This is a genomic window from Streptococcus sp. CCH8-H5 (assembly GCF_001556505.1).
GTDB lineage: Bacteria > Bacillota > Bacilli > Lactobacillales > Streptococcaceae > Streptococcus.
Map to the genome: position 1 here is coordinate 1 of NZ_LSIZ01000151.1, position 57671 is coordinate 57671.

Below are 57671 nucleotides of genomic sequence, written 5' to 3' on the forward strand. Positions count from 1 at the left end.
GACACCGCCTTTTCACGGCGGTAACACGGGTTCGAATCCCGTACGGACTATATTTCGAGTAACTTAGGTTACTCTTTTTATTTTGTTTCTTTTTTTTATATGTTATAATAGCTTATAATACTATTTTGAGGTGAATTTATGTCTAAAGTTTTTGTTTTTGGTCATCAAAACCCTGATTCTGATGCAATCGGGTCTTCTTATGGATATGCTTATTTGAAACGTCAACTTGGTGTTGATGCTGAAGCTGTTGCTTTGGGTACTCCTAACGAGGAAACTGCTTTTGTTCTTGATTATTTTGGTGTTGAAGCACCACGAGTGGTTGAGTCTGCTCAATCGGAGGGAGTTAATCAAGTTATTCTTACAGACCATAATGAGTTTCAACAATCTATTTCAGATATTAAGGATGTTGAGGTTATTGAGGTGGTAGACCATCACCGTGTGGCTAACTTTGAAACCGCTAATCCATTAATGATGCGATTGGAACCTGTTGGATCAGCTTCTTCAATTGTTTATCGTATGTTCAAAGAAAACAATGTTGAAGTTCCTAAGGAAGTGGCTGGTTTGCTTTTGTCAGGTTTGATTTCGGATACTCTTCTCCTTAAATCTCCAACTACACATGCTTCAGATCCTGCAGTAGCAGCTGAACTTGCAGAAATTGCTGGAGTTAATTTGGAAGAATATGGACTTGCTATGCTTAAAGCTGGTACTAATCTTTCTTCTAAATCTGCTGAAGAACTTATTGATATTGATGCCAAAACTTTCGAATTGAATGGCAATCAAGTTCGTGTTGCACAAGTTAATACAGTTGATATTGCCGATGTTCTTTCTCGTCAAGAGGAAATCGAGGAAGCTATTAATAACTCAATTAAAAGCAATGGATACTCTGACTTTGTCTTAATGATTACTGATATTCTTAATTCAAATTCAGAGATTCTTGCACTTGGTTCAAACACTGATAAAGTTGAAAATGCTTTTGATTTTGTTTTAGAAAATAATCATGCTTTCCTTGAAGGAGCTGTTTCTCGTAAGAAACAAGTAGTACCACAGTTGACTGAAAGCTTTAATGCATAAAATTAGGCCGTCAGGCCTTTTTTTAGTTGTCTGATTAATGGTATAATACTTCTTATGATAATACAATTTAACCCAAACAAACTATGTAAGCAAGCTTTTTTTATGGAAATAGTGAATTATCTATATCTTAATCAGCCTGTGACCCTGAGAGCAATAAAAAGGGAGTTTCCTTTTCAAAAGAATATAGATAAATTAATTGAGGAGTTTGTAAAAGCAGGCTATATTGAACGATTTGAGAAACGTTACCGTTTATTAATTAGTCTTGTGTCGGATTCTTCTAAAATTGACTTAGACCAGCATTTTTTTATTAATGATAATTCTTCTTGTTATTTAGAACTATTAAATCGTAGTTTTGTTACTAAGATATCTAATTCTACTAATGATGTTGTTATTATCGAACAAACGGGTATCACGAGAGACGAACTTACGATTTCAAATTATTTCTATAAATTAAGAAAAAATCTACCATTATCGGAAGAGCAGAATAGATTATATGACTTATTAGGGGATGTTAATCCTGAATATTTTTTGAAACATGTTACGACTTTTCTTTTAAAATACGTTAGGAAGGAATATGCACTTCAAAAAAGGAGGAATATTTTTGTTGATGCTTTAGAATTATTAGGGTATCTTGTTCAAGTAGAAGAAGGGCGTTATCTTTTGAATATGGATTTAGACTCCGAAGCATTAGTTTTTAGTGCAAAAAAAGACTAGTATCATTACTAGTCTTTTTTATGACAACTTTAACGATTCCTTAGTTCAAGATAACGTTTGTACCAGATGTTAACATAAGATTGTGAAAATGGCCCCTTACCATTGTTAATCCAATCTACCAAGATTTTAACATGTTCCTTTAAGATATAGTCAATATCAGGAGAGTAATGCATTTCTTTTTTATGTGTTTCATACTCATCTACATCTAGCAATTTTTTTTCACCATCAGCGAAGACTTTGACATCTAGGTCATAGTCTATATATTTTAGTGCTTCTTGGTCCAAAATATATGGACTAGCTAAATTGCAGTAGTAGGAAATGCCGTTATCCCTAATCATGGCTATAATATTAAACCAGTATTTTTTGTGGAAATAAACAATAGCAGGTTCACGCGTCACCCATCGTCTTCCGTCTGCTTCAGTAACGAGGGTGTGATCGTTAACGCCAATAACAGCATTCTCAGTTGTCTTTAGTACCATAGTATCGCGCCAAGTACGGTGCAAACTACCATCATGCTTATAACTTTGAATTGTGATAAAGTCGCCTTCTTTTGGTAATTTCATGGCGTCCTCTTTCTACAATAAGGGTTATCCCCTTTATTGTATCATAATTTTTTGAAAAGAGGGGGAATACCTATAAATATTCTCTTAGAGCGGATGCTATCGCATCAAAGTCATAACCTTTTCGGGCTAAAGATTGTGTCAAGCGTTGCTTAAGCTCATAACCGTCGTATTTTTTACTAAATTTTTGATATTGCTTATCAATTTCGTTATAAAGGAGAGCTTGCTCATTTTCTTCATCTGCTTCAAGTTCTAGATGATCGATTGCTAGTTTACTTTCTTGGAATGAAAAACCTTTATTGATAAGGCTTTGAGTTAATTTATCTTTTAGAGCTTTAGATGGTAGTTTTCCCTGATATTTTCGTAACAGTTTTGCAGCTACTCTAATGGCTATTTCTGAGAAATCAAATTGACTTAAAACATCGTCAATGATCGATTTGTTACAACCTTTTTGAAGCCATTTTTGCTTCAGCACATAGGCTCCTTTATCGCCTGAATTCAGATTTTGTTGAGCTAGACTTTCTAGGAGTTTGTAATCATCAATCCAGTGATCTTTTTTTAGATTATCAATAATTTTTGGAATTATATGAGGGTTTATTTCATGTTTAAAAAGGTAATCTTTTACCTCTTTCTCAGTACGTTGTTTAAAGGAAATAAAATAGAGAGCTAAATTTTTACCATGCGAGAACTGGGCAAAGGATTTAATATTCTCTAGTTGATCTTTGTCCAGTATCATTTCTTTTGTCAACATGTATTTAACGATGGTATCTTCTGTAACGTAGAGACTCTCTTTTTTGTCTATCTCAAGGAGATAAAGTCTCTTTTTCTTCTCGATTTTTGTGATTTTCATAGTTATTATTATATCAAAATGTTAGAATGGTAGTATGAATTTACAAGTGAAACAGCGTATCCCGCTTAAGATAAAACGCATGGGAATCAATGGCGAAGGCATTGGTTTTTATAAGAAAACTCTAGTTTTTGTGCCAGGGGCTTTGAAGGGTGAAGAGGTGTTCTGTCAGGTTGTTTCTGTCAAGAGAAACTTTGTTCAGGCGAAATTATTAAAGATTAATAAACCTTCTAAGTTTCGTGTCGAACCTGCATGTAGTATTTATGAAGACTGTGGCGGTTGCCAGTTAATGCATCTTCGTTATGATAAGCAATTAGAGTTTAAAACTGACTTATTAGGACAAGCCTTGAAGAAGTTTAAACCGGCTAATTTTCAGTCATATGACATTCGTCCAACAATTGGTATGGAGCAACCACAACATTACCGAGCTAAACTACAATTTCAAACCCGTTCTTTTGATGGCTCAGTTAAAGCTGGCTTATTTGCGGAAGGGAGTCATCGCCTCATTAATATTGATGATTGTCTAGTTCAGGATGATCTAACTCAAGCCATTATGAATAAGGTGACAAATTTGTTAGATAAATACAAGTTCCCAATTTATAATGAGCGTAAAATTGCTGGAATTCGTACTGTTATGATACGACGTGCTTTGGGTTCAAATCAGGTCCAGTTGATTTTTGTAACCTCTAAATCAGTTTCTTTCACTAAATTGGTTAAGGAATTGACGGAAAGTTTTCCAGAGATTGTAACTATTGCTGTCAATTATAATTATTCGAAATCCAGTGAGATTTATGGTCAAGAGACGGAAATTCTTTGGGGGCAAGACACTATTCAAGAAGAGGTACTGGACTATAGCTTTGCTCTCTCTCCTCGTGCATTTTACCAGTTGAATCCTCAACAAACAGAGGTACTCTATGGTCAGGCCGTTGAAGCTTTGGATGTAGGTAAAGCTGAACACCTTATTGATGCTTATTGTGGCGTTGGTACTATTGGACTTGCTTTTGCAAATAAGGTAAAGAGTATTCGAGGTATGGATATTATTCCAGAGGCTATTGAGGATGCTAGAAAGAATGCTAAATCACTTGGACTGGGAAATGCTCACTATGAGGTGGGGAAAGCAGAAGATATCATTCCACGTTGGTACAAGGAAGGTTATCGAGCAGATGCTCTTATTGTGGATCCACCTAGAACTGGTTTAGATGATAAGCTACTTAGAACGATACTGGCCTACACTCCTGAAAAAATGGTTTATGTTTCATGTAATGTATCTACTTTGGCTAGAGACCTAGTTTCTTTGGCTAAAGTTTATGATGTTAATTATATTCAGTCAGTAGACATGTTTCCTCATACAGCTCGAACAGAAGCAGTTGTGAAGCTGACTAAGAAAATGTGATAAAACCTAACATAAAAAACAAGAAATTTTCCAAATTGTTGGAAAATTTCTTTATTTTTCTGAAAAATAGGAGTATAATAGGCTTATCGATTTTTTAAAGGAGGAGCGTATGAAAAAGAGCTTCATTCATCAACAAGAGGAAATTTCTTTTGTGAAGAATACTTTTACACAGTATTTGATTGATAAACTTGACGTCGTTGAAGTGCAAGGGCCTATTTTGAGTAAGGTCGGGGATGGTATGCAGGATAATTTGAGCGGTATTGAAAATCCTGTAACTGTTAATGTGCTTCAGATTCCTGACGCAACATACGAAGTTGTTCACTCATTAGCAAAATGGAAACGCCATACTTTGGCTCGTTTTGGTTTCAATGAAGGTGAAGGGCTCGTGGTTAATATGAAGGCTCTTCGTCCAGATGAAGATTCATTGGATGCAACGCACTCTGTTTACGTTGACCAATGGGACTGGGAAAAAGTTATTCCTGACGGACATCGTAATATTGCTTACTTGAAAGAAACTGTTGAAACCATTTATAAGGTCATTCGTTTGACTGAGCTAGCAGTTGAAGCACGTTACGATATTGAAGCAATTTTACCAAAGAAAATTACCTTCATCCATTCAGAAGAGCTTGTTGAGAAGTACCCTGATTTGACACCAAAAGAGCGTGAAGATGCTATTACCAAGGAATATGGCGCTGTATTCTTGATTGGTATCGGTGGTGTTCTTCCTGATGGAAAACCACATGATGGCCGTGCACCTGACTATGATGACTGGACAACTGAGTCTGAGAATGGTTACCATGGTTTGAATGGGGATATCTTGGTTTGGAATGAACAATTAGGACATGCCTTTGAATTGTCATCAATGGGTATTCGTGTTGATGAAGATGCCCTTAAACGTCAGGTTGAAATTACTGGCGACCAAGATCGTTTGAAATTGGATTGGCACCAAGCCTTGTTACATGGCCTTTTCCCACTAACAATTGGTGGAGGTATTGGTCAGTCACGTATGGCTATGTTCTTGCTTCGTAAGAAACATATTGGTGAGGTTCAAACTTCAGTTTGGCCAGATGCCGTTCGTGAAAGTTACGAAAATATCTTGTAAAAAAAGCACTAACGAAAGTTAGTGTTTTTTGGTTAGCAATTGCTGTGTATAATTGCTCAACGAATTTTCTATTGGAGTAGATATCATGAGACCTAGCTTAGTATTTCTCATAAAGAAAAAACCTATCCCTAGAAGGAGATAGGTTTTTAGATTAATCGCCACTACGGAAAAAAGCATCGTAAAGAGCTCTGACAGCTGCTTTTTCTTGCTCGGTTTCAATTACAAACATAACAGAAACCTCACTAGAACCTTGAGAAATCATTTCTAGGTTAATATGTTTTTCAGAGAGCGCTTTAGCCGCTGTCGCTGTAACACCGATGTGGTCTTTCATATTTTCACCAACAATCATGAGGATTGAAAGGCCGTGTTCAATTTCAACTTCATCAACACCGAGTTCACGAGTCAAGTATGAAAGAATTTCTTGTTCTTTGATTGGGGTAAGTTCACGTTCTCGAATAATGATTGAGAGATCATCGATTCCAGAAGGCATGTGTTCCCAACGGATGTTTAAATCTTCCAAAATTTGGAGGACCTTACGTCCAAAACCAACTTCACGGTTCATGAGGTATTTGGTCATATTGATGCTGACGAATTTATCATCACTCGCAATACCAACGACAGGAACAGTTGCACCCTTGTGTTCAAGAATAATGCGTGTGCCTGGATGGTCTGGATTATTAGTATTTTTAATAACCAATGGAATTTTACCACGATAGGCAGGGAGTAGAGCCTCATCATGCAGAACTGAGAAGCCAGCATATGCCAATTCACGCATTTCCTTGTAAGTCAACTCTGGAATTGAATGTGGTTCATGAACGACACCAGGATGGGCTGCGAAAATACCATCTACGTCTGTGAAGTTTTCATATAAGTCTGCCTTAACTCCAGCTGCAACGATAGAACCAGTGATATCAGAGCCTCCACGTGAGAAAGTACAAATTTGATTATCAGGGGTAACACCGAAGAAACCAGGGATTACAAGAACCTCATCTGATTCACGAAGCTCTTCCAACTTGTCATAAGCTCCTGGAAGGATACGAGCATTTCCAGGTTCGCTTGAGACGAAAATACCAGCTTGGCGAGGGTGAACGTAACGTGCTTCAATACCGTTATTACGGAAATATTCTGCGATTAATTTTGCGTTATTATCTTCCCCTGCAGCTAGGAAAGTATCATAAAGGAAATCATTGTCTTCAATAGGAAGAGTGGCAAGATCGTTGATAGATTTAGCAATCTTCGCCATTTCTGTTGATTTGAAGCCTAGCTCATCGACCATAGCTTGGTAGCGGTTAATAATCCATTCTTGGTCAGCTTTGACATCAGCACCTTTTGTGTAGTGTTTATAGTATTTAATCAAGGCGTCTGTGACTTTGGTATCTTCATCGTTACGCTTACCAGGGGCTGATACTACGACAAAGCGACGTTCAGGGTCAGATTTTACAATGTTTAAGACTTTTTCTAATTGTGTGGCTGAAGCAAGTGAGCTCCCACCGAATTTGATGACTTTCATAGTTACTCCAAAAATTTTAAATTACTCTACAATTATAGCAAAATTCTGACAATTTGTCACATTGTTTTTAAAAGCAAGTAAGATTTAGTCTGATTATGGTACAATAAGGAAAGAAAAGGAGGATATCCCGTGGTAGAGGCAATTATTTTTGATATGGATGGTGTCCTTTTTGACACTGAAAAATATTATTATGATCGACGTGCAAATTTCTTAGCTCAAAAGGGAATTTCAATAGACCATTTACCCCCGTCTTTCTTTATAGGTGGAAATACCAAGCAAGTTTGGGAAAATATTCTCAGAGATGACTATGATAACTGGGATGTGCCAACTTTACAAGAAGAGTACAATGCCTATAAACAAGACAACCCCTTACCCTATAAAGAATTAATCTTTCCTGATGTTTTCAAGGTCTTGAATGAAGTGAATTCTCGAGGGTTGAAAATAGGTTTAGCTTCTAGCTCAGTAAAGGCAGATATCCTTAGAGCTTTGGAGGAAAATCATTTGAACGGTTTCTTTGATGTGGTTCTCTCAGGAGAAGAATTTAAAGAGAGTAAACCCAATCCAGAGATTTATCTGACAGCATTACAGCATTTGAACGTGGAAGCAAATCAGGCGCTGATTATCGAAGATAGCGAAAAGGGGATTGCTGCTGGAGTCGCTGCAGGTGTTGAGGTTTGGGCCATTAAAGATAATCGTTTTGGTATGGATCAAGGTGCAGCCAAAGGCTTGTTGGATAACCTTATGGATGTTTTAGATTTATTAAAATAGAAGAGACACCGAGTTAGTTGTAGAACTCGGTGTTTTGATGTATCAAATTAAAAAACTCTAAGTTTTTGTTGACCTTTAGATGGACTATGGTATACTAGAAATTAACGATGAATGATTTGATAATCAAATTATCTATTCATCAAATAAAATTGTGATAAAAATATAAAGAACATACGGTTTTCATATAGGAACTAGTTATCGGAGGAATGCAAAAAATGGCTTACGAAACAATTCTTTATAGTGTTGAAGATGGAGTAGCAACTTTAACGCTTAATCGTCCAGAAGTGCAAAATGGATTTAATATTCCAGTTTGTGATGAGATTATGGCTGCAATTGAGCAAGCTAAACAAGATGCGTCAGTAAAATTCTTGGTAATCAATGCTAATGGAAAAGTCTTTTCTGTTGGCGGTGACCTTGATCAAATGCAAAAAGCGGTTGCTGTAGATGATGTACAGTCTTTGGTTCGTATTGCTGAGCAGGTAAATGAAATTTCTTTTGCTCTTAAAAAATTGCCTAAGCCAGTCATCATGGTAGTTGATGGACCATGTGCAGGTGCTGCAGCTAACTTAGCTGTTGCAGCAGACTTTACGATTGCATCTGATAAAGCTAAATTCATCCAAGCTTTTGTAGGTGTTGGTTTGGCACCTGACGCTGGAGGTCTCTACCTTTTGACACGTTCAATCGGTATTAACCGTGCGACTCAAATTACCATGACAGGAGAGCCAGTATCAGCTGAAAAAGCCTTGGACTGGGGAATTGCCTACAAAGTTGTTGAGTCAGAAAAACTTGAAAAAACTGTGAGTCAATTGATTAAAAAATTGAACCGCTCTTCAGTGAATTCCTTTAAAGCTATTAAAGAAATGGTTTGGGAATCTGAATTTGCAGGATGGGAAAATTACGCTAAGTTGGAACTTGACTTGCAAAAATCTCTTGCTTTCACAGAAGACTTCAAAGAAGGGGTACGTGCTTATAGTGAGCGTCGTCGACCTAAATTCCAAGGGAAATAGCCACATTTTCTAAAAGAAAAACTAAAGTTTTTTAATCGGGCTTGCGAAATTAGTTTGAGTCTGATATAATTTGAAAGTCAAAGTTTTATTGAAAGGAGTCTGGTGTGAATTACGACAAAATTGATGGCTATCTTGTTGATATTTTTAATAACGTAGTTATTATCGAAGAAGCAAGTTTAAAGAATTCAAAGTTTAACGATGTTTCCCTCAAGGAAATGCATACCATTGATGTGATCGGTACACATCCAGATACGACACCAAGTGCAGTAGCTAAAGAACTCATGCTAACTCTTGGTACTGTAACAACATCTCTCAATAAACTTGAAAAGAAAGGTTATATTGTCCGTACGCGTTCATCAGTTGACCGTCGTGTGGTCCATCTTTCGCTTTCTAAAAAGGGTCGTTTGGTATATCGTCTTCACCGTCGTTTTCATAAATCAATGGTGATGAGGATTACAGAAGGCTTTAACGACGAGGAATTGAAGGTTATGAGCAAGGGATTGGAAAATCTCCACGCATTTCTTGAGGAGTTGAAATAATGGCATTTGCAAAAATTAGTCAGGTTGCCCATTATGCACCTGCTCAGGTCGTGACTAATGATGACCTATCAAAAATCATGGATACTAGCGATGAGTGGATTCGCTCACGTACAGGTATTCAGGAACGTCGCATCTCATTGAATGAGAATACGAGTGATTTAGCTACCAATGTTGCTCATCAGCTATTAGAAAAATCAGGATTAGCTCCTGAGGAGCTAGACTTTGTTTTAGTTGCAACGATTTCTCCTGATAGCTCTATGCCGTCAGTGGCAGCGCGTGTTCAAGGAACAATTGGAGCAGTCAATGCCTTTGCTTTTGATATTACTGCGGCATGTAGTGGGTTTGTCTTTGCCCTGGCAACCGCAGAAAAATTGATTAAGTCAGGTGTCTACAAAAGAGGTCTAGTTATTGGTGCTGAAGTCCTTTCTAAAACGTTAGACTGGTCTGACCGTACAACAGCTGTCCTCTTTGGAGATGGTGCTGGCGGAGTCCTTTTGGAAGAAACTGAAGAAGAACATTTCTTGGGAGAATCTTTAAATACCGATGGTAGCAAGGGTGGTCTTGAGTCAGGAGCCTCTGCAGTTATCTCGCCTTATTCAGATGAGTCTGATCAGCCTAATCCCTATATGCAAATGGATGGGAAAGCAATCTTTGATTTTGCCGTTAAGACGGTTTCAAAGAGTATTAAGGCCTTGGTTGAAGAAAAAGGTGAGCCTGATTACTTCCTTCTTCATCAAGCTAATATTCGTATTTTGGATATTATGGCTAAGAAAATCGATGTCAGTCGTGATAAATTCTTGGCAAACATGATGTCTTATGGTAATACCAGTGCGGCAAGTATCCCAATTCTGCTTTCTGAAAACGTGGCGAATGGGACCTTAAAATTAGACAGCGGTCAAACAATTCTCTTATCAGGTTTTGGTGGGGGTTTGACATGGGGCAGTCTTATTGTTAAAATCTAGTTATATAAATTATGCACCAGCATAGATTATAAGAAATATATTTATCTTAAAGGAGAAATTAAAATGGCAGTATTTGAAAAAGTACAAGAAATCATCGTTGAAGAACTTGGGAAAGATGCAGAAGAAGTAAAAGTAGAAACTACTTTTGACGAACTTGACGCTGACTCACTTGACGTGTTCCAAGTTATCTCAGAAATCGAAGATGAGTTCGATATCCAAATCGAAACTGAAGAAGGTCTTAACACTGTTGGTGACCTTGTTGCTTACGTAGAAGAAAAAACTAAATAAGCAGGGCATAGAGAATATTCTTATTTGGGATATTCTCCTTTGTTTATACAATTACTTTGATTATTAAACTATTTATTTGATTAGAAAATCGAAAAAAGGTGCAAAATGAAATCTCGTATTACAGAACTGTTAGGAATTAAATATCCAATCTTCCAAGGTGGTATGGCCTGGGTTGCTGATGGCGACTTGGCAGGAGCCGTTTCAAATGCTGGTGGACTCGGAATTATTGGTGGCGGTAATGCCCCTAAAGAAGTGGTAAAAGCTAATATTGATAGAGTAAAACAAATCACTGACAAACCTTTCGGTGTTAATATCATGCTTTTGTCACCATTTGCAGATGACATCGTTGACCTCGTTATCGAAGAGAGCGTTAAGGTTGTTACAACAGGAGCCGGAAATCCAGGTAAATATATGGAGCGTTTCCACGATGCTGGAATTACAGTAATCCCAGTTATTCCATCGGTAGCACTTGCTAAACGTATGGAAAAACTTGGAGCAGATGCTGTTGTCGCAGAAGGTATGGAAGCTGGTGGTCACATCGGTAAATTGACAACTATGGCACTTGTTCGCCAAGTTGCTGATGCGGTATCTATCCCAGTTATTGGAGCTGGTGGTGTTGCTGATGGACGTGGTATGGCTGCTGTTCTTATGCTTGGAGCAGAAGCTGTTCAGGTTGGTACGCGTTTCGCTGTTGCTAAAGAATCTAATGCACACCAAAACTTCAAAGATAAGATTTTGAAGGCTAAAGATATTGATACTGTTATTTCAGCCTCAGTTGTTGGACACCCAGTTCGTGCGATTAAGAATAAATTGGCTACTGAATATAACCAAGCTGAAAAAGATTTCTTGGCTGGTAAGAAGACTCAAGAGGAAATTGAAGAGCTTGGTGCAGGTGCCCTTCGTAACGCGGTTGTTGATGGAGATGTGGAATATGGTTCAGTTATGGCTGGACAAATTGCAGGTCTTGTTCGTAAAGAAGAAACATGTGCAGAAATCTTGGAAGACCTATACACAGGTGCTGCCAAGGTGATTAAAGAAGAAGCTGCTCGTTGGGCAGATGTAAACGTCTAAAAACGTCGAAAGGATTAGGATAGTGACAAAACGTGCGTTCTTATTTGCTGGTCAAGGGGCTCAGAAATTGGGCATGGCGAGCGATTTGTATGCGACTTATCCCGTTGTCAAAGAGACATTTGATACGGCAAGTCGTATTCTAGGTTATGATTTGCGTGAATTGATTGATTCTAACGAAGAAAAACTTAATCAGACACGCTATACTCAACCAGCTATTTTGACAACGTCAGTAGCCATTTATCGCCTTTTGGCAGAAAATGGTATCACTCCTGATATTGTTGCCGGTCTCTCTTTGGGTGAATATTCTGCCCTAGTTGCGGCTGGAGCACTCTCATTTGAGGATGCGGTAGCCCTGGTTGCTAAACGTGGAGAATTCATGGAAACAGCTGCTCCTGCTGGAAGTGGGAAAATGGTTGCTGTCATGAATACAGATCCAAGTTTGATTGAAGAAATCTGTCAAAAAGCATCTGAAAAGGGTGTAGTAACGCCTGCTAACTATAATACTCCAGCACAAATTGTTATTGGTGGTGAAGTTGAGGCTGTTGATTATGCTGTGGAATTGCTTAAAGAAGCTGGTGCTAAACGTCTGATTCCTCTTAATGTTTCAGGGCCGTTCCATACAGCTTTACTTGAATCAGCTAGTCAAAAATTGGCAGCAGAACTTGAGAAAGTGTCATTCAAGGACTTTACGCTTCCTTTAGTAGGTAATACTGAGGCTCAAATCATGAAGTCAGAAGACGTCAAAGCACTTTTGGCTCGTCAGGTGATGGAACCTGTACGTTTTTATGATTCGATTGCCACTATCCAAGAATTTGGTGTAGATGAAGTAATTGAGATTGGTCCAGGAAAAGTCTTGTCAGGCTTCTTGAAGAAAATTGATAAAACCTTACCAACTCATAATGTTGAAGATCAAGCTAGTCTTGATGCCCTTCTTAATGCTTAAAACGAGGTAAACATGGAACTTAAGAATAAAAATGTTTTTGTAACAGGTTCAACACGTGGAATTGGATTAGCTGTGGCACACAAATTTGCTAGTCTTGGTGCCAATGTTGTTTTAAATGGACGTTCTGAAATCTCTGAGGACTTGCTTGCACAGTTTGCAGATTATGGTGTAACTGTTGTAGGTATCTCAGGTGATATTTCTAACGGTGAAGATGCTAAACGTATGGTAGCTGAAGCTATTGAAAAGCTTGGTAGTGTTGATGTTCTAGTTAATAATGCTGGGATCACTAACGATAAGTTGATGTTGAAGATGAGTGAAGAAGATTTTGAACGTGTCTTGAAAATCAACTTGACTGGTGCTTTCAATATGACACAGGCTGTCTTAAAACCAATGTCTAAGGCTCGTCAAGGTGCCATCATCAATATGTCATCTGTTGTAGGTCTCATGGGGAATATTGGTCAAGCTAACTATGCGGCTTCAAAAGCTGGTTTGATTGGTTTTACAAAATCAGTGGCGCGTGAAGTTGCGGCTCGTGGTGTCCGTGTCAATGCTATTGCTCCTGGTTTCATTGAATCAGATATGACTGACGCTATTCCAGAGAAAATGAAAGATGCTATGATTGCTCAAGTGCCAATGAAACGTATTGGTCAAGCAGAAGAAGTGGCTGAAGTTGCAGCATTCTTGGCTAGTCAAGAATATCTCACAGGTCAAACCATCGCTATTGATGGTGGTATGACCATGCAATAATTGAATGTCAATATAAAAAATCATTTACTAGAATATCCATCCGACAAAAGGAGAATATATATGTCTACAAATCGTGTTGTTGTTACAGGTTACGGCGTAACCTCACCAATCGGTAATACACCAGAAGAATTTTGGAACAGTCTTCATGACGGTAAAATTGGTATCAAACCAATTACGAAGTTCGATGCTTCTGAAATTCCAGTCTTTAACGCTGGTGAAATCCAAGATTTCCCGTTCGATAAGTACTTTGTGAAAAAAGATACTAACCGTATGGACACTTACTCACTTTATGCGATTTATGCTGCTATGGAAGCTCTTGAAAATTCAGGACTTAACATGGAAGAAGAAGATCGTGATCGTGTTGGTGTCATCGTGTCATCTGGTATCGGTGGTCTTCAAGAACTTGAAGATCAAATCATTCGTATGCACGAACGTGGGATGAAACGTATCAAACCAATGTTTATCCCTAAAGCACTTTCAAACATGGGTGCTGGTAACATTGCTCTTAAAATTGGTGCTCAAGGGGTATGTAAATCAGTGACGACTGCTTGTGCCTCTGCCAATGATGCAATCGGTGAAGCCTTCCGTGAAATTAAATTCGGTTTGCATGATGTTGTCTTGGCTGGTGGTGCTGAAGCTTCAATCACTAAGATTGGTATTGGTGGTTTCAATGCTCTTACAGCACTTTCAACAACAGAGGATCCAGAACGTTCATCAATTCCATTTGATAAAGACCGTAATGGTTTTGTTATGGGTGAAGGTGCAGGGGTTCTCGTTATCGAAAGCTTGGAACATGCCCAAAAACGTGGTGCTAACATCTTGGCTGAGATTGTTGGTTACGGATCAAACTGTGATGCCTACCACATGACAACACCAACTCCAGACGGTTCAGGTGCTGCTAAAGCAATTAAATTGGCTATCAATGAAGCTGGTATCAAACCTGAAGATGTTGATTATGTCAATGCTCACGGGACATCAACACCTGCTAATGAAAAGGGTGAAAGTGGTGCCATTGTTTCTGTACTTGGTAAAGATGTTCCAGTTTCATCTACTAAATCATTTACAGGTCACTTGCTAGGTGCTGCTGGTGCAGTTGAGGCTATTGCAACAATCGAAGCGATTCGTCATAGCTATGTACCGAAAACTGCTGGTACAAAAGAATTGTCTGACTACATCGAAGCTAATGTTGTTTATGGTGAAGGTCAAGAAGCTGATATTGAGTACGCAATTTCAAATACCTTCGGTTTTGGTGGACACAATGCTGTTCTTGCCTTTAAACGTTGGGAGGCTTAATTCATGAATATTTCTGAAATCAAAGATTTATTGGCTCAATTTGATGCTTCAACTTTACGTGAATTTTCATACAAAAATAATGGTGAAGAATTGAACTTGAGCAAAAATCAAACAAGTTCAGTAACAGCTGCCCCAGTAGCTCCTACAGTTGAAGTAGTTGCGCCAGCTCCTCAAGCTCCAGTAGCAGCACCTGCCGCTGTTGAAACTCCAGCAACACCAGTTGAAGAAGCTTCTGCTCCTGCTCAAGCTGCTGAAGGTGAAGTGGTTGAAAGTCCACTTGTTGGTGTGGCTTACTTGTCTCCATCACCTGAAAAACCAGCCTTTGTTTCTATTGGTGATACTGTTAAGAAAGGTCAAACGCTTCTTATCGTTGAAGCAATGAAGGTGATGAATGAAGTGCCAGCACCTAAAGATGGTGTTATTACTGAAATCTTGGTAGCGAATGAAGAAGTTGTTGACTACGGAAAAGGATTGGTACGCATCAAATGACAATTGATATTAATGCTATTCGTGAAGCTTTACCACACCGTTATCCAATGCTTTTGGTTGACCGTGTGCTAGAAGTTTCAGAAGACGAAATCACAGCTATTAAAAATGTAACGATCAATGAACCTTTCTTTAATGGACATTTTCCTCAATACCCAGTTATGCCTGGTGTTCTTATCATGGAAGCTCTTGCGCAAACAGCTGGTGTTCTTGAATTGTCTAAACCTGAAAACAAGGGCAAATTAGTCTTTTATGCAGGTATGGATAAGGTTAAATTTAAAAAACAAGTGGTTCCTGGTGACCAACTTGTTATGACAGCTAAGTTTGTTAAACGTCGTGGAACAATTGCTGTTGTTGAAGCTAAGGCTGAAGTCGATGGTAAACTTGCTGCATCAGGTACTTTGACTTTTGCTATTGGAAGCTAATGTTTTGTGAAAATCCTTCTGGCGACAGTCGGAAAGGATTTTTCTTTAGATATTGGTCTATCACATAGAAAGGAAATCAACACAGACTATCAAAAAATGTCTGATGTTATCTTGTTTTATGTTTAAAAAATTATTGATTGCCAATCGTGGTGAAATTGCAGTGCGTATTATCCGTGCAGCGCGTGAATTGGGTATCCAAACGGTTGCTATTTATTCTGAAGCGGATAAGGATTCTCTCCATACTATGCTCGCTGATGAAGCTATTTGTATCGGGCCTGCAAAATCAACGGATTCTTATTTGAATATGAATCGTGTCCTATCAGCTGCTATTGTGACTGAGGCTCAAGCTATTCATCCAGGGTTTGGTTTCTTGAGTGAAAACTCTAAATTTGCCACTCTCTGTGAAGAAATGAACATCAAGTTTATTGGTCCTTCAGGCGAAGTCATGGACAAGATGGGTGATAAAATCAATGCCCGTGCTGAAATGATTAAGGCTAATGTCCCTGTAATTCCTGGTTCAGATGGTGAAGTCTTTACAGCTGAGGAGGCTTTAGAGGTTGCCAACCGTCTTGGTTACCCAGTAATGCTTAAGGCTTCTGCTGGTGGTGGCGGTAAGGGGATTCGTAAGGTTAACACTGAAGAAGAGTTAGCTCCTGCTTTCGAATCTGCGTCACAAGAAGCTAAAGCAGCCTTTGGTAATGGGGCGATGTATATTGAAAAAGTTATTTACCCAGCTCGTCATATCGAGGTTCAAATTTTGGGAGATAGCTATGGTAATATTGTTCACCTAGGTGAGCGTGATTGCTCTCTTCAACGTAATAACCAAAAGGTTTTGGAAGAATCACCGTCAGTTGCTATTGGTAAGACACTTCGTCACGAAATTGGTTCTGCGGCTGTCCGTGCCGCTAAGGCTGTTAATTATGAAAATGCGGGTACTATCGAGTTTCTTCTTGATGAAAAAACAGGTCAGTTTTACTTTATGGAAATGAATACCCGTGTTCAAGTTGAGCACCCAGTTACTGAATTTGTAAGTGGTGTGGATATTGTTAAAGAACAAATCCGTATTGCCGCAGGTGAAAAATTATCTGTGGCTCAAGATGATATTGAAATCAAGGGACATGCCATTGAGTGTCGTATCAATGCGGAAAATCCTAAGTTCAACTTTGCACCAAGCCCAGGGAAAATTAGCAATCTCTACCTACCTAGTGGTGGTGTTGGCCTTCGTGTGGACAGTGCTGTCTATCCTGGCTATACTATTCCCCCTTACTATGATTCAATGATTGCTAAAATCATTGTTCATGGAGAAAATCGATTTGAGGCACTCATGAAGATGCAACGTGCTCTTTACGAGCTTGAAATCGATGGAGTTGTGACAAATGCTGACTTCCAATTGGATTTGATTTCAGACCGTAACGTTATTGCTGGAGATTATGATACATCATTCTTGATGGAAACTTTCCTACCAGAATACCAGAATCGTGAGGAATAGAGTTTATGGGATTATTTGATCGAAAAGAAAAGTATATCCGTATCAATCCTAACCGTTCTGTACGTAATGGGGTTGATCACCAGGTACCAGAAGTACCAGATGAGCTTTTTGCCAAATGTCCTGGCTGTAAGCAAGCTATTTATCAAAAGGACTTGGGGCAAGCTAAAATCTGTCCAAACTGTTCTTATACCTTCCGTATTTCCGCTAAAGAACGTCTCGATTTAACAGTTGATGAGGGATCTTTCCAAGAACTGTTTACAGGCATTAAAACTGAAAATCCATTGAATTTTCCAGGTTATATGGAGAAACTAGCAGCGACTAAGGAAAAAACTGGTCTTGATGAAGCTGTTGTGACTGGTGTTGCAACTATCAAGGGGCAAAAAACAGCCTTGGCCATTATGGATTCTAACTTTATCATGGCTTCAATGGGGACTGTTGTTGGTGAGAAAATCACTAAACTCTTTGAACATGCGATTGAGGAAAAACTTCCAGTTGTTATTTTTACAGCATCTGGTGGGGCCCGTATGCAAGAAGGAATCATGAGTTTGATGCAAATGGCTAAAATTTCAGCTACTGTAAAACGTCATTCGAATGCTGGCTTGTTGTATTTGACTGTATTGACAGATCCAACAACTGGTGGGGTTACAGCAAGTTTCGCCATGGAAGGTGATATCATCTTAGCTGAGCCACAAACCTTGATTGGTTTTGCAGGTCGTCGTGTCATTGAAAACACAGTTCGTGAAACTTTGCCAGATGATTTTCAAAAGGCTGAGTTCCTTCAAGAACATGGTTTTGTTGATGCCATTGTTAAACGTACAGAGTTGGCTGATACCATTGCCACACTCTTATCATTCCATGGAGGTGTTCAATGAGCGACGTAGCACGTATTTTAAAAGAAGCGCGTGACCAAGGCCGTTTAACTGCTTTGGACTTTGCCCAAGGAATCTTCGATGACTTTATCGAACTTCATGGTGACCGTAATTTCCGTGATGATGGTGCCGTTATCGGTGGTATTGGTCGCTTAAATGGCCAAGCCGTTACAGTAGTGGGTATCCAAAAAGGTAAAAACCTACAAGATAATCTCAATCGTAACTTTGGGCAACCTCATCCAGAGGGTTATCGGAAGGCTCTTCGCCTCATGAAACAGGCTGAAAAGTTTGGTCGTCCAGTCGTTACCTTTATCAATACTGCAGGTGCTTATCCTGGTGTTGGGGCAGAGGAACGCGGACAAGGTGAGGCAATTGCGCGTAACCTTATGGAAATGAGCGACCTTAAGGTGCCAATTATTGCCATTATCATTGGTGAAGGTGGTTCGGGAGGAGCTCTTGCCTTGGCAGTAGCCGATAAGGTTTGGATGCTTGAAAATACCATCTATTCTATCTTGAGTCCTGAAGGATTTGCAACTATCCTCTGGAAAGATGGCTCACGTTCAGAAGAGGCGGCAGAGTTGATGAAGATTACATCAGGCGAGTTGCTTAACATGGGAATCGTTGATAAGGTTATCCCAGAACGTGGTTACTTTACAAGTGAAATTATTGAAGCAATTAAGACAGCAATTGTAGATGAGTTGGCAGAATTAAGCCAATTATCAACAGAAGACTTACTTGAAGCGCGTTATCAACGTTTTAGAAAATATTAAAAAACATTGGGATTTACCCCAATGTTTTTTTTATACGGTATGGCGTTCGAAGGCTTGGTCTGAGATACCTTGTTCAAGGATAAGTTTAGCCCATTCCTTAGCTGAATGAAGACTGTGATCCTTGTAGTTACCACAAGATTCAATGGTTGTCCCTGGAACATCTTCCCATGTAATCTCGTTAGCGATAGCTTCAAGACTAGATTTGATAACTTTGGCAATTTCTGTAGGATCTTGTTTACCCCACATAATCATATGGAAACCTGTACGGCAACCAAATGGTGAGCAATCAATAAGGCCATCGATACGTTGACGGATCAGTTTAGCGAGTAGGTGTTCGATAGTATGAAGACCACCTGTATCAATACTGTTTTCATTAGGTTGAATCAAACGGATATCAAAGTTTGTGATGATATCTCCTTTAGGTCCAACTTCCTCTGAAATAAGACGGACATAAGGTGCTTTTACAATAGTGTGATCAAGTTCAAAACTTTCAACAGTAACGTCTTTTGGCATGGTAATACCTCCCTATTCTAATAGAGTTATGATACCACAAAATCAGTTTAAAGTTCTAGTATTTATTTGAGAATTCGCTATAAATATGATACACTAGAAGACGGTTTTCTTTAGGGAAGCCTTAGAAAAGTTGAGGTAAAGACATGATAAACATGATAATTTTAGTTGTCTTTGCACTCATTGGTTTAGTCGTTGGATATTTAGCAATTTCTATTAAACTTAGCAAAGCTAAGGAACAAGCAGAAACTACCTTGCTAAAGGCAGAACAAGACGCTGTGAACCTTCGCAGTCAGGCGGAACATGATGCAGATCATCTGCGTGTGACTGCCGAACGCGAAAGTAAGGCTCAACGTAAAGAGTTCTTGTTAGAAGCAAAAGAGGAAGCTAGAAAATATCGAGAAGATATTGAAAAAGAATTCAAATCTGAACGTCAAGAGCTTAAACAAATGGAAAATCGTTTAACAGAACGTGCAACCAGCCTTGACCGTAAGGATGAAAATCTATCAAGTAAAGAACTTACCCTCGAGAAGAAAGAGCAGAGTCTTGCTGACAAATCTAAACATCTTAATGAGCGTGAAGAGAATGTGACTCAGTTGGAGGCTGAGAAGCAAGCTGAACTTGAACGTGTTGGTCAGATGACCATTGCAGAGGCGCGTGAGGTAATCTTAACGGAGACTGAGAATAATCTGACTCATGAGATTGCAACACGTATCAAAGATGCGGAAGCACAGGTTAAAGATACTGTTGATAAGAAAGCCAAAAACGTGTTGGCTCAAGCTATGCAACGCTTGGCTGGAGATTATGTTACTGAACAAACAGTAACTACTGTTCACCTTCCAGATGACAATATGAAAGGTCGTATCATTGGACGTGAGGGGCGTAACATCCGTACGCTTGAAAGTCTAACAGGTATTGACGTTATTATTGATGACACTCCAGAAGTGGTTGTCCTTTCTGGTTTTGATCCAGTTCGTCGTGAAATTGCACGTATGACTCTCGAGGCCTTGATTAAGGATGGTCGTATCCATCCGGCTCGTATTGAGGAGTTGGTTGAGAAGAGCCGTCAGGAAATGGATAACCGTATCCGTGAATATGGTGAAGAGGCAGCCTACGAAATTGGCGCTATGAATCTTCATCCTGATTTGATTAAGATTATGGGACGCTTGCAGTTCCGTACGTCGTATGGTCAAAACGTCCTTCGTCACTCAGTTGAAGTTGGTAAACTAGCAGGTATCATGGCTGGTGAATTGGGTGAAAATGTTGCCCTTGCTCGTCGTTCTGGATTCCTTCACGATATGGGGAAAGCCATTGACAAAGAAGTCGAAGGTAGCCACGTAGAGATTGGTGCAGAGTTTGCACGTAAGTACAAAGAACATCCAGTTGTGGTCAATGCCATTGCCAGCCACCATGGCGATGTAGAACCTGAGAGCGTCATTGCAGTTATTGTAGCAGCAGCAGATGCTTTGAGTTCGGCTCGTCCAGGGGCTCGTAATGAATCTGTTGAGAATTATGTCAAACGCCTTCGTGATTTGGAAGAAATTGCATCAAGCTTTGACGGTGTTCAAACAAGCTTCGCCCTTCAAGCTGGTCGTGAAATTCGTATTATGGTTCATCCAAACAAAATCTCGGATGATGAAGTTACGATCTTGTCTCACAAGGTACGTGAACAAATTGAGAAGAATTTGGATTACCCAGGAAATATTAAGGTTACAGTCATTCGTGAATTCCGTGCGGTTGACTATGCCAAATAAGATAAGAGAGCCGAAAGGCTTTTTTATTTTGCTCTTCATACTGAAAGGGGTATTCTTTTTGAAAATGTAAGAACTTTCTTATCGAATTGCGTCATTTTGGTAGATAAGTATTTTATAATGAAATATTTTGATTTTTTTTGACTGTTTCTAGTTGACAGTTATTAAAAATTTAGTATAATAGATTTTGTAAACGATTACAGAAGGAGAGATTATGCTAAAGTCTGAACGTAAGCAGATTATCTTGTCTCAGTTGAAACAAGATGGTTTTGTCACTTTGGAAAACCTAACTGTTTTGTTAAGTGATACTTCCGAGTCGACGATTCGTCGAGACTTGGACGAGTTAGCGGCAGATGGCCAACTTAAACGTGTTCATGGCGGTGCTGAAAGCATTCATGGTCTAAAGGAAGAAATTGCCAATAGTCAAAAAGCTATTAGAAACGTTAAAGAAAAGGCTCAGTTAGCTGGTTATGCTGCCGATTTGATTAAGGAAGGTGATGTCGTCTTTCTTGAGGCTAGTACAACAAATGAACTTTTGATTCCACATTTGGCTAATCGTCAGGTAACGGTTGTGACTAATTCTATCCACCATGCGGTTAAGCTGGTAGATCTTGGTGTTAGCACTAGGATTGTTGGAGGAAAGGTTAAACATTCAACGGATGCTTCTATTGGAAGTACTGCTCAAGAGCAAATCAGACAACTGAATTTTGATTGTGCGTTCATTGGTGCTAACGGCGTTGATGCTAATTATTTCACCACACCAGACATGGAAGAGGCAGTTATTAAACGGACGGTTATAGCTAATGCTCAAAAAGCCTATGTTCTAGCGGATGCCTCTAAACTTGGTCAGATTACCTATGCTAAGGTAGCCGAGGTCGAGAAAGTAACCATAATTACAAATGCTTCGGAAGAAGAGCTCCTAAAAGAATTAAAAGAGAAAACGAGGGTTATTGAAGTATGATTTATACTGTAACGCTGAATCCATCAATCGACTTCATTGTTCGTATCGACAAGGTAGAGATTGGTGAGGTTAACCGCATGGAGAGTGATGATAAGTTCGCTGGCGGTAAGGGGATTAATGTTAGTCGTATTTTGCAACGTTTAGGTGTCGATAATACTGCAACGGGCTTCATCGGTGGTTTTACAGGACGTTTTGTTACAGATGGTTTGGATGCAGAAGGTATTAAAACCAAGTTTGTAGCTGTGGATCAAGACACACGTATTAATGTTAAAATCAAGGCTGACCAAGAAACTGAAATTAACGGTGCAGGACCTGTCATTAATGAGTATCAATTGGCTGAATTGGAAGCAGTTCTTTCAAGTGTAAGTGCTGATGATGTGGTTGTTTTTGCTGGATCAGCACCAAGCAATCTTGGAAACAAGGTCTATAACAAATTGATTCCACTAGTGCGTGAAACTGGTGCACAGGTTGTCTGTGACTTTGAGGGTCAAACCTTGCTTGATTCCTTGGCTTACCAACCACTCTTGGTAAAACCAAATAATCATGAGTTAGAAGCTATTTTCAATGTCAAACTTAATGGTTTGGCTGATGTTGAAAAATATGCGCGTGAAATCCTTGCTAAGGGTGCACAGAACGTTATCATCTCAATGGCAGGTGATGGAGCGCTTCTTGTTACTCCAGAGGCTGCTTACTTTGCTAAACCAATCAAGGGAACAGTAAAAAACTCTGTTGGTGCGGGTGACTCAATGGTTGCTGGTTTCACTGGTGAGTTTGTTAAATCAGGTGATCCAATTGAGGCTCTCAAGTGGGGAGTAGCATGTGGAACATCTACGGCTTTCTCAGATGACTTAGCGACAATTGAATTTATTAAAGAAACATACAATAAAGTAGAGGTAGAAAAACTATGAAAATTCAGGATTTACTGAACAAAAAAGTAATGTTGCTTGACCTTCAAGCAACTACAAAAGAAGCTGCTATCGATGAAATGATTAACAGCTTGGTTGACAACAGTGTTGTGACTGACTTTGATGTTTTCAAAGCAGGTATTATGGCTCGTGAAGCACAAACATCAACTGGTTTGGGTGATGGAATCGCTATGCCACACAGTAAAAATGCTGCAGTAAAAGAAGCAACAGTACTTTTTGCTAAATCTAATAAAGGTGTAGATTACGAATCACTTGATGGTCAACCTACAGACCTCTTCTTTATGATTGCTGCTCCAGAGGGAGCAAATGACACTCATTTGGCAGCCCTTGCTGAGTTGTCAAAATATCTTATGCAAGATGGTTTTGCAGATCGTTTGCGTAAGGTGACTTCTCCAGATGAAGTGATTGCTGCTTTCAATACGGGTGAAGAAGAAGCACAGGCTGAGGAAGCTAAGAAAGCACAAGCTGTTAAAGAAGCAGCTTCAAGCGATAAACCACTTATCGTAGCTGTAACAGCTTGTACAACTGGTATTGCTCACACTTACATGGCTGAAGAATCACTGATTAAAACAGGTGAAGAAATGGGAGTCAATGTTCGTGTTGAAACTAACGGTGCGTCAGGTGTCGGAACACCATTGACTGCTGAAGAAATCAGAAAGGCTGTAGGTGTTATCGTAGCAGCAGACAAGGCAGTTGAAACAGCACGCTTTGATGGTAAAAAATTGCTTTCTAAACCAGTTGCAGCAGGTATCCGTCAACCTCAAGAATTAATCCAAAACATCTTGGATGGAAAAGCTGAAGTTTTCCATGCTGAAAATGCTGGAGCTGCTCAAGAATCAAGTGAGAAATTGAGCCTTGGTGGTGCCTTCTATAAACACTTGATGAGTGGGGTCTCACAAATGCTTCCATTCGTTATCGGTGGTGGTATCATGATTGCGCTTGCCTTCTTGCTCGACCAAATCATGGGTGTTCCCAAAGATCAATTGTCACAACTTGGTTCTTACCATGAAATTGCTGCTCAATTCAAAGCAATTGGTGGTGCTGCCTTTGGCTTCATGCTTCCAGTACTTGCAGGTTACATTGCTTACTCTATCGCTGAAAAACCAGGTTTGGTTTCAGGTTTCGTAGCTGGTGCTATTGCTTCAAGTGGTGCTGCCTTTGGTGGTGTTCCATTTGCTTCAGGTGGTAAAGCAACCCTTGCCCTTGCTGGTGTATCTTCAGGTTTCCTTGGAGCTCTTGTTGGTGGTTTCCTTGCAGGTGGTGTTATCCTCGTTCTTCGTAAACTCTTGGCAGGTATTCCACGTGCTCTTGAAGGAATCCGTTCTATCTTGCTCTTGCCACTTCTAGGTGTATTTGCTACAGGTTTCTTGATGTTGGCAGTGAATATCCCAATGGCAGCAATCAATACTGGTCTTAGTAACTTCTTGTCAAGCTTGTCAGGAAGCTCAGCCGTACTACTTGGTCTCCTTGTTGGTGGTATGATGGCAGTGGATATGGGTGGACCAGTCAACAAAGCAGCTTATGTCTTTGGTACAGGTACTCTCGCAGCAACAGTGACTTCAGGTGGTTCAGTTGTTATGGCAGCAGTTATGGCAGCTGGTATGGTTCCTCCATTGGCAGTCTTTGTAGCGACACTCTTATTTAAAGATAAATTTACCGAAGAAGAACGCAACTCTGGTTTGACAAACATCGTTATGGGACTCTCATTCATCACTGAAGGTGCAATCCCATTCGGTGCAGCTGACCCAGCACGCGCTATCCCAAGCTTTATCGTCGGTTCAGCTCTTACAGGTGCTCTCGTAGGTATGGCAGGAATCAAATTGATGGCACCACACGGAGGTATCTTCGTTATTGCCCTCACTTCAAATGCCCTTCTCTACCTTCTCTTCATCTTGATTGGTGCTGTGGTATCAGGTATCCTTTTCGGATTCCTCCGCAAACCACTTGATAAATAAGATATGATAAAACAATCTCGTTGTGACGGGATTGTTTTTTTGTGTCGTAGCAGATTTTTGTCAGGGTACCTATTTTATGATAAAGTATAGGCAGAAATGGCTTATCTAGTAGCTAATGCGCTGTATAAAGAAACATAAGAGGTAAAATATGGTAAAAGAATACGATTATATTGTCATTGGTGGTGGTTCTGGTGGGATTGCCAGTGCTAATCGTGCTGCTATGCACGGCGCTAAGGTTATTCTCTTTGAAGGAAAAGAGGTCGGCGGTACCTGCGTCAATGTGGGCTGTGTACCTAAAAAGGTTATGTGGTATGGTGCTCAGGTTGCTGAGACCCTTCACCGTTATGCAGGTGAGTATGGTTTTGATGTGACGGTTAATAAGTTTGATTTTGCAAGGCTTAAGGCCAATCGTCAGGCTTATATCGACCGTATCCATGGCTCTTATGAGCGTGGTTTTGATAGCAATGGCGTTGAACGTGTATACGAGTATGCAAGATTTGTTGATCCTCATACGGTTGAAGTAGCGGGGGAGCTTTATACAGCACCCCATATCCTTATTGCAACAGGTGGTCATGCTCTTTATCCAAATATTCCAGGTAGTGAATATGGGATTACTTCAGATGGTTTCTTTGAGTTAGATGAGGTACCAAAACGTACAGCTGTTATCGGTGCTGGCTATATCGCCGTTGAGGTTGCTGGTGTTCTCAATGCTCTTGGTAGTGACACGCATCTCTTTGTTCGTAAGGAACGCCCATTACGTACCTTTGACAAGGATATTATCGATGTCTTAGTCGATGAGATGGCTAAATCAGGTCCGACCCTTCACACGCATGCTAATGCTACAGAAGTAGTGAAAAATGCTGACGATTCTTTGACCATTAGCTTTGACAATGGAGAAACGATCACTGTTGATTGCCTCGTTTGGGCTATTGGTCGTGCAGCCAATACCTCTGGCTTTGGTCTTGAAAAGACGGGCGTTGAGTTGACCGAACGAGGTAACATTTATTCAGACGCCTTTGAAAATACATCAGTTCCTGGTATCTACGCCCTTGGTGATGTGACTGGTAAACTAGATTTGACGCCAGTTGCAATCAAGGCGGGACGTCAATTGTCAGAGCGACTCTTCAACAATAAAGCCGATGCTAAGCTTGATTACACTGATGTAGCCACTGTGGTCTTTAGCCACCCAGTTATTGGTTCTGTTGGTTTGACTGAGGAAAAAGCAATTGCTAAATATGGTGCGGAGAATACCAAGGTCTATAAATCTAGTTTCACTCCAATGTATACAGCTCTTGCAAACAATCGTCAGCCGTCAACTATGAAATTAGTAACACTTGGTGAGGATGAAAAAATCATCGGTCTTCATGGCATTGGCTACGGTGTCGATGAGATGATTCAAGGCTTCTCTGTGGCTATTAAGATGGGAGCAACTAAGGCTGATTTTGATAATACGGTTGCCATTCATCCAACCGGTTCAGAAGAATTTGTAACGATGAGATAAAAAGGTGAAGTCTGTCTACCTAAATGGATAGACTTTTCTTTATGTTCAAATAACAACCTATATTTTGTGTGTAACTGTATATTGTCTAAATAAAAAAGACCTTTAGGCCTTTCTTTCGTTTAATAAGTAGTTTCTTACTTCTGAGATAAAGTAAAGGGATCCTGTGACAACAAATAGGTCATCAGAATCTGCTGATTCAGCTTTTGCTAGCCATTCTCTATAGTCGGCCGCACATTTGAAGTTTTGAGGATAGTCATCCAAGGGCAGTGCTTCAAAAAAGTCAAAGCTGGTTACCGTAATATCATAATCTTTCAATTCTTCTAGTAAGTTTGCTAAAGGTTTTCGTCTCAGTCCTGCAAAGAGGATGTGGATTTTACGATTGGTAAAGTTATCTTTTAGTACCTGTTTTAAGCTGGCAATTCCTTGAGGGTTATGGGCACCGTCTAGATAAATATTGTTTCCTATCCACTCACTACGACCAGGCCAGTGTGTGTCACAAATACCATCTTGAATGCTCTTATTAGTAATCTTAGGAAATGTTGGAGTCAAGAGATGGGCAGCAGTGACAGCTAACCCAGCATTGTTTTCTTGATGTCGTCCTAGCATTGGTAGCTTAAGATCTGGACTTTCCCAATGGTCATAAGAAACTTGGATCGTTTGGTTGTCTTTCGGAAGCAGCTGAATTTCCCTATCAATGACGGCTAAAGGAGCTTGTAGGTCATGTGATTTTTGGTTGAAAAAATGTTCAACTTCTGCAGAGACACGACCAAGTAAGATAGGTGTGTTTTCTCGCATGACGCCTGCTTTATGATTGGAGATGTCCAAAAGGCTATTGCCCAAGGTTTCAGTGTGATCAAAGCCAATTGAAGTACAGATGACAAGCTCTGGCGAAAGGACATTGGTCGAATCAAGACGTCCACCAATACCTGCTTCAATGATAGCCATATCAACCTGTTTAAGGTCGAAGTAGAGGAACATGAGTAAGGTGACCAACTCGAATTCCGTTGGTCGGTCAAAAGCAGTGTGTTCTTCTAAATCATCAAGAAGAACCTGAGCTTTCTCGACAAGGCTAATCAAATCCTTGTCAGGGATTTCTGTACCGTTTATACTAATACGTTCGTTGAAACGAGTAATATAAGGTGAGGTAAAGGTCCCGACCTGATAGCCTGACTTTGTTAGGATATTTTGTAGGTAGCTTGTTGTTGATCCCTTACCGTTGGTCCCGACAATGTGCACCGTTGGAAAGTGAGTCTGGGGATTTCCGGCTTGTTTCAAAAGCCAACGCATACGTTCGAGTTGAGGGCGACGGCCATTGCCCTTGAAAGAATGGATAAAATTTAGAGTTTCTGTATAGTTCATAGAATTATAGAAAAAAGGCAGGGTTTCCTAGCCTTTTACATGTCTTAGTTAGAAGCGGCGTCACCAGTTGTTGCGCCACCAGTAGTCGCATTGCCAGATGTTGTGTCTGCAGTAGCTGCTGATGAAGAGGTAGTCGTATTGCCACCCGTTGTTGTGTCTGCAGATGACGAATAGGTGTTAGTTCCTGCTTGGCTACTTGTTTGTGTTTCTGAATCAGTCGCATTGCCATAACTAGATGAAGCGGCGCTTGATTCTTGAGTCTTATTATTGCCTTCTTTGATGACTACAGTTGATTGATTGGCTGATGAATCAGAAGTGTCCTTATTTTTAGAGGCTGTGAAATTCATGATGGTGATTGAAGCCACGATGATTGACAAAATTGTCCCGACGGCAGTAAGAACTTTTTGGAAGGCAGTGAAGCCTTTTGTAACGTGTTCAGTCACCTTTGGGGCAGATTTTTTTTCTTCTTTTGATGAATGATTACGGCGTGAGTAATTTTCAGACATGATGCTCTCCTTAAAAATATTTCGTACTTTCTATTATATGATTTTCTCGCAAAAATTGCTAAAAAAATTATGCTATAATAAATAGTAAATAAAAATCGAGGAAAAATCATGATTTATTTTGATAATTCAGCCACTACGGTGCCTTATCCAGAGGCACTTAGAACCTATCAAGAAGTGGCTACTAAAATTTTTGGGAACCCATCCAGCCTGCACCAATTAGGAACATCTGCGACACGTATTTTGGAGGCTTCTCGTAAGCAAGTTGCGGACCTCATTGGAAAATCAGCCGATGAGATTTTCTTTACGTCTGGAGGAACCGAAGGTGATAACTGGGTCATTAAAGGAGTTGCTTTTGAAAAAGAGCCTTACGGCAAACACATTATTGTTTCTGATATTGAACACCCTGCGGTGAAAGAGTCTGCCAAATGGCTTTCAGAGCATGGTTACGAGGTGTCCTATGCACCAGTAAATGAACAAGGGTTTGTGGATGTTGAAGCTCTTGCTGGATTATTACGCCCTGACACAATCTTGGTTTCGGTTATGGCAGTTAATAATGAAATCGGATCAATCCAACCTATTCAATCCATCTCAGATCTCTTGGCTAATGAGCCTACCATATCTTTCCATGTGGATGCTGTCCAGGCTATTGGGAAGATTCCAGTATCGTCCTATTTAACTGACCGTGTAGATTTTGCAACTTTTTCTGGTCACAAGTTCCATGCTGTTCGAGGTGTCGGTTTTGTCTACAAAAAGGCAGGGAAAAAGATTACGCCACTCTTAACCGGTGGTGGGCAAGAAAAAGATTTTCGTTCAACAACTGAAAATGTTGCTGGGATTGCGAGTATGGCCAAGGCCTTGCGCTTAGTTACTGACAAAGAGGTGTTTTCTCTTCCGAAAATTGCCAAGATGAAAAAAATTATCTTTGACGAATTGGCTAAGTACGAGGATATTACTATTTTCTCAGGTGAGGGTGAAGACTTTGCACCTAATATTTTGACCTTTGGAATCAAGGGTGTTCGTGGTGAAGTTATTGTCCATGCTTTTGAAGAGCATCAAATCTATATTTCAACGACATCTGCATGTTCATCTAAGGCGGGAAAACCAGCAGGGACTCTCATTTCTATGGGTGTGCCGACTAAATTAGCTCAAACGGCTGTACGTATCAGTCTTGATGATGACAATGATATGGGACAGGTAGAACAGTTTCTCACGATTTTCAAGCAGGTCTACGCCAAGACACAAAAAGTGAGATAGCAAGATTTAAGCAATTAAACAATAAAACTAAATTCAAATTTAAAAGGAAAAGGAATGACACTAACATATTCAGAAATTATGGTTCGCTATGGTGAATTGTCTACCAAGGGCAAAAACCGTATGCGCTTTATCAATAAACTTAGAAATAACATCAAGGATGTTCTATCCATCTATCCGGATGTTAAAGTGACTTTTGACCGAGACCGTGGTCACATCTACCTCAACGGTACAGACTATGAGCCAGTAGCAGAGTCTTTGAAGCAAATTTTTGGTATTCAAGCCTTTAGTCCTGTTTACAAGTTTGAAAAAGATGTCGAGGTCTTGAAAAAGGCTGTTCAAGACATTATGACTGGGCTTTATCGTGACGGTCTTACCTTTAAAGTGACTGCTAAACGTAGTGACCATGATTTTGTTCTCGATAGTCGTGAGCTCAATCTTACTTTAGGAAATGCAGTTTTTGATGTATTGCCTGAGATTAAGGCTCAGATGAAGGGCCCAGATGTCAACCTTAAGGTAGAAATTCGTGCCGAGGCGGCTTATATTTCTCACGAGGAAATTAAAGGAGCAGGTGGACTACCTGTAGGGACTGCCGGTAAAGGAATGCTCATGCTTTCAGGTGGGATTGATTCGCCAGTGGCAGGTTATCTTGCACTTAAACGTGGTGTGGATATTGAAGCTGTCCACTTTGCAAGCCCTCCTTATACCAGTCCTGGTGCACTGAAAAAGGCTCAAGATTTGACCCGTAAGTTGACCAAGTTTGGTGGTAATATCCAGTTCATCGAAGTACCATTTACTGAAATCCAAGAGGAAATCAAAGAAAAAGCGCCTGAGGCTTATTTGATGACCTTGACGCGTCGTTTTATGATGCGTATTACTGACCGCATTCGAGAAGAACGTCGAGGTCTTGTGATTATCAATGGTGAGAGTCTTGGTCAGGTTGCTAGTCAGACTATGGAGTCTATGCAGGCGATTAATGCTGTTACATGTACGCCAGTGATTCGTCCAGTTGTCACTATGGACAAGTTGGAAATCATTGATTTGGCACAAAGAATTGATACCTTTGACATTTCCATCCAACCTTTTGAGGATTGCTGTACTATCTTTGCACCTGACCGTCCAAAGACTAATCCAAAAATCAAAAACGTTGAACAATATGAACGTCGTATGGATGTTGAAGCCTTGGTTGAACGTGCGGTTGCGGGAATCATGGTGACTGAAATCACACCTATTGAAGAAGCGCAAGACGAGGTGGATACACTTATTGAAGACTTGCTCTAGTCTAGGAGGATATATACTAACATAGTAGTATTTAGGTGCTACTAGAGTTAGGTATGTCCAAAAAGAAATGTCGATGTTGAGCTTTTACCCAGAAAGGAAAATACATGACTGTTTATAACATCAATTTAGGAATCGGTTGGGCATCAAGTGGTGTTGAGTACGCCCAGGCCTATCGTTCTACAATTTTCAAAAACACAGGTATTAAGGCCAAATTTGTCTTTATGGATATGTTCCTGCAGGACAATCTTTCAGATTTGACCCGTAACATGGGGTTTGAAGATGAAGACGTCATCTGGCTATACAGCTATTTTACAGACCTGAAAATTGCTCCAACGACCTATACTGTCAAGGATTTGGAAAAGGAAATCCCTTATGATATCACGCGTCGTGAGATTAATGGCAAGGTGGTTAAGCTCTTTTGTGCCAAGGAAGATATTTTCTACGCCGCTTATTTGCGTAAAGAGGGTGAAGATATCGTTCACCGTGTGGAAAAAGTATCGCGTGGTTGCTTAATTCGTAAAGACTTTTACTCTTACACTAAGATGTTCACGGAGTACTACACCCCTGTAGATAACAAGGCCCACCTCTATCAACGTCGTTTCTTCAATGAGGATGGTAGTGTTGCTTATGATGAAATTGTTGATGGTAAGGATAGTGTCTTCCGTTTCCCAGATAAGATTTTGTCATCTAAACATGAATTTATCGCCTACTTCATGTCGCAACTTGGTCTAACTGACCAGGATATCGTTATCTTGGACCGTGCCACTGGTACGGGACAGGCTGTTTTCCGTAATACCAAACCTGCTAAGCTTGGGGTTGTGGTCCATGCAGAGCACTTTAGTGAAAATGCTGTGACAGACAAGACTATTCTTTGGAATAACTTCTATGAGTACCAATTCAGCAATGCAGATAAGGTTGATTTCTTCATCACAGCGACAGAACGTCAACGCAGCATTATGCTAGATCAGTTCAACAAATACACACCATTTACACCTCATATCGTAACGATTCCTGTGGGAAGTTTGGATAAACTGAGAGAGCCTGAGGGAGAGCGTAAACCATTCTCAATCATCACAGCTTCACGTTTGGCCAATGAAAAACACGTAGACTGGTTGGCCAAGGCTGTTGTTAAGGCTAAAGAAAGTCTGCCACAAGTGAACTTTGATATCTTTGGTACAGGTGCTGAAGAAGCTAAGCTTAAGGCAATTATTGAGGAAAATCACGCTCAGGATTACATCCATCTTAAGGGTCACCAAGATTTAACAGAAGTCTACAAGGATTACGAACTTTACCTATCAGGTTCTAAGAGTGAAGGTTTTGGCTTGACACTTCTAGAAGCTGTTGGATCGGGCCTTGGTATGATTGGTTTTGATGTCCGTTATGGGAACCAAACTTTTATCAAGGATAATGAAAATGGTTACTTAATCCCTCGATTTGAAAAAGATGACGAGCTTGCTATTGTGGCTGCCTTGGCAGAGAAAATTGTAGCTTTCTTCAATCGTTCAGATTTAGATCATGTTCATCAAGTCTCTTATGATATCGCCAAAGGCTTTTTGACAGAGGAAATCGAGCAGAAGTGGCTTAACTTAGTAAAGGAGATGACTAATCATGATTAATTTATTTGAGAACTATAGTCAAGGTAGTTGGGATCTCCATTACTCGCTGATTGTCGCTGGCTATGTAAATACAACAGTTTGTCTTTCAGATGATGGCTTTCTGCCTAGTGACGTGACCTCACCTTACCTTTATTTCACTGGTTTTGACAAGGTTCAAGGTTCTGCACTTTACTTTAATCAGGTTCCTGTGCCTGACTACTGGGAAATTTTAGGAACAAATAGTAACGCGGAAATCTTCCGTTTTGATAAGAAACGTGGTCATATTCACTATGCGCACCCTGCTCATCAGCGTCTAGTTAAAGCTGTGGATTGGTATGATGAGTCAGGTCGCCTGCGTGTGACTGATCGCTACAATAATAAGGGGTATCGTTTCTCACAAACAACTTACAATGTTAAGCAAGAAGCGACCATTACTAGTTATTTCACTCCAGACAACAAGGAAGTTATCGTCATTAACCATTTGACCAAAGACGTTATCTTGAATTGGAAAGACAAGGTCTACATTTTCAAAAACAAATCGGAGTTTGTAGTCTTTTATCTTAAAGAAGCTGGCTATGATTTGCGACGTATCCTTTATAACTCCTTGTCAACGCCTTTCTTGACAGCTATGAATCTTCCGAATTCTGGTCAAGATGTCCTCTTCTGGCAAGAGCCTATCACTGATTCAGTCCCTGGGAATATGCGCCTCCTTCTTGATAGCAATCACCGTCAAACTAAGATTGTAGTGCAAGAATACACGGCATATACGAATCTTCTAAAGTTGGTTAGTCCAGAGCAGGCTTCTCGCGTGGCCTTTCTCGGATTCATGTATCCATTTGCTCGTCAGAATAATTTCCAAAATCAAGCACTGATCTTGACCAACTCAGATCAGATTGAACACTTGGAAAACATTGTTAGTGAAGTGCCTACCATGCACTACCATATTGGTGCAATCACTGAAATGTCAAGTCGTTTGATGGATTTAGCTAAATATAGTAATGTTAGCCTTTATCCGAATATTACAACAGAACAGGTTAAACGTCTCTATCAAGAGGCTGATTTCTATTTAGATATTAATCACCAAAATGAAATCCTGTCAGCGACACGTGCTGCCTTTGAAAATAACCTGCTTATCCTGGCTTTCACGAACACAAGCCATGGTCCAGATTATACTGCACCAAGCAATATTTTCTCAGCTATGAATGCTGGGCAATTTAAACAAACCCTTAAAGAAGCCTTGGGCAACCGTGACTTCCTTAGTCACTTGCTTGATCGTCAACGTGAGCATGCTCATGTGGCGACACCAGAAGATTATAAGAAGGTTATTGGTTAGGGAAATGACACTAGAGATTCGTAACATTTATCCTCTGACACCAACATTCAAGAAGGTCGCTTCACTTTATGAAGCGGCTTTTCCTGTGGAGGAGCGTCTCCCACTTTGGCAATTGTCTTGGAACAACTTGAAAAGAGGACAATCTTTCTTGGCCTATTTTGATCAGGGAGTCTTCGTTGGCTTGACCTATACCATTTATACTGACAACCTGGTCTACCTACTTTTTCTTGCAGTTGAGGAAAGTAAACAATCTCTGGGATATGGCAGTCAGATTTTGGCACAAGTTAAGAAAGAAGCAGGGGTACGACCGTGTGTGCTTACGATTGAACCCATGGATGAGAAGGATGCTTCTAATCGTAATCAGCGCTTAAAACGTTTGGCATTTTATGAGCGAAATGGCTATCAGTTATTGAATCACTTCTATTTCGAAGGGACTGAACGCTATCAAATTTTGACAACGGATAGGAGCCTTTGTTTAGCTGATTTGGAGCAGGATCTAGCTAAGACCTTCTTAGGAAAATATGGTATAAGGGTTGAGTAGGGGAATCATTACTTGGTTAAAGGTCAATGAGCAGAATAAGAATAATCAAAATAACTTTTTCTCTTGTCATTAGAGGGAAAAAATGATAGAATTGTAACGTTGACTAAATGCACGTCCTGTGCAACCGCACGACTACTGTTTGCAAGTGGGTTCGTCCCCGCAGTACTAGGCGAGTCTTCACAGAGGGAAACCTCAGACACATTAAAAATTTTAATAGGAGGTGCATCATGAGCACATACGCAATCATCAAAACTGGTGGAAAACAAGTTAAAGTTGAAGTAGGTCAAGCAATCTACGTTGAAAAAATCAACGCTGAAGCAGGATCAGAAGTAACTTTTAACGAAGTTGTTCTTGTCGGTGGTGATAAAACTGTAGTAGGTACTCCAGTTGTTGAGGGAGCTACTGTTGTCGGAACTATCGAAAAACAAGGTAAACAAAAGAAAGTTGTTACTTTCAAATACAAACCTAAAAAAGGTAGCCACCGTAAACAAGGTCACCGTCAACCTTATACAAAAGTTGTTATCAACGCTATCAACGCGTAAGTTAGCGACTAATCACTAAGAAAGGACACAATCTTATGTTGAAAACTCTTGAAAACTTGCAACTTTTCGCCCACAAAAAAGGTGGGGGTTCTACTTCCAATGGTCGTGATTCACAAGCTAAACGTCTTGGTGCTAAAGCAGCTGATGGACAAACTGTATCAGGTGGATCAATCCTTTACCGTCAACGCGGTACACACATCTACCCAGGTGTAAACGTAGGCCGTGGTGGTGACGATACACTCTTCGCTAAAGTTGAAGGTGTTGTACGTTTCGAACGTAAAGGTCGCGACAAAAAACAAGTATCTGTATACCCAGTTGCTAAATAATTAAGCTAAAGTCTGCACTTTTGTGTAGGCTTTTCTTTATAAAAAAAGGAGAATCCTATGCCTTTAAATCACTACCAACAAGAAGTGGGGCCAAGTCTCGCGGATGCTAGTCCGGGGAAGATGCCAGATGTTGCCCTATTAGAAGGCCGTTATTGCAGCGTTGAACATTTGACGGTGGCAGAGCATTATGAGGACATTTTAGACTTTTACTTTACTAATCAGATTCTTTCTGATTGGACCTATATGTATGCGGATCCTTTTGAATCTGAAGAAGCTGTCCGTCAGTGTTTGGAGGATTATGAGCAATCCCAAAATCCTTATTTCTTTGCCATCAGGGATAAGGCTTCAGGTAAGGTTCTGGGAACCTTTTCACTTATGGCTATTACACCAAAAAATCGTAGTGTCGAGATGGGACGAGTGATTTTAGCACCTGCTTTACAAAAGACTCGAGCAGCCACAGAAGCTCAATACTTGCTTATGAAATATGTCTTTGAAGATCTTAACTATCGTCGTTATGAGTGGAAATGTGATAGTCTCAACCGTCCTTCTGCCAATGCAGCTATGCGTTTAGGGTTCACCTATGAGGGGCGTTTTCGTAACCATGCTATCTATAAGGGACGTAGCCGTGATACGGACTGGTTCTCGATTATTGATAGTGAGTGGCCAGCACTTAAGAAACGATTCGAGAATTGGCTAGCTCCTGAGAATTTTGATGAAAAGGGACAGCAGAAACATTCTTTAAGAGACTGTTAGCTGGCAATAAAAGGGCTCTATTCTGATGAAGGAGCCTTATTTTAGTAGTCCTAGTCCTAAATCAAAGCTCCTACTTTTCTAGTGATTATTGTTGCTGTCAAAATCAGTCTAAATACTCATTTTTCTGTCAATAATATTCCCATAATAAAGCATATTTATGCTATAATAAAGAGTAATTGTATCAAGGAGAATATGACTAATGGATTTAATTCGCGAAAAAGTATTTGTTAACCGTTACCACTATGATGTTCGTAACCATGAGTGGGAAAAAGAGAATGGTATTCCTAAAACAAATGTTGAAGTAACTTTCCAGTTGCACAATAAAGATGAAGAAGCTAACAATACGTCTGTTGTAGCTGTTTTGCAATTTATGATTGTCCGTGATGAGTTTGTTATCTCAGGGATTGTTTCTCAAATGGACCACATTCAAAACCGTATCGTCAATGAACCAAAAGACTTCTCACAAGAAGAAGCAGAAGCCTTGGCTGCACCGCTCTTGGATACGCTTCAACGTTTGACTTATGAAGTAACTGAAATTGCCTTGGATCGTCCAGGTATCAATTTGGAGTTCTAAGATGTCTCTTGCAGTTATTACGGACTCATCGGTTAATCTCCCTGCTGAAATTCAGGGTCGTGCTGATGTTTATGTTTTAGATATTCCGGTCATCATTGAGGGGCAGCCTTTTGTTGAAGGAAAAAATTTGGATGTCAATCATTTTTATGAGCAAATGGCAAACTCTGAGGAACTGCTCAAGACGTCGCAACCTAATCTAGCTGACTTGGATAACTTGCTTATGGAGTTGGAGGAGGAAGGTTATACCCATGTCATTGGGCTTTTCCTTTCTTCAGGAATCTCTGGTTTTTGGGCTAATAGTCAGTTTTTGATTGAGGACCATGCCAAGTTGAAGATTGCTTTTCCTGATACAAAAATCACAGCAGCTCCTATGGGAGCCATGGTGAGAAACGTTTTGCATTGGTCAGCTCAAGGGATGTCTTTTGAGAACATTTTGAAGAAGCTTGAGGAGCAAGTTGACCAAACGACGGCCTATATTCTTGTGGATGATCTTAATCATCTGGTTAAGGGTGGTCGTTTGTCGAATGGTTCGGCGATTTTAGGAAATCTTTTGTCTATCAAACCTATTTTGAATTTTAATGACGAAGGAAAAATCGTTGTTTTTGAAAAGGTGCGTACAGAGAAGAAAGCTGTGAAACGTTTGGTTGCCCTAGCTGAGGAAAATCGTGAAATGGAGCTTAGTATCCTTCACACTAATGCTCCTGAAAAAGCTGAGGAATTTAAAAGACAGCTAGAAGTACAGGGAATTAGTGTTTCAACAGTGGTATCCTTATGTGCCGTAATTGCGACACACTTGGGTGAAGGAGCACTAGTGTTAGGTCTAACACCTAAATTTACCAAATAAGTACTATCCATGTGGGATGGGGCTTGTCTATGATTAAGATCAATAGAGAGGAAAAATGACATGTCTATTAAAGTTATTGTTGCTGGATTTAAAGGAAGAATGGGTTCAACTGCGGTTGAGATGGTCAAGGGAGATGACGAATTGACTTTGGCTGCCTTGCTTGACCCATTTGCGACAGAAAAAGAAGTGGACGGTGTTCCTGTCTTCACAGATAAAGCGGATTTGGTTGGCTTTGATGCAGATGTCTGGGTGGATTTCACTATGCCTGCTGTTGCCTATGAAAATACTCGTTTTGCTTTGGAGAATGGTTTTGCACCAGTTGTGGGTACAACAGGATTTACTGAAGCACAAATTCAGGAATTAACAGACCTTTCTAAAGACAAGTCTATTGGTGGTTTGATTGCTCCTAACTTTGCTATTGGTGCTATCCTTCTTATGAAGTTTGCGGCAGAAGCTAGCAAATATTTCCCAGATCTTGAAATCATTGAGCTTCACCATGACAAGAAAAAAGATGCGCCTTCAGGTACAGCAGTGAAAACGGCTGAACTTATTCGTGAGGTTCGCGAGACTAAACGTCAGGGAGCTGAGGATGAGGTGGAAACACTTGCTGGGGCACGTGGTGCGGAGTTTGATGGTTTCCGTATTCACAGTGTGCGTTTGCCAGGTCTTGTGGCTCACCAAGAGGTTATCTTTGGTGCCCAAGGAGAAGGATTGACCTTGCGTCACGACTCTTACGACCGCATTTCCTTTATGGGTGGTGTTAATCTTGGGATTAAAGAAGTTGTTAAACGTAATCAGCTTGTTTATGGTTTGGAACATTTGCTATGAGATTAAGTTATTTGCCTTCTGAATTTCAGAAGGCTTTACCAATATTAGAGAAAATTAAGGCTGCAGGGTTTGAGGCTTACTTTGTTGGTGGATCGGTCCGCGATGCCCTTCTCAACCGTCCCATTCACGATGTTGATATTGCTTCGTCTTCTTATCCTGAGGAGACTAAACAGATTTTTGAGCGTACGGTAGACATTGGTATTGAACATGGGACCGTTTTGGTCTTGGAAAATGGCGGTGAGTATGAGGTGACGACCTTCCGAACAGAGGACGTCTATGTGGATTACCGTCGTCCGTCTAGCGTGTCCTTTGTGCGTTCATTGGAAGAAGATCTTAAGCGTCGTGATTTTACAGTCAATGCTTTTGCTCTTAATGAAAATGCTGAGATTATTGATAAGTTCAATGGTCTTGCTGATTTGGACAACCGTGTCTTAAGGGCTGTTGGTAAGGCTGAGGAACGCTTTAACGAGGATGCTCTTCGTATCATGCGGGGACTACGTTTTGCAGCGAGCTTAGATTTCGATATTGAAGAAAAGACTTTTGAGGCTATGACCAGCCATGCTCCTCTTTTGGAAAAGATTTCGATTGAGCGAAGTTTCATCGAGTTCGATAAGTTGCTTTTGGCACCACATTGGAAAAAAGGAATCAAGGCACTTCTAGCAACTAAGGCTTATCAGTATCTTCCAGATTTTCAAGAGACAGCAGAGAAATGGCAGTCTTTTGTATCAGATTATGCTGATGACTTTAGATTTACAAGTTCTGAGCAAGCCTGGGCGGCAACTCTTCTGGCTCTCAAGCACGATAATCCACGTTCTTTTCTTAAAAAATGGAAGACATCTGTTAATTTCCAAAAGACAGTTCAGTCCCTGGTTGACATTTTCAATTTCCGTTTGGAGAGAGCTGTGACCAAGCAAGATGTTTATCAGTATGGTAAGGAACTCTTAGAGGAGGCTGAAACCTTGAGACGGGCTCAGGGCTTGGACGTCGATTATGAGCGTATTGCCGAGTTGGATGGCCAGTTGCTCATCCATGATAAGCACGAAATCGTTGTGAATGGTGGCACACTGATGAAGGAGCTGGGATTCAAACCTGGTCCAGACCTTGGCCGTGCACTTAAGGCTATCGAAAATGCTATCGTTGATGGTCAACTAGCTAATGCCGAGGAAGCCATCATGGCCTTTGTTCAAGCTATGAAATAAGTCTAGAGACGTGATAAAAAAGACACACCGCTACAGAGCATGCGTAGGATCCGTAGCGGTGTTATTTGTAAGAAGGAAGTAAGATGTCAGATTTTATTGTTGAAAAATTAACCAAGTCCGTTGGAGATAAGACGGTTTTTAAAGAGATTTCATTCATTATCCATGATTTGGATCGTATTGGGATTATTGGTGTCAATGGGACAGGTAAGACAACCTTGCTAGATGTTGTCTCTGAGCGTATTGGTTTTGATGGTGATGTGTCACCTTTCACCAAGGCTAATGGCTATAAGATTGCTTATTTGACTCAGGAGCCAGAATTTGATGATAGCAAGACGGTTCTTGAAACTGTCTTGTCATCAGACCTTCGTGAGATGGCTTTGATTCGAGAATATGAAACCCTTATGGCAGAATATTCTGAGGAGAATCAGGCTCGCTTGGAGAAGGTTATGGCAGAGATGGATAGTCTAGATGCTTGGTCCATTGAGAGCGAGGTTAAGACAGTCTTGTCTAAGTTGGGATTGTCAGACCTCTCGCAAAAGGTCGGGGACCTCTCAGGTGGTCTTCGTCGCCGTGTGCAGTTGGCTCAGGTTCTCTTGAATGATGCAGATCTCTTGCTCTTGGATGAGCCAACTAACCATTTGGATATTGATACTATTGCTTGGTTGACTAATTTTCTCAAGTCTTCTAAAAAAACGGTCCTCTTTATTACCCACGACCGTTATTTCTTGGACAATGTGGCCACACGTATCTTTGAGCTAGACCAGGCTAATCTGATTGAATACCAGGGAAATTATCAAGACTATGTGCGTCTAAAGGCTGAACAAGATGAACGAGATGCAGCGGCTCTTCACAAGAAAAAGCAACTCTATAAGCAGGAGTTGGCATGGATGCGAACGCAACCACAGGCACGCGCGACCAAGCAACAAGCTCGTATCAATCGTTTTAAGGAGCTTAAGGGTGAGGTTCACCAAACGGTTAATAATGACGATCTTGAAATTAACTTTGAGACTAGCCGTATTGGTAAGAAGGTGGTTAACTTTGAGCATGTCGATTTTGCTTATGAAGATGGCAAGCAAATTCTCAGTGATTTCAATCTTATCATGCAAAATCGTGATCGTATCGGTATTGTTGGGGATAATGGTGTCGGGAAATCGACCTTGCTCAATCTGATTAATGGCGACCTTGTGCCCACAGCTGGTGTCCTAGATATTGGTGAGACGGTACGTATTGGTTATTTCTCGCAGCAAATTAAGGACATGGATGAGAGCAAGCGTGTCATTAACTACTTGCAAGAAGTTGCAGATGAGGTTAAGACAACGGTTGGAACAACTAGTATCACAGAGCTCTTAGAGCAATTCCTTTTCCCTCGTTCTACCCATGGGACACAGATTGCTAAGCTCTCTGGTGGGGAAAAGAAACGTCTTTATCTACTTAAGATTCTGATTGAAAAGCCTAATGTTCTGCTCTTGGATGAGCCGACAAATGATTTAGACATTGCGACTTTGACGGTTTTGGAAAACTTCCTTAATGGTTTTGGCGGCCCTGTCGTTACCGTAAGTCACGACCGCTATTTCTTGGACAAGGTGGCTAACAAGATTCTAGCCTTTGAAGAGGGTGGTGTGCGAGAGTTCTTTGGTAACTACACTGACTACCTTGATGAAAAAGCCTTCTTCCAAGAGCAAGCAGCCCTCTTAGAGAAGGAAAAAGAGCAAGCTAGCGTTAAAGTTGAGAAAGTCAAAGAAGACAAAAAACGCATGAGCTACTTTGAAAAACAAGAGTGGGCGACCATCGAGGATGAGATTGCTGACCTTGAAGCTAAAATCGAAGAGATTGAAGCAGCCATGCTTGAAAATGCTAGCGATTATGGACAGTTAGCTACCCTTCAACGTGATTTGGATGCTGCTAACGAAACACTACTTGAAAAGTATGAACGCTATGAGTATTTGAGTGAGCTAGAAGGATAAGCTCTTTAGTAATCAAAGTGTGACAAAAGCCCTGCAAATGTGAATTGCAAGGCTTTTTTATGTTTATGTAGTGACTATTTTCTTCCTACCACAAGCGGAATGAAAAGGAGAGGACAGATACACCCGCAAAGATAATTAAGGAAGCTACCAAGCGACCAATAATAAAGGCTGAGAAAAATGGTGCGCTAAAGAGCAAAAGCCCAAATACTAGACAAATCAAGGCGATTGACAAAGCAGGTTGCCCTGAAAAACCGAACTGACGTTGACGATAAGCTTGGAAGCCTTGGGTAAAGGCTGAGACAAGGAGCCACCAAGCGATGATGGTCACAGCGACACCCGAGAGTACCCATGCCGATGTCGATAGCAAAATAATACCAAAAACAATCGAAATGGCGCTCTGGAGTAATTGGAAGAAGGAACGGTTCTCGTTATCACGTTTGAAATAAACCATAAGACTTGAAGCACCAGAAATGAGCATCACTAGAGCAAAAAGCCAACCAACAATGGCAAGAAGGTTTGTAGGGTTAGCGAAGAAAAAGACACCCAAGAGAGTAATGAGAATCCCGCTAATTAATGTAAAACTTTTCATACGATACCTCTTATTAATTTTTCTTAATACTACTATGTAAGGAGCAAATTGTCAAACAAAGACCTACTTTAGATTGGTTGGATGTGATAAGTGTAGGTAGCAGCCTTTTTGGTTCTGGTAGCTACTTGGCGCCCTGTTTTTTGGAAAAGATGCTTAAAGCGACGTAAGAAATTTGTAGAATCCATCTTAAGGTATGTCTCATTAAAGGTCCCAAACAGCTGACGGTAGGTGGTCAAGGTATTTTCCTCTGGCATAATGTTGAGAATAGTTGGGTAGTATTCGAGTCTTCCCTTAATACGTTCCATAGCAGTCAAAAGGATTTCCCAGTGGTCAAAGGCGAGGTCGTCATGAGACAGCGTCTTATCACCATCAACAAGTTGCAGTTGACCGTCTACCATGGCAATGTCTAACCAATGCGTAGACACTGCATCGTCGGCAGCCTTTTCCACTTGAATGTCATTGAAGGTCATGAAGCAGAGGTAAGCCACTGTAATGGTCCACATTCGAGGATCCCGATAAGGTGTTCCCACAGTAATGAGTTGCTCAATATGATCAGGATTGAGTGTGATAGATGTTTCCTCCTGTACTTCGCGACAGACAGCTAGATTGAGATCTTCTTGCTCCTTAACGAAGCCACCACTGAAGGCGTATTTCCCCATAAAGGGATGGTTTTTTCGCTTGATAAGTAAGGTTTGGACTCTTCCTTCATAATAGCGGAAGATGACCGAGTCAACGGTCACTGAGGACTTAACGTACTTATTCATTTCCTCTCGCTGATAGATGTCCAAAAATTCCTTTTCGCTACCAGAGTTTTCGAAGGTTCTAGTCATATGTTTCCTCCATGTTTGTATTGTAAGTTTTAAGTGATGATTACGTTGGATTGGTCTTTTAAATCTCGATGTGTAGACGTTCTTTGATTGCTTTTTTGGCATTGTGGTAGTTGTCCGCAAAGAAGCTGTCACTATTACTATTTTCCCCTAAAATAACGATTTTATCTTTGAATGGTGATAGGAGGTCTAAGAGATGCTTGGTAAACCAGTCACGTGTTTGGCTATCAGCCATAGTCATGTCACGGAAACCATCATCCACATAGTTTGATTTTGGCAGAATTACAAAAATCAAATCCCATTTTTCACGAGCTTGGGTCACCTGATAGAGTCAATCTAACATATCGAACTCTTCTTGTGAAATGTTTTCTTTCAAATAGTAGTCGATATAAACTTTTGTGACTGTTGAGTTGGTATCGGCAAAGATAAGTCCTGAGTGCTGCCCTTTATCAATGATATCAGAGGTCTGGGCATATTGATCTGTCAGGAGGTGAATATAATCGTTAGTATCTAACTCGTCATCTCGTACATTATACTTTTCTTGATACTCCCTAGCATATTCAAGAGAGCAGGGAGCATTGTAAGTTCGGGCCAAATCTTTAACAAGAGTAGTTTTTCCACCGCTAGCAGAGCCCACGACAAGGACCTTATGAGTAAAGTGACGACGGAAAGGCTTGGTGATAAAACTCCAATTTTCCATAGGATTGTCGCGAATCTCGGTAGCAGAGATGTTGATAATAGAGCGTTCGATGAGTTCTACCTGAGCTTGAGGATAATAGCGATTGAGCTCGGTCACGTACTCTGGCTCTCCAACATAAAAGGTAATCTTTTCAGGATTATCCGTATTTTTAGAGATAAGCTCTTTGACACGATTAACCCAAGGTACCCATCCCTCGGGATAGGCTGGTATCCCAGCCTCATCCAGTTTATCCACAACGACTAATTCATCATCATAGAAAACTTCTCGAACATAACGGAAACGGCGGTTGAGCGATAGGCCTGCGCGTGTCCCTCGATCTTCTTGTGTGTTGCTGCCACTTACGATGACGAGCACATTGTCATTAGCGCGTTTTGCCTTGGTAATAAGGTCAACGTGCCCAACATGCATTGGAGCGAAAGTTCCAAAAACAATGCCGATGTGCTTTCCTGATAATTGCTTTCTTTTCATAAAAAATGATCCTTTTCAAGATTTAGTAAAATTACTAAATTCATAATAACATAGTTGGGGATCTTTGTAAATGTAAAAATAGTAATTTTACTAAATTGTTTTTAGGTTATTTTAGATTTAAAGTTCAAAAAAAGTTTAAAAAATTTTGGAGAAAAACTAGAAAAATAGAATCCGTTTACATTGTTGAATTGATAACTTTTTAGGAGTAGCTTAAAAAAGATAGATCACTTGCTATGTCATAAAAGCTAACATAAAAATCAAAAAAATAGCAGAAAATACTTGACAAGAAGATTCTGAAAATTTATACTATTCATGTAATTAAATTACTAAGGTAATTATTTGAAAGGAAACATTGATATGACAACAGGTAAAGAGTACGTTGCTAGCGTTTTTGAAAAAGTGAAAGCTCAAAATGGCCATGAGGCTGAGTTCCTTCAAGCAGTTGAAGAAGTTTTCGATTCACTTGTTCCTGTCTTCGACAAATATCCTAAATATATTGAAGAAAACCTTTTGGAACGTTTGGTTGAACCAGAACGTATCGTTTCATTCCGTGTGCCATGGGTTGACGATAAAGGACAAGTACAAGTAAACCGTGGTTTTCGTGTACAATTCTCATCAGCTATTGGTCCTTACAAAGGTGGTCTTCGTTTCCACCCATCAGTAAACCAATCAATCATTAAATTCCTTGGTTTCGAACAAATCTTTAAAAACTCATTGACTGGTCAACCAATCGGTGGTGGTAAAGGTGGATCAAACTTCGATCCTAAAGGTAAATCAGATAACGAAATCATGCGTTTCTGCCAAAGCTTCATGACTGAATTGAGCAAACACATTGGTGCAGATACAGACGTACCTGCAGGTGATATCGGTGTTGGTGGACGTGAAATTGGTTATCTCTATGGCCAATACAAACGTCTTCGTAATGAGTACACAGGTGTTCTTACTGGTAAAGGTTTGAACTGGGGTGGATCACTTGCTCGTACAGAAGCAACTGGTTACGGTGCTGTTTACTTTGCAGAACAAATGCTTAATGCACGTGGTGAAAACTTTAACGGTAAAACAGCAGTTGTTTCAGGTGCTGGTAACGTTGCCATCTACGCTATTGAAAAATTGCAAAGCCTAGGTGCTAAAGCGGTAACATGTTCTGACTCATCTGGTTTTGTTTATGATCCAGACGGAATCGACGTTGACTTGTTGAAAGAAATCAAAGAAGTTAAACGTGAACGTATCGTTAAATATGCAGAAGCTCGTCCAAATGCAACCTTCACACCTGCTGGTGGTGAAAAGACAGTTTGGTCTATCAAAGCTGACTTGGCATTCCCATGTGCAACTCAAAATGAATTGGATGAAACAGATGCAGAAACACTTGTAGCAAATGGTGTATTGGCTGTTTCAGAAGGTGCTAACATGCCTTCAACTTTGGGAGCTATTGATGTCTTCCTTAAAGCTGGTGTATCATTTGGTCCTGCCAAAGCTGCTAACGCTGGTGGTGTTGCTGTATCAGCTCTTGAAATGGCACAAAACAGCGGACGTACACAATGGACATTCGAAGAAGTTGATGCTAAACTTTACGATATCATGAAAGGTATCTACGAAAATGCCGCAGCAGCTGCTAAAGAATTTGGTCATGAAGGTAACCTTGTTGTGGGTGCCAACATCGCTGGATTCCTTAAAGTTGCAGACGCTATGTCAGCTCAAGGTATTGTTTAATTAACAGCCTTGACCTGATTAATAAGCCTCTCGATAAAATAAGAAAAGAAGCCTGCGGGTTTCTTTTTTTGTTTAGACAGACTTAGGAGGAAGAGGAGTTCCGTGCTTTTTTTGGTATAATGACCTTGTAAGAAATCTCTTTCTAGAGCAGATTTTTATGAATTAGAATATGAGAGGAATAATTTTGAGTGTTAGAAAGGGTCCCTGTGGGGTAAAAAAGAAGAAGTATACTAATCAGACAATCATTCTAATAAGTTTCTTAATCAGTATGGTGTCAATACTGCCTATGTTCTTTTTTAGGGACAAGCTTTATGGTGATGATATTGTCTTTCACATTAACCGACTCTTATCTTTGGATACTGTCTGGAAGAGTCCTATTAATTTTACGACTAACGGAGGGACCGGACAATTAATCAATACCTTTTATCCCTGGTTAACTTATTATCCTATTTTCATAATCTATAAGCTGACTCAGTCGGTCTTTGTAGCCTGGATGAGTTTTCAGTTTCTTGTTCGCTTTGTAACTTGTTTGCTTAGTTTTTACGGATTACGTTTATTGAAATATTCTGATAAACAGGTGATGATATTTTCTACCTTTTATCTCTTTTCGGGGTATTTCTTGCACAATTCTTATTACCGGGCGGCCGTTGGCGAAACGCTAGCGATGATTTTTCTACCTCTAGTTTTCGTTGGCGTTCGTTTGATAACTTTTGGAGATTACAAGAAATGGTGGATTTTGACTCTTGGGATGCTTGGTTTAGTTTATTCCCATGTCTTATCGGTCCTTTTGGCTTCTGTTGGGATTTTCTTTGCGGTGGTAACTAGTTTTTGGATTTGGGATAATAAAAAAGAACGTGTCCTAGGATTTCTTAAGGCCACCCTTGTCACTCTTAGTATGTCTCTAGCTTTCTTTGTTCCTATGATAGAGCAATTCAAGTATGTCACTCTACGAACGACTTTTAAACCGCTCCTATCAAAGACAGCTTTAAGTCTGGCAGACAACTGGGAGTTGATTCTAAAAAGTGATTTAAGGACTCCATCAGTAAATCTTCTCTATCTCCTGGGCTTATTGCTAAGCCTGATTTTTGCTAAGCGTTTTGTGAAGGATAAGGAAGCTAGAATTTACCTTTTTATTTCTTTTGTTTTGGCCTTTTTGACTTTGAATAGTTTTCCTTGGCAGTTCTTACAGGCAAGTCCAGTGTCCAACCTTCAATTTCCTTGGAGATTATGGAGTTTTGCTCTGCTTTTCTTCAGTTTAGCTTTGGCGAATATCTTAGAAAATATTTCTATAAAGGCATCGACAATACTTGTCTTGTTAGGTCTTTGTCTAAATATGTTTCAGATTGTTACTGTTCAAGATAAGATGACTAAAGCAAAGAATATATTGCCAAGTCATACAAAAGTCACGAGAGAAATGCTGGCCAAGGGAACTTATAAAAATATAAATGGGGATTATACCAATAAAGAAGTGCCTTTTGGCTTTGTCTTTGAAAAACACCTTTTCTTGGATAATCAGGAAATCAAGCCATTCATCAGCCGTTCTCCCAACGAGCTAGTACTTACGGTGACCAACGAGTCTAAAGAATCTAAGGTCTTGTCGTTGCCAGTTTTCTACTACAAAGGACAAGAAGCAAGGATTGATGGGAAGCGAGTAACCACTTACTTAGCTAAGGAAAAGAATCCAACTAATCTAGTCTTACCACCAGGTAAACATGGTGTTGTTTTGACCTATAGCTATACTACAGTTGCTAAAGTGGCAATAAGTGTTTCAACTATTAGTCTTTTGGTTTTTATTGGTTATTTGTATAGAGTGAAGAAAGATGACTAAAAAGGAGCCTGCGGGTTTCTTTTTTTGTCTGTTTTACTAGAGGGTGGGCCTTTTGATATAATAGGTCAAGGTGATTTATTTGGAATGAAGACCTTTGCTTCCGATAAAAGAAGGATATATCATTTCATAGTTTAGATAAGAGAAGGGAGTAAATAGATGATAAAAAATATCGTAAAGGATGTCTTTTTCCTTGGACAAAAATCGACAGAAGCGACTAAAGAAGACCTCTATTTGGCTAAAGATTTGCGTGATACATTGGAGTTTCATAAGGATGCCTGTGTGGGTATGGCTGCCAATATGATTGGAGTTAAAAAGCGTGTCATTATCGTAAATATCGGTTTTGTTAATCTAGTCATGTTTAATCCTGTTTTAGTCAGCAAATCCTCACCTTTTCAAACAGAGGAGTCTTGTTTATCTTTAGAAGGAAGTCGTCCAACCAGACGTTATGAGTCGATTGAGGTAGCTTATTTAGATGAACAATGGATGCCTAAACAGTTAAGTTTTTCTGGCATGCCAGCTCAAATTATTCAACATGAATTGGACCATTTGGAGGGTATTATTATTTAGATAGCCTAGCTCAAGCGTTGTTAGGTTTTAGAGTCCAAAGCCCTAATAATCACAGTTACGGGAGTGAGAGTGGAAAGCAATATTCTTTTTCACTCTTTTTTAGTTCTCATAAGAACTTTTCTTCTTGACAATAGTTCTCATAAGAACTAAAATAGTTTCCATGAGAATTATTTAAGGAGGAACTTGCGATGCATGGAAAAGATCCATTTAGTGACGTTAGAGAATTCATCAATACCATGGAATCTAGGGTGCAAGAGCTAGGCAAAGCTTACGGCGTTGAGCATTTAGCTGGTCCACAAGGGTTTGCCGTCAGGTACTTGTTTGAGAACCAAGATAAAGAAATCTTTATCAAAGATATCGAGAAAAGGCTATCTATATCTAAATCAGTGGCTAGTAATTTGGTCAAACGTATGGAGAAAAACGGTTTCGTTGAATTGGTGACATCGGACAAGGACAAACGTTACAAGTATGTTTATCTGACAGACTTGGGTAAAAAGAAGGCCCAAGATGTTGGACATTTCCGAGAGGCTATCCATGAACAGCTATTAGAAGGCATTTCGAAAGAGGATGCTGAAACAGCTTTTCGGGTCTTTCACCAAATTCGTAAGAATTTAGAAAAAAATAAGGAGTAACTTATGTTTAAAATTTTTAAACGTTTGACAGCAAAAGAGTTAAGCATGATTATCTTAGCTGTGATATTTGTTTGTTTGAACGTCTATCTAAACTTGAAAATTCCAGACTATATGTCTGACATTACGACCCTCTTATCAACCAAGGGGACTAAGGCGTCGGATATTTTTGCCTGGAATACAGATGCCCCAGGGATGCGAATGCTTTTAATGTCTTTTGCGGGCTTTATGGCCTCAGTAGTGGTTGGTTTCCTAGCTGCCAGAACAGCAGCAAGTTTTACAACCCGTCTTCGTGATGATATCTTCCATCAAGTTCTAGATTTTTCGGATGCAGAGATTAAGCAATTCTCCATTCCTAGTCTTTTGACCCGCACGACAAATGATATTACCCAATTACAGATGGTACTGACCATGGGACTACAGGTCATTACACAGGGGCCTATCATGGCCATTTGGGCGATTACAAAGATTGCCGATAAAAATGGAAATTGGCTCCTTGCCTTGCTTGTCGCTGTGGCAGTGATTGCCATTCTCATGCTCTTCCTCTTGATTATGGTTATGCCTAAGCAACGCTTGATTCAAACTCTGACCGATAAACTGAATAGCGTAACGCGTGAATCTCTTACAGGAATTCGTGTGGTGCGTGCCTACAACGCCGAAAGTTATCAAGAGGATAAATTTGAAAAGGCCAATACTGATTTGACCCAAAACAACCTCTTCATCGGTCGTTCTTTTGCCTTGCTAACACCGGTAATGACTGCTGTATCCAGCGGTTTGACACTGGCTATTTATTGGATTGGTGCGCATCTGATTGAAGATGTTAAGATTCCAACAGATCCAACGAAAATTGCTGGTGCCATGGAAGACAAGGTCCATCTCTTCTCAGATATGGTTGTCTATTCGTCTTATGCCATGCAGGTTGTTATGGGATTCATGATGATGATTGTCGTTTTCTTCCTTCTTCCACGTGCCGTTGTAGCAGCTAGCCGGATCAATGAAGTTCTAGATACCCAATCTTCAGTCTCTTACCCTGAAAATAGTTCTGAAAAACCTAAAGACGTGGGCACTGTCGAATTCGATGATGTTTCCTTCCGTTATTCTGAAACTTCAGAGCCTGTTTTGGAGCATGTTAGCTTCAAAGCTAAAAAGGGTGACACGGTTGCCTTTATTGGTTCGACTGGATCTGGTAAATCAACGCTTGTCAACCTTATCCCACGATTTTATGATGCCACGCAAGGAACTATCAAGGTTGACGGTGTGGATGTACGACATTATGACCACGAAACCTTGCACAATATAGTCGGTTATATTCCACAAAAGGCTGTGCTTTTCTCAGGTAATATCACGTCAAATATGACAATGGGAACGAGCAATAATAGTCCTCTAGATGACGCTAAGATTTGGGAAGCTCTCGAATTGGCTCAAGGAAAAGACTTTGTTGAAAATAAAGAAGGCCAACTTAAGGCAGAAGTGGCTCAAGCGGGGTCTAACTTCTCAGGTGGCCAGAAGCAACGTTTGGCTATTGCGCGTGCACTTGCCCGTAAGCCTGAAATCTTGATTTTTGACGATTCCTTCTCAGCTTTGGACTATAAGACCGATCGTAAACTGCGTCAAGAATTGTCTGAAAAAACACAAGATATGACCAAGTTGATTGTTGCTCAACGTATCTCTACTATTATGGATGCGGACCAAATCTTGGTACTTGATCAAGGTAAAGTAGTCGGGCAAGGAACCCACAAGGAACTCTTGGCTAACAATGAGGTTTACCAAGAAATTGCTTATTCACAATTGTCTAAGGAGGAGTTAGAAAATGGAAAATAAACCAAAAACATCGTCCTATAAACGCTTAAAACCCTATATTAAAGGTTTCCCAATTCCTTTTGTCCTTGCGATTGTTGGAGCAATTATTTCAGCAGTCATTACAGTTATTGGACCAGATAAGCTTAAAGAAATTACCAATACTATTACTGAAGGTATTACACCTACCAAAATGGGGACGATTCCAGGTATTGATTTGGATAAGGTGGCAAGTATTGCTATGACCTTGGCTGTTCTCTATGCCATTTCAGCGATTGTGGGTTACTTACAAAGCTTTACGGTTGCGACAGTTACACAACGTTTTTCACAACGTTTCCGTACAGCTATCCAAAAGAAAATCAACAGTGTTCCCCTTAATTATTTTGACAGTCATTCTCAAGGGGACACCCTCTCTCGTGTGACTAATGACGTTGACCTTTTGGGACAATCTCTTAGTCAAGGTTTGGGTACCCTAATTACTTCAAGTATTCTCTTGGTCGCAGCCATTATTATGATGTTTTACTCAAATGTCACTATGGCTCTCACTGCGATTGGTTCTGTCTTGATAGGATTTGTTCTAGTAGCCTTCATCATGGGTTTCTCACAACCCCTTTTCAAACGTCAACAAGAAAATTTAGCTAACATTAATGGATATATTGAAGAAATCTACACAGGTCAAGCAGTTGTAACGAGTTACAATGCATCTGAAGAAAGTAGTCAAGCTTTCAAGGGGCTTAATGATAAGCTCTATAAATCGATGTGGCAATCTCAGTTTATCTCAGGTATTATGATGCCACTTATGATTTTCATTGGGAACTTTGGTTACGTCATGGTCTGTCTTGTGGGAGCTATTAAGGTTATTGATGGTAGCTTGACTATTGGTGATGTGGTAGCCTTCATGACTTATGTTCGTATTTTCTCACAACCTCTTTCTCAAATTGCACAAGGGATTACACAGCTCCAGTCAGCCACTGCAGCTATTGGTCGTATCTTTGAATTTTTGGAAGAAAAAGATATGGATGACGAATCAGGTAAGACAGCTGAATTGACAGATACTAAAGGTCAAGTTGTCTTTGATCATGTTTCCTTTGGTTATACTCCTGAAAAGACTATTATTCATGATTTTTCAGCTCTTGCTAAGCCAGGTCAAAAGATTGCGATTGTTGGTCCAACAGGTGCTGGTAAGACGACTATTGTTAACTTGCTTATGAAGTTCTATAACATCGATCAAGGCCATATCACCATTGACGGTGTGGATACTGGCGACATGAAACGTGAAACTGTCCATGACCAATTCTCTATGGTGCTTCAGGACACTTGGCTCTTTGAAGGTACTATTCGTGATAATTTAATTTACAACCAAGAAAATATCTCTGACGAGCAAGTTATTGCTGCAGCCAAGGCTGTCGGTGTTCACCACTTTATCACCACACTTCCAAAAGGTTATGACACTTATTTGGATGACTCTGTGACATTATCAGTTGGTCAGAAACAGCTCTTGACCATTGCACGTGCCCTTCTGAAGGATGCCCCTCTTCTTATCTTGGATGAAGCGACATCATCTGTTGACACCAGAACAGAAGAATTGATTCAAAAAGCCATGGACAAACTTATGGAAGGTCGGACTTCCTTTGTCATTGCTCACCGCTTATCAACTATTAGAAATGCTGATCTAATCCTTGTGATGAAAGATGGGAATATTATTGAACAAGGAAATCATGATGAGCTCATGGCAGCAGATGGTTTCTATGCTGATCTTTATAATAGTCAATTTACAGAAGAAGTTGCCTAAACTTTTCTTATAAAATTATAAGATTTTACAAAAAACCATAGAACGTATGACTGTCAGTCATGCGTTTTGTGTTATACTGAAAAAAACAGACAGATTAGGAGATTAAGATGCAATATCGTAAAGCAAGACTAGACGAAGTTCAGGAAGTGGCACAAGTATGTGCAGATGCCTTTGAAGATTATCCCTATCTTTCAATGATTGCCACTAATTTAAAGAAGCCTGAACAGTATGAGGAATTTGTCTTAGCCTTGCAGGAAATGTTGGTGCGTTTAGCTATAAAGATGGATTCATGTTTGGTGACTGAAAAGGATGGTCGCGTTGTTGCGGCAGCTATTTTACAGCATCAGACGATTTCTATGCTTAACTATCTCCAGAACGGAGCGACCAAGCTTTTCCGTTTCATAAGCATCACTAAGTTGTTTAAGTACTTTAATTTTGTTGAAGAGTCTGAAAGACATCTGGAGGATTCTGCAGAATACGATTGGTACCTGATGATGTTAGCAGTAACTCCAGATTATCAAAGAAAAGGTATAGGAAGTCGTTTCTTGCTTGAAGGGGTTGAACCTTTTGTACGTAGTACAGGAGGTCGTAGTCTTGGCTTGATTACCAATCGCGATTACAATGTGCCTTTCTATGAGAAAAATGGCTACAAGCAATGTGGTTATAAGGTCTTGACCTATGAAACACACAAACTAGGCAACTGGCCTTTTGTCAAACCACTTGATGCATAGCCTTGTGTTAATTGAACTTAGATAAGCAAATTGAATCTGGCTTCGGCTGGATTTTTTTCTTAGCTTTAGAGTCCTTCTTGTCTCGCTCATTCCTTATTTTTAAGCCTATCTATGCTATAATTAAGAAACGCTATTAGAGGAGGTTTATATGTCAACTCCAAGTATTTATGGGGAATATGCTCAGTATCTCCCCAAGATTTTACAAGAAATAACAGACCCGATTATTGCGGCTAATATTACTAGCAAAAAAGAAACAGGCTTCAAACTCTATGAACATTTTATTTCACGAATCAAAGAGAGCGATTCTATGCGTGAAAAGTGTCGTCGAAAAAATTTACCTGAAACCAGCCAGTCTGCCCTCAAGGAAATCCGTGACAGTATAGGGATTCGAATTGTTTGTGGCTTTGTCGATGATATTTACAAGACTATCGATGTCATTAAGACTATCCCTGGCGTCTCTATCTACAACGAGAAAGATTACATTTTAAATGCTAAGCCTAATGGTTATCGTTCTTACCATCTCATTTTGGAAGTAGAAACCGAGCTTCCAGATGTCTTAGGAAATGAGAGAGGAACCTATTTTGTTGAGGTTCAGCTTAGGACCATCGCTCAGGATTCCTGGGCCAGTTTGGAGCATCAGATGAAGTACAAGCATGATATCAAGAATCCAGAAATGATTACCCGTGAGCTTAAGCGCTGTGCGGATGAATTAGCTTCATGTGATTTGACCATGCAGACCATCCGTAACTTAATTCAAGAAGGAGGGGACTAGAATGGCTTTGAAAATTCTACTAGCTGAGGATGAGGAAGCTCTTTCTCGAGTTTACAAGGCGGCTCTTGAGCATCAAGGCTATGAGGTGGATCAGGCCTTTAACGGTCAAGAGGCAGTTGACCTAGCCGCACAGAATGCCTATCAAGTAATGATTATGGATATCATGATGCCCATTAAAACAGGTATTGAGGCCCTGAAAGAGATTCGCTCCTCTGGGAATACGACGCATGTCATTATGTTGACTGCCATGGCTGAAGTTGATGATCGTGTGACAGGACTTGACGCTGGGGCAGACGATTACTTGACCAAGCCAATTTCTCTTAAGGAACTTTTGGCTCGTTTGCGCTCGCTAGAGCGTCGTGTTAGTGAGACCTTTACTGCCAAAATTTTGACACTTGGTTCTGTACGTTTGGATCAGGAGGAACAGGAGTTGGTAGCTGGCAACGCCATTAGACTTTCGAGCAGAGAGACCAAGTTAATGGCCCACTTCATGCTCAATCCTGCCAAGAAATTAACGACTGAGCACCTTTTTAAGACCATCTGGGATGATGAGGAAGATGTGGACGAATCGATTGTCTGGGTCTATATTTCTTATTTGCGTCAGAAATTGCAAGCTATCCAGGCTGATATCAGCATTCTTGGTGAAAAGGGTGGTGACTTTTGCCTTCTTGCCAATTAGAGAGGAGTAGTTCATGTTTAGACGTTTACGACTTCAATTTATTACGATTGCTTCCTTGGCTATTCTCTTTATCTTGGTTTTTACAGTGGGAATCATCAATACTGTGAGGTCCTTTCAGACAGAACAGGAAATTAGTAAGGTTCTCAACACGCTTACAGAAAATAATGGTAGTTTCGGAAAAACTAAAAAAATTGAGACCAATCAAGGGCATGAAATTCCATTGGATAGTTTTCGTTTTTTCAGTGTGACCTTATCTGGTGATAAAGTGGTCAGTCAGGATACCAGCCATACTTCTTTAATAGATGATGAAGAAGCTGTTAGCTATGCACTTGCAGCTAGCCGTATGACGAATACTCTTGGAACAATTAGAGAAAAAAATATCAATCTGAGTTATCAGGTTAGCAAAGTCAGCAAAAATAAGATTCTTGTGGTCTTCCTGGACACGACCTCTTATTACAATTCTTCCCAAGCCTTGCTCAGTCTTTCTATCCTTTTATCACTGTTTGGGTTTATCTTTTTTGTCGTCATTGTCAGTGCCTTATCAGGAATCGTCATTCGTCCCTTCATTCGAAACTACGAAAAGCAGCGACGTTTTATTACCAATGCTAGTCATGAATTAAAGACACCATTGGCCATTATTTCTGCCAATACGGAGCTACAGGAACTCATGACTGGAGAGAACGAATGGACCAAGTCAACGAATGACCAGGTGGCACGTTTGACTACTCTAATCAATTCTCTGGTAGCCCTATCTCGTCTGGAGGAGCAGCCGGATATCGTTCTTCAAGATGTCGATTTTTCCTATATTACTGAGGATGCAGCAGAGGACTTTAAGGGACCTGTCGTTCGAGACGGTAAATCTTTTGTCATGGACATCACACCGAATATTCATGTAAAGGCAGAGGAGAAGTCTCTCTTTGAACTTGTGACTCTCCTTGTGGATAATGCTAACAAGTATTGTGATCCAGAAGGGACAGTTACGGTAAGACTTCGTCAGATTGGAAGAACGCGAAAACGGGTTCGTTTAGAAGTGTCAAACACCTATAAAGAAGGTAAGGCTGTTGACTATAGCAAGTTTTTTGAGCGTTTTTATCGTATTGAAGAATCCCATAATAACAAAGAACACAAAGGTTTTGGCATTGGCCTGTCCATGGCTCAAAGTATGGTCAAATTATTTAAGGGACGTATCTTTGCCTCTTATAAAAATGACACCATCACCTTTACAGTTATCTTGTAAGGATATTTTTTAAATATTTGACTAGGTGAAAACCCTAATTTATGATAAAATAGTAAGGATGAAGATTTAGTGTTTTCTTTGCAAAAAAAGAAAACATTTTCCTATCCTAATCATAAAAAGGAGTTGCTCGAATAAGCCCCTTAACCACCTTAAAAGGATGGTAATTGACGACTTAGGAAAGATGAATCTCAGCTAAGAATTAAATCATAAAACAAAATAGTTAATAGGGAGAAATCATGGCAGAACCAAAATACAAACGTGTCCTCATTAAGCTTTCAGGTGAAGCTCTAGCTGGTGAACGAGGTGTTGGGATTGATCTTCCAACTGTCCAAGCTATGGCTAAAGAAATTGCTGAGGTAGCGGATTCAGGTATTCAAATTGCTCTAGTTATCGGTGGTGGTAACCTTTGGCGTGGGGAACCTGCAGCTGAAGCAGGAATGGATCGTGTTCAAGCAGACTATACTGGTATGCTTGGAACAACTATGAATGCTCTTGTTATGGCAGATAGTTTGAAACAACTCGGTGTTGATACACGTGTTCAGACAGCGATTGATATGAAATCTGTGGCAGAGCCTTATATTCGTGGTCGTGCCCTTCGTCACCTTGAAAAAGGTCGTATTGTTATCTTTGCAGCAGGTATTGGTTCACCGTACTTCTCAACAGATACAACAGCGGCTCTTCGTGCAGCTGAAATTGAAGCTGATGCTATTCTTATGGCTAAAAACGGCGTTGATGGTGTCTACAATGACGACCCTCGTAAAAACGCTGATGCTGTCAAATTTGATGAATTGACACACGTGGAAGTTATCAAACGTGGTTTGAAAATTATGGATGCCACAGCTTCTACCCTTTCAATGGATAATGACATTGACCTTGTTGTCTTCAATATGAACGAACCAGGAAACATCAAACGTGTTATCTTTGGTGAGCAAATTGGGACAACTGTATCTAACAAAGCAGAATCACACAAGTAAGAAAGAGAGAATTTATGACAAACGCAATTATTGAAAAAGCAAAAGAACGTTTCGCCCACTCACACGAGTCATTGGCCCGTGAATTTGGCTCTATCCGTGCAGGTCGTGCCAATGCCTCACTTCTTGACCGCATCACTGTAGAATACTATGGTGCTCCAACACCACTTAACCAATTGGCTTCAATTACCGTTCCTGAAGCACGTGTCCTTTTGATTTCACCATTTGATAAAGGTTCAATTGCTGATATTGAACGTGCTATCAATGAATCTGACCTTGGAATCAACCCAGCTAATGATGGTTCTGTTGTGCGCTTGGTTATCCCAGCACTTACAGAAGAAACACGTAAAGAGTTGGCTAAAGAAGTGAAAAAAGTCGGCGAAAATGCTAAAATCGCTATCCGTAACATCCGCCGTGATGCTATGGATGAAGCTAAGAAGCAAGAAAAAGACAAAGAAATCACCGAAGATCAATTGAAAGCTTTGGAAAAAGATATCCAAAAAGCAACTGATGACGCTGTTAAGAAGATTGACAGCATGACAGCAGAAAAGGAAAAAGAACTCCTTACTGTTTAATCAATAGAAAAATAAGGAGAGTGGGACAGAAGCAAAAGAGCATGGACTATGTTAGCTTCCTTGTCCGACTCTCTTTTTAGAGGAAAAAAGATGAATACATTACTTGGAACGATCATTACTGCCCTAGTAACTGATGAAAATGATAAATTTTACTTTGTACAAAAGGACGGTGTGACTTTTGCCTTGTCTAAAGAAGAAGGGAAATACGCTATTGGTGACATGGTGACAGGTTTCGCCTATACAGATAGCAAGCAAAAATCACGTCTGACTCAAAAGGAAATCAAGGCAACTCGCGATTCTTATGATTGGGGAGAGGTCACTGAAGTTCGTAAGGATTTGGGTGTCTTTGTAGACGTAGGAATTCCAGATAAGGAGATTGTTGTCTCTCTCGATGTTTTGCCAGAACTCAAAGAGCTTTGGCCTAAGAAGGGGGATAAACTCTACA

At 40.2% G+C, this 57671-nt stretch carries 57 protein-coding genes, 1 pseudogene and 1 other annotated feature (1 of these 59 running past the window's edge); of the genes and pseudogenes, 49 read left to right on the forward strand and 9 right to left on the reverse strand.

Annotated features, from left to right (window positions below):
* Window positions 1–138: 138 nt before the first annotated feature.
* On the forward strand, window positions 139–1071 hold the full coding sequence (locus AX663_RS09510) for a manganese-dependent inorganic pyrophosphatase (protein WP_060973336.1): 933 nt from the start codon (window positions 139–141) through the stop codon (window positions 1069–1071).
* A gap of 54 nt (window positions 1072–1125) precedes the next feature.
* Window positions 1126–1785, forward strand: coding sequence for a DUF1803 domain-containing protein (locus tag AX663_RS09515; RefSeq protein WP_060973337.1), 660 nt, complete (start codon window positions 1126–1128; stop codon window positions 1783–1785).
* A 29-nt stretch (window positions 1786–1814) separates the two neighbouring features.
* Here AX663_RS09515 and ntdP read toward each other — a convergent pair whose 3' ends face one another.
* Both ntdP and recX read right to left on the reverse strand, forming a co-directional pair.
* Window positions 1815–2348 (reverse strand): nucleoside tri-diphosphate phosphatase, encoded by a 534-nt coding sequence (gene ntdP, locus AX663_RS09520; protein ID WP_002886644.1) that lies wholly within the window; start codon window positions 2346–2348, stop codon window positions 1815–1817.
* A 70-nt stretch (window positions 2349–2418) separates the two neighbouring features.
* Window positions 2419–3195, reverse strand: a complete 777-nt coding sequence (recX, locus tag AX663_RS09525) for a recombination regulator RecX (protein WP_060973338.1) — start codon at window positions 3193–3195, stop codon at window positions 2419–2421.
* A 34-nt stretch (window positions 3196–3229) separates the two neighbouring features.
* Between recX and rlmD the strand changes: the two genes are divergently transcribed.
* Window positions 3230–4585, forward strand: a complete 1356-nt coding sequence (rlmD, locus tag AX663_RS09530; protein WP_060973339.1) for a 23S rRNA (uracil(1939)-C(5))-methyltransferase RlmD — start codon at window positions 3230–3232, stop codon at window positions 4583–4585.
* A 109-nt stretch (window positions 4586–4694) separates the two neighbouring features.
* The gene (gene asnA / locus AX663_RS09535) at window positions 4695–5687 is read left to right on the forward strand and encodes an aspartate--ammonia ligase (RefSeq protein ID WP_014633569.1); all 993 of its coding nucleotides are present in this window, start codon (window positions 4695–4697) and stop codon (window positions 5685–5687) included.
* 151 nt (window positions 5688–5838) lie between these two features.
* Here asnA and AX663_RS09540 read toward each other — a convergent pair whose 3' ends face one another.
* A complete protein-coding gene (locus tag AX663_RS09540; RefSeq protein WP_002890033.1) occupies window positions 5839–7197 on the reverse strand; it encodes an aspartate kinase in 1359 nt (452 codons plus the stop codon).
* A 129-nt stretch (window positions 7198–7326) separates the two neighbouring features.
* Between AX663_RS09540 and AX663_RS09545 the strand changes: the two genes are divergently transcribed.
* The 14 genes from AX663_RS09545 (at window position 7327) to AX663_RS09610 (ending at window position 18854) form a co-directional block, all read left to right on the forward strand.
* Window positions 7327–7965 carry an HAD family hydrolase gene (locus AX663_RS09545; RefSeq protein WP_002886650.1) on the forward strand — a complete coding sequence of 213 codons (639 nt, stop codon included), beginning with the start codon at window positions 7327–7329 and terminating at the stop codon, window positions 7963–7965.
* 215 nt (window positions 7966–8180) lie between these two features.
* The gene (locus AX663_RS09550) at window positions 8181–8972 is read left to right on the forward strand and encodes an enoyl-CoA hydratase (RefSeq protein ID WP_037601410.1); all 792 of its coding nucleotides are present in this window, start codon (window positions 8181–8183) and stop codon (window positions 8970–8972) included.
* A 104-nt stretch (window positions 8973–9076) separates the two neighbouring features.
* Complete coding sequence (gene fabT, locus AX663_RS09555; protein WP_002885562.1) at window positions 9077–9511, forward strand: fatty acid biosynthesis transcriptional regulator FabT; 435 nt, start codon at window positions 9077–9079, stop codon at window positions 9509–9511.
* A complete protein-coding gene (locus AX663_RS09560) occupies window positions 9511–10473 on the forward strand; it encodes a beta-ketoacyl-ACP synthase III (protein WP_037601832.1) in 963 nt (320 codons plus the stop codon). Before fabT ends, AX663_RS09560 begins: the two co-directional genes overlap by 1 nt.
* 63 nt (window positions 10474–10536) lie before the next feature.
* The gene (locus tag AX663_RS09565) at window positions 10537–10761 is read left to right on the forward strand and encodes an acyl carrier protein (protein ID WP_002885495.1); all 225 of its coding nucleotides are present in this window, start codon (window positions 10537–10539) and stop codon (window positions 10759–10761) included.
* 105 nt (window positions 10762–10866) lie between these two features.
* A complete protein-coding gene (gene fabK / locus AX663_RS09570; protein ID WP_060973340.1) occupies window positions 10867–11832 on the forward strand; it encodes an enoyl-[acyl-carrier-protein] reductase FabK in 966 nt (321 codons plus the stop codon).
* 22 nt (window positions 11833–11854) lie between these two features.
* On the forward strand, window positions 11855–12775 hold the full coding sequence (fabD, locus tag AX663_RS09575) for an ACP S-malonyltransferase (protein ID WP_002886655.1): 921 nt from the start codon (window positions 11855–11857) through the stop codon (window positions 12773–12775).
* 12 nt (window positions 12776–12787) lie between these two features.
* Window positions 12788–13522, forward strand: coding sequence for a 3-oxoacyl-[acyl-carrier-protein] reductase (fabG, locus tag AX663_RS09580; RefSeq protein ID WP_002886656.1), 735 nt, complete (start codon window positions 12788–12790; stop codon window positions 13520–13522).
* Window positions 13523–13582: 60 nt separating this feature from the next.
* The gene (gene fabF, locus AX663_RS09585; protein WP_002885574.1) at window positions 13583–14815 is read left to right on the forward strand and encodes a beta-ketoacyl-ACP synthase II; all 1233 of its coding nucleotides are present in this window, start codon (window positions 13583–13585) and stop codon (window positions 14813–14815) included.
* Window positions 14816–14818: 3 nt separating this feature from the next.
* Entirely contained in the window at window positions 14819–15304 is a 486-nt protein-coding gene (gene accB, locus AX663_RS09590; RefSeq protein WP_037601841.1) for an acetyl-CoA carboxylase biotin carboxyl carrier protein, read from the forward strand.
* On the forward strand, window positions 15301–15726 hold the full coding sequence (gene fabZ / locus AX663_RS09595) for a 3-hydroxyacyl-ACP dehydratase FabZ (RefSeq protein WP_002885470.1): 426 nt from the start codon (window positions 15301–15303) through the stop codon (window positions 15724–15726). Before accB ends, fabZ begins: the two co-directional genes overlap by 4 nt.
* A 118-nt stretch (window positions 15727–15844) precedes the next feature.
* Window positions 15845–17215: an acetyl-CoA carboxylase biotin carboxylase subunit gene (locus tag AX663_RS09600; RefSeq protein ID WP_060973376.1), complete on the forward strand. Its 1371-nt coding sequence runs from the start codon at window positions 15845–15847 to the stop codon at window positions 17213–17215.
* A 5-nt stretch (window positions 17216–17220) separates the two neighbouring features.
* Window positions 17221–18087, forward strand: a complete 867-nt coding sequence (gene accD / locus AX663_RS09605; RefSeq protein ID WP_037601843.1) for an acetyl-CoA carboxylase, carboxyltransferase subunit beta — start codon at window positions 17221–17223, stop codon at window positions 18085–18087.
* Window positions 18084–18854, forward strand: a complete 771-nt coding sequence (locus AX663_RS09610; protein WP_014633561.1) for an acetyl-CoA carboxylase carboxyl transferase subunit alpha — start codon at window positions 18084–18086, stop codon at window positions 18852–18854. The genes accD and AX663_RS09610 overlap by 4 nt, the downstream gene beginning before the upstream one ends.
* 30 nt (window positions 18855–18884) lie before the next feature.
* Here AX663_RS09610 and AX663_RS09615 read toward each other — a convergent pair whose 3' ends face one another.
* Window positions 18885–19367 (reverse strand): S-ribosylhomocysteine lyase, encoded by a 483-nt coding sequence (locus AX663_RS09615; protein WP_002885585.1) that lies wholly within the window; start codon window positions 19365–19367, stop codon window positions 18885–18887.
* 143 nt (window positions 19368–19510) lie between these two features.
* On the opposite strand from AX663_RS09615, the gene AX663_RS09620 reads away from it, so the two are divergent.
* The 5 genes from AX663_RS09620 to gorA all read left to right on the forward strand — a co-directional run bounded on the left by AX663_RS09620 (window position 19511) and on the right by gorA (window position 26458).
* Window positions 19511–21118: a ribonuclease Y gene (locus tag AX663_RS09620; RefSeq protein ID WP_060973341.1), complete on the forward strand. Its 1608-nt coding sequence runs from the start codon at window positions 19511–19513 to the stop codon at window positions 21116–21118.
* Window positions 21119–21329: 211 nt separating this feature from the next.
* The gene (locus tag AX663_RS09625; protein WP_013990106.1) at window positions 21330–22076 is read left to right on the forward strand and encodes a DeoR/GlpR family DNA-binding transcription regulator; all 747 of its coding nucleotides are present in this window, start codon (window positions 21330–21332) and stop codon (window positions 22074–22076) included.
* Complete coding sequence (gene pfkB, locus AX663_RS09630) at window positions 22073–22984, forward strand: 1-phosphofructokinase (protein WP_002885581.1); 912 nt, start codon at window positions 22073–22075, stop codon at window positions 22982–22984. The genes AX663_RS09625 and pfkB overlap by 4 nt, the downstream gene beginning before the upstream one ends.
* Window positions 22981–24957, forward strand: coding sequence for a PTS fructose transporter subunit IIABC (locus AX663_RS09635; protein ID WP_060973342.1), 1977 nt, complete (start codon window positions 22981–22983; stop codon window positions 24955–24957). Before pfkB ends, AX663_RS09635 begins: the two co-directional genes overlap by 4 nt.
* Before the next feature lie 148 nt (window positions 24958–25105).
* On the forward strand, window positions 25106–26458 hold the full coding sequence (gorA, locus tag AX663_RS09640; protein WP_049545676.1) for a glutathione-disulfide reductase: 1353 nt from the start codon (window positions 25106–25108) through the stop codon (window positions 26456–26458).
* A gap of 102 nt (window positions 26459–26560) precedes the next feature.
* On the opposite strand, the gene AX663_RS09645 is transcribed toward gorA, so the two are convergent.
* Window positions 26561–27817, reverse strand: coding sequence for a bifunctional folylpolyglutamate synthase/dihydrofolate synthase (locus AX663_RS09645; protein WP_060973343.1), 1257 nt, complete (start codon window positions 27815–27817; stop codon window positions 26561–26563).
* A gap of 44 nt (window positions 27818–27861) precedes the next feature.
* Entirely contained in the window at window positions 27862–28323 is a 462-nt protein-coding gene (locus tag AX663_RS09650; protein WP_002890074.1) for a DUF6556 family protein, read from the reverse strand.
* Window positions 28324–28431: 108 nt separating this feature from the next.
* On the opposite strand from AX663_RS09650, the gene AX663_RS09655 reads away from it, so the two are divergent.
* The 13 genes from AX663_RS09655 to AX663_RS09715 all read left to right on the forward strand — a co-directional run bounded on the left by AX663_RS09655 (window position 28432) and on the right by AX663_RS09715 (window position 41354).
* Complete coding sequence (locus AX663_RS09655; protein ID WP_060973344.1) at window positions 28432–29577, forward strand: cysteine desulfurase family protein; 1146 nt, start codon at window positions 28432–28434, stop codon at window positions 29575–29577.
* Between the two features lie 54 nt (window positions 29578–29631).
* Window positions 29632–30855 carry a tRNA uracil 4-sulfurtransferase ThiI gene (gene thiI, locus AX663_RS09660; protein WP_060973345.1) on the forward strand — a complete coding sequence of 408 codons (1224 nt, stop codon included), beginning with the start codon at window positions 29632–29634 and terminating at the stop codon, window positions 30853–30855.
* Window positions 30856–30959: 104 nt separating this feature from the next.
* Entirely contained in the window at window positions 30960–32471 is a 1512-nt protein-coding gene (gene gtfA, locus AX663_RS09665) for an accessory Sec system glycosyltransferase GtfA (protein ID WP_060973346.1), read from the forward strand.
* Window positions 32464–33783, forward strand: coding sequence for an accessory Sec system glycosylation chaperone GtfB (gene gtfB, locus AX663_RS09670; protein ID WP_002890082.1), 1320 nt, complete (start codon window positions 32464–32466; stop codon window positions 33781–33783). The genes gtfA and gtfB overlap by 8 nt, the downstream gene beginning before the upstream one ends.
* Window positions 33784–33787: 4 nt before the next feature.
* Window positions 33788–34324, forward strand: a complete 537-nt coding sequence (locus tag AX663_RS09675; RefSeq protein WP_060973347.1) for a GNAT family N-acetyltransferase — start codon at window positions 33788–33790, stop codon at window positions 34322–34324.
* 112 nt (window positions 34325–34436) lie between these two features.
* Window positions 34437–34511 (forward strand) — a sequence feature (ribosomal protein L21 leader region).
* A gap of 40 nt (window positions 34512–34551) precedes the next feature.
* A complete protein-coding gene (gene rplU / locus AX663_RS09680; RefSeq protein ID WP_002885597.1) occupies window positions 34552–34866 on the forward strand; it encodes a 50S ribosomal protein L21 in 315 nt (104 codons plus the stop codon).
* Between the two features lie 35 nt (window positions 34867–34901).
* Window positions 34902–35192, forward strand: a complete 291-nt coding sequence (gene rpmA / locus AX663_RS09685; protein WP_002885483.1) for a 50S ribosomal protein L27 — start codon at window positions 34902–34904, stop codon at window positions 35190–35192.
* 57 nt (window positions 35193–35249) lie between these two features.
* Window positions 35250–35945 carry a GNAT family N-acetyltransferase gene (locus AX663_RS09690; RefSeq protein ID WP_060973348.1) on the forward strand — a complete coding sequence of 232 codons (696 nt, stop codon included), beginning with the start codon at window positions 35250–35252 and terminating at the stop codon, window positions 35943–35945.
* A 199-nt stretch (window positions 35946–36144) separates the two neighbouring features.
* Entirely contained in the window at window positions 36145–36519 is a 375-nt protein-coding gene (locus AX663_RS09695) for a DUF1149 family protein (protein ID WP_048790149.1), read from the forward strand.
* Window position 36520: 1 nt separating this feature from the next.
* Window positions 36521–37363: a DegV family protein gene (locus AX663_RS09700; protein ID WP_060973349.1), complete on the forward strand. Its 843-nt coding sequence runs from the start codon at window positions 36521–36523 to the stop codon at window positions 37361–37363.
* Between the two features lie 60 nt (window positions 37364–37423).
* Complete coding sequence (gene dapB, locus AX663_RS09705) at window positions 37424–38191, forward strand: 4-hydroxy-tetrahydrodipicolinate reductase (protein ID WP_037612027.1); 768 nt, start codon at window positions 37424–37426, stop codon at window positions 38189–38191.
* Window positions 38188–39390: a CCA tRNA nucleotidyltransferase gene (locus AX663_RS09710; RefSeq protein WP_049545669.1), complete on the forward strand. Its 1203-nt coding sequence runs from the start codon at window positions 38188–38190 to the stop codon at window positions 39388–39390. Before dapB ends, AX663_RS09710 begins: the two co-directional genes overlap by 4 nt.
* Before the next feature lie 83 nt (window positions 39391–39473).
* On the forward strand, window positions 39474–41354 hold the full coding sequence (locus AX663_RS09715) for an ABC-F family ATP-binding cassette domain-containing protein (RefSeq protein WP_060973350.1): 1881 nt from the start codon (window positions 39474–39476) through the stop codon (window positions 41352–41354).
* An 85-nt stretch (window positions 41355–41439) separates the two neighbouring features.
* Here AX663_RS09715 and AX663_RS09720 read toward each other — a convergent pair whose 3' ends face one another.
* The 3 genes and pseudogenes from AX663_RS09720 to AX663_RS09730 all read right to left on the reverse strand — a co-directional run bounded on the left by AX663_RS09720 (window position 41440) and on the right by AX663_RS09730 (window position 43938).
* Window positions 41440–41943, reverse strand: a complete 504-nt coding sequence (locus AX663_RS09720) for an HdeD family acid-resistance protein (protein WP_060973351.1) — start codon at window positions 41941–41943, stop codon at window positions 41440–41442.
* A gap of 68 nt (window positions 41944–42011) precedes the next feature.
* A complete protein-coding gene (locus AX663_RS09725; protein ID WP_060973352.1) occupies window positions 42012–42773 on the reverse strand; it encodes an NUDIX domain-containing protein in 762 nt (253 codons plus the stop codon).
* Between the two features lie 58 nt (window positions 42774–42831).
* Window positions 42832–43938: pseudogene (locus tag AX663_RS09730) on the reverse strand (AAA family ATPase).
* 357 nt (window positions 43939–44295) lie between these two features.
* On the opposite strand from AX663_RS09730, the gene gdhA reads away from it, so the two are divergent.
* From gdhA to cvfB, 13 genes are all read left to right on the forward strand, one after another.
* Window positions 44296–45648 carry an NADP-specific glutamate dehydrogenase gene (gene gdhA / locus AX663_RS09735; protein WP_037597452.1) on the forward strand — a complete coding sequence of 451 codons (1353 nt, stop codon included), beginning with the start codon at window positions 44296–44298 and terminating at the stop codon, window positions 45646–45648.
* A 286-nt stretch (window positions 45649–45934) separates the two neighbouring features.
* A complete protein-coding gene (locus AX663_RS09740; protein WP_231724235.1) occupies window positions 45935–47476 on the forward strand; it encodes a YfhO family protein in 1542 nt (513 codons plus the stop codon).
* Window positions 47477–47632: 156 nt separating this feature from the next.
* Window positions 47633–48043: a peptide deformylase gene (locus AX663_RS09745; protein WP_060973353.1), complete on the forward strand. Its 411-nt coding sequence runs from the start codon at window positions 47633–47635 to the stop codon at window positions 48041–48043.
* 188 nt (window positions 48044–48231) lie between these two features.
* Window positions 48232–48675 carry a MarR family winged helix-turn-helix transcriptional regulator gene (locus tag AX663_RS09750; RefSeq protein WP_060973354.1) on the forward strand — a complete coding sequence of 148 codons (444 nt, stop codon included), beginning with the start codon at window positions 48232–48234 and terminating at the stop codon, window positions 48673–48675.
* A gap of 3 nt (window positions 48676–48678) precedes the next feature.
* Entirely contained in the window at window positions 48679–50493 is a 1815-nt protein-coding gene (locus AX663_RS09755; protein ID WP_060973355.1) for an ABC transporter ATP-binding protein, read from the forward strand.
* A complete protein-coding gene (locus AX663_RS09760) occupies window positions 50483–52261 on the forward strand; it encodes an ABC transporter ATP-binding protein (protein WP_060973356.1) in 1779 nt (592 codons plus the stop codon). The genes AX663_RS09755 and AX663_RS09760 overlap by 11 nt, the downstream gene beginning before the upstream one ends.
* A 107-nt stretch (window positions 52262–52368) precedes the next feature.
* Window positions 52369–52992, forward strand: coding sequence for a GNAT family N-acetyltransferase (locus AX663_RS09765; protein ID WP_060973357.1), 624 nt, complete (start codon window positions 52369–52371; stop codon window positions 52990–52992).
* 148 nt (window positions 52993–53140) lie between these two features.
* Window positions 53141–53764, forward strand: a complete 624-nt coding sequence (locus AX663_RS09770; protein ID WP_060973358.1) for a GTP pyrophosphokinase — start codon at window positions 53141–53143, stop codon at window positions 53762–53764.
* A 1-nt stretch (window position 53765) separates the two neighbouring features.
* Complete coding sequence (locus tag AX663_RS09775) at window positions 53766–54443, forward strand: response regulator transcription factor (protein WP_060972076.1); 678 nt, start codon at window positions 53766–53768, stop codon at window positions 54441–54443.
* A 13-nt stretch (window positions 54444–54456) separates the two neighbouring features.
* On the forward strand, window positions 54457–55680 hold the full coding sequence (locus AX663_RS09780) for a sensor histidine kinase (RefSeq protein ID WP_060973359.1): 1224 nt from the start codon (window positions 54457–54459) through the stop codon (window positions 55678–55680).
* Window positions 55681–55916: 236 nt separating this feature from the next.
* Window positions 55917–56654, forward strand: a complete 738-nt coding sequence (gene pyrH / locus AX663_RS09785; protein ID WP_002885551.1) for a UMP kinase — start codon at window positions 55917–55919, stop codon at window positions 56652–56654.
* Window positions 56655–56668: 14 nt separating this feature from the next.
* Window positions 56669–57226, forward strand: coding sequence for a ribosome recycling factor (frr, locus tag AX663_RS09790; RefSeq protein ID WP_002885567.1), 558 nt, complete (start codon window positions 56669–56671; stop codon window positions 57224–57226).
* A 90-nt stretch (window positions 57227–57316) separates the two neighbouring features.
* Window positions 57317–57671, forward strand: the beginning of a protein-coding gene (gene cvfB / locus AX663_RS09795) for an RNA-binding virulence regulatory protein CvfB (RefSeq protein WP_037599563.1). 503 nt of this gene lie beyond the right edge of the window; only the first 355 of its 858 coding nucleotides appear in the window; it begins with the start codon at window positions 57317–57319; its stop codon lies beyond the right edge, outside the window.

Coding starts and splice junctions, on each gene's coding strand:
- AX663_RS09510 (WP_060973336.1), top strand. CDS start 139: ATGTCTAAAGTTTTTGTTTTTGGTCATCAAAACCCTGATTCTGATGCA.
- AX663_RS09515 (WP_060973337.1), top strand. CDS start 1,126: ATGATAATACAATTTAACCCAAACAAACTATGTAAGCAAGCTTTTTTT.
- ntdP (WP_002886644.1), bottom strand. CDS start 2,348: ATGAAATTACCAAAAGAAGGCGACTTTATCACAATTCAAAGTTATAAG.
- recX (WP_060973338.1), bottom strand. CDS start 3,195: ATGAAAATCACAAAAATCGAGAAGAAAAAGAGACTTTATCTCCTTGAG.
- rlmD (WP_060973339.1), top strand. CDS start 3,230: ATGAATTTACAAGTGAAACAGCGTATCCCGCTTAAGATAAAACGCATG.
- asnA (WP_014633569.1), top strand. CDS start 4,695: ATGAAAAAGAGCTTCATTCATCAACAAGAGGAAATTTCTTTTGTGAAG.
- AX663_RS09540 (WP_002890033.1), bottom strand. CDS start 7,197: ATGAAAGTCATCAAATTCGGTGGGAGCTCACTTGCTTCAGCCACACAA.
- AX663_RS09550 (WP_037601410.1), top strand. CDS start 8,181: ATGGCTTACGAAACAATTCTTTATAGTGTTGAAGATGGAGTAGCAACT.
- AX663_RS09560 (WP_037601832.1), top strand. CDS start 9,511: ATGGCATTTGCAAAAATTAGTCAGGTTGCCCATTATGCACCTGCTCAG.
- AX663_RS09565 (WP_002885495.1), top strand. CDS start 10,537: ATGGCAGTATTTGAAAAAGTACAAGAAATCATCGTTGAAGAACTTGGG.
- fabK (WP_060973340.1), top strand. CDS start 10,867: ATGAAATCTCGTATTACAGAACTGTTAGGAATTAAATATCCAATCTTC.
- fabG (WP_002886656.1), top strand. CDS start 12,788: ATGGAACTTAAGAATAAAAATGTTTTTGTAACAGGTTCAACACGTGGA.
- fabF (WP_002885574.1), top strand. CDS start 13,583: ATGTCTACAAATCGTGTTGTTGTTACAGGTTACGGCGTAACCTCACCA.
- accB (WP_037601841.1), top strand. CDS start 14,819: ATGAATATTTCTGAAATCAAAGATTTATTGGCTCAATTTGATGCTTCA.
- fabZ (WP_002885470.1), top strand. CDS start 15,301: ATGACAATTGATATTAATGCTATTCGTGAAGCTTTACCACACCGTTAT.
- AX663_RS09600 (WP_060973376.1), top strand. CDS start 15,845: ATGTTTAAAAAATTATTGATTGCCAATCGTGGTGAAATTGCAGTGCGT.
- accD (WP_037601843.1), top strand. CDS start 17,221: ATGGGATTATTTGATCGAAAAGAAAAGTATATCCGTATCAATCCTAAC.
- AX663_RS09610 (WP_014633561.1), top strand. CDS start 18,084: ATGAGCGACGTAGCACGTATTTTAAAAGAAGCGCGTGACCAAGGCCGT.
- AX663_RS09615 (WP_002885585.1), bottom strand. CDS start 19,367: ATGCCAAAAGACGTTACTGTTGAAAGTTTTGAACTTGATCACACTATT.
- AX663_RS09620 (WP_060973341.1), top strand. CDS start 19,511: ATGATAAACATGATAATTTTAGTTGTCTTTGCACTCATTGGTTTAGTC.
- AX663_RS09625 (WP_013990106.1), top strand. CDS start 21,330: ATGCTAAAGTCTGAACGTAAGCAGATTATCTTGTCTCAGTTGAAACAA.
- pfkB (WP_002885581.1), top strand. CDS start 22,073: ATGATTTATACTGTAACGCTGAATCCATCAATCGACTTCATTGTTCGT.
- AX663_RS09635 (WP_060973342.1), top strand. CDS start 22,981: ATGAAAATTCAGGATTTACTGAACAAAAAAGTAATGTTGCTTGACCTT.
- gorA (WP_049545676.1), top strand. CDS start 25,106: ATGGTAAAAGAATACGATTATATTGTCATTGGTGGTGGTTCTGGTGGG.
- AX663_RS09645 (WP_060973343.1), bottom strand. CDS start 27,817: ATGAACTATACAGAAACTCTAAATTTTATCCATTCTTTCAAGGGCAAT.
- AX663_RS09650 (WP_002890074.1), bottom strand. CDS start 28,323: ATGTCTGAAAATTACTCACGCCGTAATCATTCATCAAAAGAAGAAAAA.
- AX663_RS09655 (WP_060973344.1), top strand. CDS start 28,432: ATGATTTATTTTGATAATTCAGCCACTACGGTGCCTTATCCAGAGGCA.
- thiI (WP_060973345.1), top strand. CDS start 29,632: ATGACACTAACATATTCAGAAATTATGGTTCGCTATGGTGAATTGTCT.
- gtfA (WP_060973346.1), top strand. CDS start 30,960: ATGACTGTTTATAACATCAATTTAGGAATCGGTTGGGCATCAAGTGGT.
- gtfB (WP_002890082.1), top strand. CDS start 32,464: ATGATTAATTTATTTGAGAACTATAGTCAAGGTAGTTGGGATCTCCAT.
- AX663_RS09675 (WP_060973347.1), top strand. CDS start 33,788: ATGACACTAGAGATTCGTAACATTTATCCTCTGACACCAACATTCAAG.
- rplU (WP_002885597.1), top strand. CDS start 34,552: ATGAGCACATACGCAATCATCAAAACTGGTGGAAAACAAGTTAAAGTT.
- rpmA (WP_002885483.1), top strand. CDS start 34,902: ATGTTGAAAACTCTTGAAAACTTGCAACTTTTCGCCCACAAAAAAGGT.
- AX663_RS09690 (WP_060973348.1), top strand. CDS start 35,250: ATGCCTTTAAATCACTACCAACAAGAAGTGGGGCCAAGTCTCGCGGAT.
- AX663_RS09695 (WP_048790149.1), top strand. CDS start 36,145: ATGGATTTAATTCGCGAAAAAGTATTTGTTAACCGTTACCACTATGAT.
- AX663_RS09700 (WP_060973349.1), top strand. CDS start 36,521: ATGTCTCTTGCAGTTATTACGGACTCATCGGTTAATCTCCCTGCTGAA.
- dapB (WP_037612027.1), top strand. CDS start 37,424: ATGTCTATTAAAGTTATTGTTGCTGGATTTAAAGGAAGAATGGGTTCA.
- AX663_RS09710 (WP_049545669.1), top strand. CDS start 38,188: ATGAGATTAAGTTATTTGCCTTCTGAATTTCAGAAGGCTTTACCAATA.
- AX663_RS09715 (WP_060973350.1), top strand. CDS start 39,474: ATGTCAGATTTTATTGTTGAAAAATTAACCAAGTCCGTTGGAGATAAG.
- AX663_RS09720 (WP_060973351.1), bottom strand. CDS start 41,943: ATGAAAAGTTTTACATTAATTAGCGGGATTCTCATTACTCTCTTGGGT.
- AX663_RS09725 (WP_060973352.1), bottom strand. CDS start 42,773: ATGACTAGAACCTTCGAAAACTCTGGTAGCGAAAAGGAATTTTTGGAC.
- gdhA (WP_037597452.1), top strand. CDS start 44,296: ATGACAACAGGTAAAGAGTACGTTGCTAGCGTTTTTGAAAAAGTGAAA.
- AX663_RS09740 (WP_231724235.1), top strand. CDS start 45,935: ATGTTCTTTTTTAGGGACAAGCTTTATGGTGATGATATTGTCTTTCAC.
- AX663_RS09745 (WP_060973353.1), top strand. CDS start 47,633: ATGATAAAAAATATCGTAAAGGATGTCTTTTTCCTTGGACAAAAATCG.
- AX663_RS09750 (WP_060973354.1), top strand. CDS start 48,232: ATGCATGGAAAAGATCCATTTAGTGACGTTAGAGAATTCATCAATACC.
- AX663_RS09755 (WP_060973355.1), top strand. CDS start 48,679: ATGTTTAAAATTTTTAAACGTTTGACAGCAAAAGAGTTAAGCATGATT.
- AX663_RS09760 (WP_060973356.1), top strand. CDS start 50,483: ATGGAAAATAAACCAAAAACATCGTCCTATAAACGCTTAAAACCCTAT.
- AX663_RS09765 (WP_060973357.1), top strand. CDS start 52,369: ATGCAATATCGTAAAGCAAGACTAGACGAAGTTCAGGAAGTGGCACAA.
- AX663_RS09770 (WP_060973358.1), top strand. CDS start 53,141: ATGTCAACTCCAAGTATTTATGGGGAATATGCTCAGTATCTCCCCAAG.
- AX663_RS09775 (WP_060972076.1), top strand. CDS start 53,766: ATGGCTTTGAAAATTCTACTAGCTGAGGATGAGGAAGCTCTTTCTCGA.
- AX663_RS09780 (WP_060973359.1), top strand. CDS start 54,457: ATGTTTAGACGTTTACGACTTCAATTTATTACGATTGCTTCCTTGGCT.
- pyrH (WP_002885551.1), top strand. CDS start 55,917: ATGGCAGAACCAAAATACAAACGTGTCCTCATTAAGCTTTCAGGTGAA.
- frr (WP_002885567.1), top strand. CDS start 56,669: ATGACAAACGCAATTATTGAAAAAGCAAAAGAACGTTTCGCCCACTCA.